Below are 53411 nucleotides of genomic sequence, written 5' to 3' on the forward strand. Positions count from 1 at the left end.
AGAAGAGCTTATGGTTTAACTAACTTTGATAATTTTAGAAGAAGAATTCTACTCAATTGGTATTTCTGCTACTAATTTATCATATCTAGTCTGGGAGAGCCATCTTTTTTTACCTAAATCATTCATGATTTTATCTCCTGCTGATTGATGAGGCTATATACATACCCTACTAGGGTAAACTATCCTAAAAATAGCTACATTACCAGCAGAGACACTGAAATTAATACCATTTCACAAGCAAGTTGATTGATACATAGTCAAAACAATACGATAAGTCCATAGCATTGCTTGAGCGGATCTGTATGATTCAAAAATTTTGTGAAATGGTATAACAGAAGACTGTTGTAATTTTACTTCTCTTCGTTCTTAGTTTCGGTTTCCTCATCTGGACGTTGGGTAGCTGGAGGATAATCAACAAATTCTTGGGTTCTCGTGATATTTGTAGTAGCCCCTTCTAGTAATACATCTTCAGGATTCACGTTATCATCGGCTGCCATATCCAGAATACCGTCAGCATTAGTATTAGGTTTGTTTCCAGTTCCTTTATGACTCGCATGACCACTAGGCATAAATTTTTTCTCCGCAATGATATGGTAGATACATACTCTCAATCTAAACTGACTGACTGTGTAGAAGACACTATCAGAAGGCTCAAATCTAAGTTGGAAGAATACTGATTTCTCTGTCGTAAGATAGCTAATTGATAGGTCTGTAGTTTCCCTCATTCAATATTTGCAACTCCAGTTTTTGAAATTAATCACCCGCTTGAATACAACTTACAATTCAACACACACTGATTCAATTTCATTTGCTTGAATAGCTATATTGATAGAACTAAAATTCATGATTCTGAACTATGGCAAGTAAATACGTTGACGTGCATGAGTACACGGTTAGAGCGCATAAACGACTAATTCAGACTAGGGTTTTTCATTTTGTCTGTAAAGAGTGTAATCAGACAACTAAACGCGAGACTTATGGGCCGCGTCCTCTATATTGCGAAAGTTGTCGTCCACCGCAAGCACCGCGCAAGTCTTTGCAGCCATCTCAAAAAGCTAAACCAAGGCCAATGACTTATAAAAGTGACACTGATTTGGGTTAATTTAACGATTTATGAAAGAACAATTGCAAATAGAACCTCCTTCTCAGACTTTAATCTCCCCTCTATTGGAATTACGAGACTACTATGCTGGGCTTGCACAAGAGTACGAAAAACTTTACCATCAGGCGCGATCGCAACTCACCAATGTAGAATCTTTGTTGTCTAGTTGGTCTTCGCAGTCAGAAGCTAATAACAGGCTACTTACTGTTGAAGTAATGAATGGAATGCTGTCGGGTTCTAAAGAAGACTTGCTCTTATCGCCATCAGACGAAGGCAATTTACCAGAGTCTGACAAGTTAGAAACTAATGATTCTGCTTCGGCTGCAACAGACACCAAAGAGTTTCCCCTAAACGACAATAACTCCCTCAATAATGTAGACATTCCGATGATTGGTGAGTATGCATCTCTAACTCGGATGGATGCAATTATCAAGCTGTTGCAAGAACATCTTGGTAGTGTTTGCCATATAGATTTTATTGTGCGATCGCTTTATGGTGAGTTACCACCTCATGTGTTTAAAGTAGTCAAAGGTAGAGTCCAATCTTCACTCACACAGGGTAAAGAAAGGCAAGCTTGGTTTGGGATTAAAAATGAACCAGGTTGTTACACTCTGGATTTGAGTTTGGTAAATGCCAATAATTCTAATGGTCGCTCTAAGTCTACCAACGCTAAAAAGAAACCACCTGTAGTCCAACCGCAAACAGAAGTTGTTCCTATGCTTAAGCCATATGAGGGGCTATTTTTGATTGATGCTCTGACTGCTTTCTTTCGCCAAAATCCGGGGAAAGTTTTTAGCGTTGCAGAAGTCATCAGTGGAATCTATGGAAAACTGGATGCAGAAGAAATTAAAGAAGTCAAAAGTAAGGTATTGAATGAGTTATCACGAGGTTTTAGGACAGGAAGATTCTCCAGAATGCCGAATCAAGTGGGCTTGTATACTTTGGATTTCAAGCTAATTTGATGATCAAAAACCTTTCTCCTGGCAGGAGGAGCCACGGCGTTGGGCGGGTTCGCCGCTTTGTATCAAGTGGCGCGCGACTTCAGTCATTTGGTGCAAGAGGTGAATGAAGAGGACTTCAGTAGCGAAGCCCTGAAGAAAGCAAGTTAAGACCACAGAGAACCAGAGGAGCGAGAAAGAAGACAATCATTTTTAGCTCCTCAAACTCTCTCAATCTGCCCAATCTAGGCTGCGCTGAACTGCTTTTTGCCAGGTAGCAAAGTTAGCGACAATCTGATATCTGCTTTGGTGTGGCTCAAATATACGGTCTATCTGCCGTTGGCTGACTAATTTTGTGTAGCTATCCCAAAATCCAGCTACTAAACCAGAGGCAAATGCTGCACCTTGTACGGTTGTATCGCGCATTTTTGGGCGTTCTACAGGGATATCTAAGACATCTGCTTGGAATTGCATCAGAAAGTTGTTTTCACAAGCACCGCCATCTACAATTAACCGTCCCATCGGTGTAGGAGAACAAGCATTGATGGCTTGAACTACTTCCACCACTTGATAAGCGATCGCTTCTAAGACCGCACGAACTAAATGTTGGGGTTGGACGCTGGCGGTAATCCCAAAAAAGGCTCCTCTAGCAGACATATCCCAATAGGGCGCACCTAGTCCGCTAAAGGCTGGGACAAAATACACGCCGCCATTATCGGTCACTTGATTAGCCATTGCTTCGGTTTCGGCAGCAGTAGTTATCAGTTTGATACCATCACGCAACCATTGAATACAAGCACCACTGGTAAACATACTGCCTTCTAGGGCATAACCAATATCTAAATTCCCCCTGTCGTTTGTTTGTGTCCATGCCAAGGTCGAAATCAGCCTATTTTGAGAACGCACAATTTCAGTGCCAGTGTGAGCTACTAAAAAGCTACCTGTGCCATAAGTGCATTTCATTAAACCAGGGCGATCGCATCCATGACCAAACAGTGCTGCTTGCTGGTCGCCTAAAATCGCGGTAATCGGAATTTCTGCACCCAGCAAGGCTTTATCTGTAACGCCAAATTTGCCTAAGCTGGGTTGAATTTGGGGAAGAATCTGAGCGGGAATTTGAAAGATTTCTAATAATGCTTCATCCCAGGCGCAGGTTTTGAGATTCATTAACATAGTACGACTGGCGTTGCTGTGGTCAGTGGCGTGGACTTTCCCACCTGTCAGGTTCCACAACACCCAAGTATCAATAGTTCCTGCCAAGATGTTGTTGAGGTCAATACCTGTAACGTTGTCTAATAACCATCTCAGCTTGGTGGCAGAAAAGTAAGCATCAATAACTAAGCCAGTACGTTCATAAATTTCCGCAGCGTAGCCTTGTTCTTGTAATTGATGACAAAGTGGGGCAGTGCGGCGGTCTTGCCAGACAATGGCTTTATGTAGTGGTTTACCTGTGGTTTTATCCCAGATTAAGCAAGTTTCTCGCTGTACAGTTAATCCCAAGGCGGCTATTTCTGCTGGGGAAATTTCGGCATTAGCGATCGCATTCTGCATTACCCTGAAAGTATCTTGCCAAATTTCTTTAGGGTCATGCTCTAACCATCCCGGCTGAGGATAATACTGTGTTAGCTCTTTATATGCTTGTCCAACAATCTGGCCGGCTGCGTTAAACACAAAAGCACGGTTGCCTGTTGTACCCAAGTCCAATGCCAAGATATAGCCTGATGCTGTTGTGCTGTCCAAGGTCACTATTAAGTATGAAGTGTAAAGTGTAAAGTATGAAATACACTTTATAACAAGAGGTTGGCTGGAAATAACACTTGATGTATTTCTACATCATTTGCCACTCTTGTTGGCTAATGCCGTAAACTAACACTTCGGTTCCGAAAATCTTGGTTGTGCCTTGTAGTTTTTCGCCTAATTTTTGAGCAACGCGGATCGAGGCAATATTTTGGGGATTAATCAAACTAATTAAATGCGATCGCTTTAACTGAGTAAAAGCATAGTTCATTGCTGCTGTTGCTGCCTCTGTCGCAAAACCAAATCCCCAATAAGACCGTCGCAACGACCAGCCAATTTCAAAGCCAGGCCAGCCTTCTGGTTGCCAAAAGCCCACCCGACCAATCATTTCACCCGTTTGACTTTCCTCAACTGCCCACATTCCATAACCCCGTAGCTGCCAATGACCAACTATCATTGCCATATTCCGCCAAGCATCACTACGGGATAAAGGTTGACCTGCACCAATATAACGCATCACTTCTGGATTACCGCACATATCGGCGTAAGCATCCAGGTCTGATTCACAAAATCCCCGCATAACTAAACGTTGGGTGGCAATTTGAGGAATCATTATTAGGAATTTGAATTTTAATGTTTCAATATAATATGTTTTTTGGCATCAAAGCAAATTAAATTTTGTTGTTGTAATTTACTCAATAATCGGGTAATTGTAACTCTAGTTGTGCAGCAAGCACTGGCAAGTTCTTCGTGAGTAAAGCGAACACTCAGGCGTGTACCATTGTCTACTTGTTCACCAACTTCTTGTTTGAGAAGTTGTAATAAAGATTGCAATCTATCTTCTACTAATTGCTTTCTCGAAATAGCTAAAAATGATTCAGTTTGTTGTAAACGTTGCGTGATTTTTGGTAACAAAATATGGCTGAGTGCTGGGTTGAGAGCTAGTTCTGTTACGTAAATCGGGACTAACTCAACATCTGATAAAGCTGTAGCTTGGTAAATTGATAGAGAAGTCATATTAGAGCCAAACACCATTTGAGTTTTTGCTAACCCTAGCAGAACTTCTTCGCCTGTTTCACCAAAAGTGCTGAGTTTGACCCAACCCCGGCAAACATACCACATCAATGAGGTGTTGAGCGGAATAGTCTCGCCTTTAGAATGTTTATAGATAGGACGATTTTGAATGAGGTCGCTGTAATTGTCTGTTAATTTTAATTCTGTTTGCTGGCGATCGCCAATATTACGCACTAGCCAAAATAAATTTGTGGCTTGTCCCTGTTGATTCCGAATTACTGTTACTGTCAAAGCTGCATCAACATATTCGCCATAACGTTGTTGCAAGCGCATCAATAACTCTTTAGATTTATTTGGATGATGTAACTGATTTAGTTCACTACGAAAGTGCTGACGTTCTTCCATACAGACAAAGTTAACCATAGCTTTGCCTACAAGAAACTGTTTAGGTATATTCAGTAATTTTGTTATAGTCAAGTTAGCATCTTGAATGACTCCTTCTGTGTTAGTGACTAAATAGCCCTCTGGTGCAAAATCGAATAATTCCTGATAATATTCACGCTCTGTTTCTAATAGGTTTTGTGTTTTTATTAGTTCTTCGTTTTGCTGATATAATTCCTCTGCTATTAACTGTAAAACTTTAGAATTTTCGTACAACTCTTGATAAGCTTGCGGCAGTAAATCAGATGGAATCCAAGGTAAAATGCTAGCAGTTTGATATAATTCTGCTAGAGGTTTATGCATAGATTCTAAATGTTTAATCAATCGTTCAATAGTCACTTAAATCCCTAGCCTCTACTTGCATACAAATTTGATAAAAATAATTCAATTCTATAATTAGATAAGTTAACGATTTTTTATCGTACACATATTAATTATTCACGATAGGACTCATATTTTATTTGTGAAGAAAACTCACTCTACCTTTATTGCTTCTTTTCTGTTCCCTACTTAAATATAATGAGGAACTACTTGAAGATGATTCAGCCATAATCTTTCTTAGTCTGAATCTTATTGTTTAGAAGTTCTTTATGTATTTTTAAGTTTTGTTAGTACATTTGTTTTTTACGAGCTTCTATTTTTAAAATTAAGCCTTATTCTTTTGTTCGGCTTCTATCTAAAGAGTTAGGTAAATACTCTTTTAGATATAGATATAGATATAGATTTTTTGTTAATTTTTTTAACATCTTCTTTGCTTCAGTTTTAGCAGTGTGCATTTCAAGATGATTAAATTTTAGAAGCTAAAGAAACTGCACCTAAATACTAAGCATTAGGTTTATGCCTATTGATAAGCTACAGGACTAGTACCGCAAGGCGGAAGTTAAAAGTATTATGGAATAAGCTTCAATCAATAATTTGAATTATTTTTAAATTTTTCATAATTACTCATTTTTTTATAACTAATTTAAAGTATGTTTGCCTGATAAGCAGTTGAATATCAAAATTAAAACATAAAGATTTCATGAATAGATTTAAACTTTCTGTCAGTAACTAATCTTTAGCCAGCTAATACACGCCTAGTTTGCTAATTAAGTTTTAAATTTAAGATGTAAGCTATAGTAAAAATCTTCATTGATTCAAACTTTATCAATTTAGTATATTTTGCTAGTTAAATACGCTAATAGAAAACATTCTGATAAAGATTTATAGAAGCAAAAAATCAGTAATTTTTCTCTATGGTTCTCAGTAGACTTGCTTTTATATTGCTGATAGTTGCGTTATGAGCCTGTGTGAGCAAATCCAACATTTATTAAACAGTGTGTATCTCTAAATTACGTTTTTAGTTGCTTTTTAAGTCTTTTATATCTGATTAATTGATTTTACATAGCAACATAATGGTTTATTTGTCCTCAGGATATAGCTCAGAATTTTAGGTATAAAACATAACGCAACTAGTGCTGAAGTTCAAAATTATCTCAAGATAATGAAGCAATATAGTTTTACTTTGCTAGTTCTGCTGTTAAGTGCAGTTTCTAACTTTATGGTCATTCCATGCCAAGCTCAAACTGCAAGCGATTCAAAGATTAACACTACTAATAATATTTCATCTGAAAAAGTATCCACTAATGATAATCGAGAATCGCAAGTGAGTAATGCAGATAATTCTGCAAATGGGAAGTCAACTGTAATCTCTGAAAATACTGAGAAAACATCTCCTGTGAGTGCTAATAAAGCTAATTCTCGGATTCCTATCGGCAGTAGAATTTTTGCTACAGCTTCTATGGAACAATAGAATCGAGATTTTGGTTAATATGCGAAAAAAGAAACCCCCAACTTTTCTAAAAAGTTGGGGGTTTCAGCCTTTTATTTAGTTAATTGATCTGGAAGCATTGTTTTGCAGAAGAACTTGCTCATAGAGTTTTCCGGCGGTATCCCAAGTAAATTCTGTTTCTACTAATTGTCTGCCGTTGTGAGACAATTCATGACGCAGTTGGGGATGATTAAATAATTCGCTAATAGCTGTAACGTACTGGGTTGGTGTATTTGCTCTTAAAGCACGTAATGGTTTACCAGCAATATCTACAGCTAATCCTTCTAAACCGCGATCGCTTGCTACTACTGGTACACCAGAGGCCATTGCTTCTAGGGTTTTGTTTTTAATTCCAAACCCAGTTCTAAGTGGAACAACGCAGACACAAGACTGATGCAAATATTCTGCCATTGAAGGTACGCGACCTGTCACGACAACTCCCGGAATTTTCTGCAAGTCAAGAACTTCTGGTGTCGGTCTAGCACCAACAATACTAAATGTGGTTTCTGGATAATGTTGTTGCAGTTTAGGTAAGACTTCCACCGCAAAAAAGCGTGCGGCATCAATATTATGGGATGCATCCATTGCACCGACAAAAATTAACTTATGTCCACCAGGGTCTTGCTGACGGTAGGGAAATAGTTCTAAATCTACACCGTTAGGAATGACTTCGATTTCAATATCAGGACGCAGTTTCAGAAATTCTTGGCGATCATCTTCTGTCGTAACCACAATATTAGAAAATTTATTGCAGTAACGCTGCTCGTAGCGTTTGAGAACAAGAGAGAGATAAAGGCGATCGCGCATTGCATTTTGCGCCGCACCCATTTCTAAATGGTCACGAATCCAGCCATAAACCGAACTGTGAACATCGACAACCGTATTTACACGGTGACGAAATTCCGGTCTAATATAAATTTCATTTACACTGTGTTCACAAGTAATTACATCACACTTTTGAGAACGCACATAATCATCGACAAAAGCTTGAATCTCCGGGGAATAGCGATACAGAACGTTTGGCGGCGTGGCTTTTAGCACAGATTCCACAAAGCGCGTAGTTTTGCCTAACAAACGAGCGATCGCATTTTTTTCTTGGGGTTGTGCTGGTATCGGGAAAACTATCAGTTCACTTACATATTTTCTTAATTCCTCTACCTCTGCACTTGAAACATCCTTATGAGTTTGCGTAATTAAAGTTACACAATGTGTGCCTTGAAGGTACTTAAGTAAATTAAACGTTCTAATTTCTGTTCCACCGCGACTAGGGGGATATGGGAAAGTAGAAGAAAGCATCAGGATGTGCATATAAATTCGATATTCCTTTTAAAAGTTAGTATTTTTTCTACTCAGTAGATGCTATCTGTAAACTATAACTGCAAATAATCAAATCATCCAATTTTTGGTCTGAGTCGCTTGAAAGCATTCAGACATAATCCTTCTAATGTGTATAGCCAGATTTTACATATACCTGTAAAGCAGACATCTTACTTACCGCTACATTGATATTAAGAATCTGGCTTGATTACCGAAAATACTTGTGTAGTCAGGCAATAAGTAACAAGCAATAATGTAGGTAAAATCAGTAAATTTTTAAAAAAATAAAATCTAATTTCTAAATTTAAATATTTTTTTGATTAAAAATATAGACTAAACCTAGCAAACATGATAAATAAACTTAAATCAGCTTAAATTAAAACTTATATCATCAACAGATGAATAATAAACCGCTTCTATCAATAGTTACTCCCACCTTAGGAAAATTTTCTAATTATTGGTTAGAGAATCTTTTAAAAGTAGAAGGTTCTGTTCAGTTCATTTTAGTTTATCCACCTCAAGTAAAGATTAAAGTTATAGATGACCCCAGAGTTACAGTAATAGTTAGCCCATATAAAGGCGAAATGCCTCAAAGATTCTTAGGTTTGCTGAATGCTCAAGGTGAATATGTTTTAGCTTTAGATGATGATGATTTTGTTCATCCGCAAGTATGCGAATTAATTAGCAAATACTTTAGTAGATTTCCTACAAGCTGGATTCTCAGATTACAAAAAGCCAATATAGATTTTAAAGATGAACAGCGCATCAAACAACCTTGGGCAGCAATTCCTGAGGCTAATCAATTAGAAATCTGCAAAAAAACACCAGAAAACCCTTATCCCTACCAAAGAGGTAATTATAAAGGTTTATTAGAAGTTCCTATTGCACCTTTAAATAAAAAATTTGACTGGCGTTATCTTATTTGGCCTTTTTTAAATAGGCAAGATAATAATGGATATCATTTTGAAAATTTCAATAATATAGTTTGGAGAAACGATTTAATACAGCAAGCCCTACCTGATCTTGCAAAAGCCACAAAAGTAGTAGGTGCAGTTACTTGGATACCATCAAGTGGTTTTGATAGATTATCAGGCTTGTTTATGCAAGCCAAATTTTTCGAGCAAGAGGCGATTATTGGACATTGGCTACCTAAGCCAGAACAAATTAGATATCTTGATAAAGACCCAGCCTTAAAACCGCCTAGATTCCATGTAATATCTGATGCTTTATTAATTAAGCATTTTCCCCAATACGGTTATTTTTGGAATCTTGTATTTAGTAAGTTTTACGATGTGCCTAGAACTGTAGCTAAAGCAGTTAAACTCAAGTTTTTCAAAAAAGAACAGCAGTATTCTTGATTACTATTTCTAAATTAATAGTTAGAAATTTATTTATTTTGTGGAAGAGTTGGAGTAATTTGACGATGAGTGTTTAAGTATAGTTGAGTAATTATAAATCCTACACTTAAAGCTAAACTAATAGATAGGGCGATCGCTACATAATTCTTCTTCCAAACACTTAGCTTCCCTTGTTGATATGCGGTATTAGTTATATTAACTTCATGCCTAGCCTGTTCCAAAATAGACTGGAGAGCATTTATTTGTTCATCATCTAGCTTGGAAAATTTATCTTGATTGAAAGCTGCTTCTATAATTTTGATCTTTTCTTGTGGTGATACTTGTGCTAGTTCTTGTCTCACAACTTCGTAAGGATTACTTTGCTTAAATTTTAGATAACCCCCTCAGTAAAACTATCAATAATCTTGAGCATTGTTTTTTCACCTAAGCCTTCAACACGTTTAACTGTGTTACCAAAAGATTGAAAATTTCCATTTTTGCGTTCTTTAAGGATTGAATCTATTATTTTTTGGCTAACATTAGCTCTTTTTAACTTAGAAGTAAGCTCAGATATACTTAAATTGTTTAGTGCATCTAATGGTTCAATAGGCTTTGGAAGCTTACTATCAATTTCATTTATTTTATTAGTAATACTTTTAATTTCTCGTCTCCACTCTTCTTGTAATTCATCGGTGCGCTTTTCAATTCGGGATTCTAAATTTGTTAATCGAGACTCGATATTTGTAATCCTTGATTCCATATTTATATTGTGAGATTCATAAATATTTGAATTATCGTTAATAATTTTATTGTCAGAATGGTGTTTTTGATTTCTGAGTAATTTAACTTGTTCTTCGATAGATTCTTGATTACTAGGCTCTATGATAAACGCTCCAATCATTTCGCCCTTGCGTAAATCTATTTCTCTAGCTCTAGCCGCAGCATAGTATTCAAAGTGTCCATCAACGACCTCGTAAGATTCTATACTCGTACTCCGAAGTATTAAAGGATTAATAATTCCTTCGCCTTTTAAAACTAAATTTGCAATATGTTCTATATCTTTATCTGAGAAATTAGAACGTGGCACACTAGATGTAATTTGTTTTACAGGTACAAATGAAATAGACAGTAACATTATTAAATTCCTGTTTTTTGTAAAACTTCTATAGCTAGTAACTCAAACTCTTTAGCCGAGTCACCATGTGGCTTGTATTCAAATACAGACCTGGGATCAGGAACTTCTAAATCTCCTATTTGTTGAACTTGTTCTAGACATTTTGCAAGTTCTTCTCTTTGATAAATTACAGTATCTAATACAGGCAAATCATAGCGTTGAGAAATTGCTGCTATTTGTTTAGGTAATGTATGTTGTACAAACTTAGGAAAAGTTGCAATTTTACATGCAAGAACTCCTAGTATTGTTAAAGGAGGTTTATTTAATGAGCTTCTAAATTGATTAACTTCATATTTAATGTATTCTTTTACATTAATTAAACCCTGATTAGCAAATGGTTTCAAATCTGAAGGGATAATTAGATAGTCTGATGTAATTAGTGCAATAAAAGCAAATAAATTTAAAGAAGGTGGTGTATCAATAATAACAATATCATACTTATCCTGTACTTCTTTGAGTTTGTTTATTAATCTAGTATGGCTTGATCTCAATTCATTTAATTCTCTTTCCATTTTCATCAGATTAATATGTGATGGAATTATATCTATTTCTGGATTTGTAAATACAGATTTTCTAGCTACTTCCGTAATAGTATCAAGTTCTACTGAACGCAATATATGATAAACATAATTATCTTTTATATTATCTGAAATTTCATCATCAAATTTAACCAATCCAGTAGCAAATGTAGTATTTGCTTGGCTATCTAAGTCTATTACTAAAACTCTTTTACCTTTCTTTCTAATAGCTGCGGCTAGATTGACTACAGTAGTAGTCTTGCCTACTCCGCCTTTATTATGGTAGACAGCAATAATTTTCATCGAATGTTTCTCCTTAATTTCACCCTTATAACTATCTGGCACTACTAAAGGTTCTGTTTTATCCAGAGGTTCCTTATCCTTTAAAGTATCTCTACCAATAAAACTTTTAATTTCTTCTATTTTTGTCTCTACTTCCTTTCCGGAACATAAAAAAACTAATCTAATATCATCAGCTAATTTTTCATAAATTCTAATCTCTTTACCATTAGTTAATAATCCATATTTCACATTTAAGCTTGTTAAATAATGCCTAAGCCTGAGAAAATGATTATTTAAGTTTTGTTTAGGATGCTTTGCCTCCATCACAACACTCAGTGGCGAGTTAGCATCTATGACAAAGGGAAGAACTTGTGCCGCAAATGCTAGAAAATCTAAGCGGATGCTACCAACGGCGACTTCTTGATGCCAGGTATCGGGAGTATATCCTAGCTGTGGTAGCAAATATTGGACTATGAGTTTGCTTTCAACTTCGCTTTCGTTACGGCACAACTCAGGATTAAACGGCAATTTATTCTCCTCTATAAAGTTTAGGTTATGGGAAAAATACCTATATTTATTTGTTTGATTTTGGCACAAGTATTATAGGTAAAAACCTTGTGTAAATATTTTTTAAGTATTTGTAAAAAAAAGAAATATCTTAAATTATGAACATAGTGATTGCTGAAAGCCTCAGATACCTGACTTTTTTAATAAGCCGGGTATCTCTTTGCTGGCTGAGATTTGAGACTGCTATAATCTGACAGCCTCAATTTTTGAGTTGCTGCAAATATTAAATTTAACGAAAGTTTTAGTTATTCAGGATGGGTGTACGCTACCTAGATGGGAATGCGTCATCAGAGGAATTAACCAATGGGATATGTAATTGCTACTGCAAATATGAAAGGCGGTGTCGGCAAAACTACTCTCACCGTCAACTTAGCTACCTGTTTGGCGAAAAATTACGGTAAGCGGGTGCTGGTATTAGACTTAGACACTCAAATCAGTGCCACACTCAGTTTGATGTCGCCTTTAGATTTTGCCAAGCGTCGTAAACAAAGGCTGACATTTAGGTATTTAATCGACGATGTTATCAATCCAGATCCTAACAGTAAGCTAACAATTAACGATATTATTCAAAATCAAGTTTGTGGGCTTCCCGAACTTAATTTATTGCCGGGTGATATCGATTTGTATGATGAGTTTGTTGTGTCAGAAATGCTGCACAAACAAACAGTTGCTTTTGGCGAACAAAACTTTGAAGCAGTTTGGAACCGTTTTGAACGAGTTTTGTTAAACAACATTTTAAAACCAGTGCGCGATCAGTATGATTTTATTCTTTTAGATTGCGCGCCTGGTTATAATTTGTTAACCCGCAGTGCTTTAGCTGCTAGTGATTTTTACATTCTCCCAGCCAAACCAGAACCTTTATCTGTGGTAGGCATTCAGCTTTTAGAAAGACGCATCGGTCAGTTAAAAGATAGTCACGAACAAGAAGCGAAAATAAATATCAAAATGTTGGGAATTGTTTTTAGTATGTGCAACACAAATATACTCACTGGCAGATATTACAAACAAGTTATGCACCGAGTTGTAGAAGATTTTGGTGTAGAACAAATTTGTAAGGCACAAATCCCAGTTGATATTAATGTTGCTAAAGCTGTTGATAGTTTTATGCCGGCTGTTTTGAATGCACCTCAATCAGCTGGTTCTAAAGCATTTTTGCAGTTAACTCAAGAGTTGTTGCAGAAATTATAGAGGAGAGGTGACAGGCGATAGGTGACAGGTAATAGAAAATGATCTGTAACCTGTAACCTATCACCTATTTCCTAAAAACTACCAACTAAAGTAGAAACGCAGCGATCGCAAATTTATGGATGCTCTGCTGATTCTCCCACATTGGTAGAGTAGTTCCAACAGCGATCGCGCTTAAACTAAAATCAAGATGGTTTAGTCAAGGTATGGGTTGGAAATTGAGCAATGGTCACAGAAACAATTACGCTGCAAATTCCACAAATACTCTATCAACGTTTAGTCAACTTTTTGATATAAAAATACCTAAATACAGAAAATTATCCATATTTAGGTATAAGCTGTTACACATTTAAATTGCATAACCAGGGCGGGCAAGATGCCCAACGCCACTTGCTTCAAGCCGGGAAACCCGTCCAACGCAGTGGCTCCCCCACAAGAATTATTAAAGTTTCTGATATGCAAACTAAATGTGGTTTAGCTTATCAATTTTTAGAATTCACCAGCTAAAGCAGAAACGCACCTTTCGCAAATTAACGGATGCTCTGCTGATTCTCCCACATGGGTTGAGTAATTCCAGCAGCGATCGCATTTTTCACCGTCTGCATTCACAACCCCAATTCCCCAGCTATCAGACTGCGAGTTGTATTTCACATCTTGCAGTTTTTCAGGTGAACCTACTAGGTCAACCTGGGAAGATAAAAATAAATAACGGAGTTCATCAATACCGTTACCTACAGCAGGATTAAGCGTATTTACAGAGGAGCGTAATTGCTCATCTTTCACGTAAAGCAAGATTTTTGACTCTAGAGAAGAACCGATTAACTTTTCTACCCTCGCTTGTTCTAATACTTTGTTCACATCGGTACGAATTTGCCGGAGTTGTTGCCAAAATTCCGCCAGTTCAGGATTGTGCCATTTATCCTCTAACTGCACCCAACCAGCTTCAAACACTGATTTGTATGGTGTTTTGTAGGGGAGATATTGCCAGATATCTTCGGCAGTGTGGCAGAGAACAGGTGCGATCGCTCGTGCTAAATTCTCTAAAGCGATGTGTATTACTGTCTGACAACTGCGACGGCGAAAAGCATTCGGCGCACTGATATATAGCCTATCTTTGGCGATGTCTAAATAGAAGTTAGATAAATCCACCACACAGAAATTCTGCACAGTTTGGAAGAAGCGGAAGAATTGGAAACTATCAAACGCTTCCGTTACTTCTTGAAACACCTCACGAATGCGGTGCAGCATATATTTATCTAACTGTGGCAAATCTTCAAAAGGAATAGCATCTTTTTCGGGGTCGAAATCGTGCAAGCTACCCAACAAGAACCGCGCTGTATTGCGAATCTTGCCGCGCACATCGTTAAGTTGCTTGATGATATTTTTACCAATACGGACATCACCGGAATAGTCTACTGATGATACCCACAATCTCAATACATCTGCACCATAAGCTGGGTCTGATTTTTGATTTTTCCCACCTTCAATGATTGCATTGGGGTCAACCACATTTCCTTCAGACTTGCTCATTTTCCGCCCTTGCTCATCCAAAGCAAAGCCGTGAGTTAACACAGTTTTGTAAGGCGCAATTCCATTTACCGCCACACTGGTTAGCAAACTCGACTGGAACCAACCGCGATGTTGGTCGGAACCTTCCAAATATATATCGGCGGGGTAGCGTAACTCTGGACGTTGCTTAACTACAGCTGCCCAAGATGAACCAGAATCAAACCATACGTCCATTGTGTCTGTACCTTTGCGGTAAGATTTGCCGTTGTTACGATAAGACTCTGGTAACAATTCTGCTACTGACAATTCCCACCAAGCATCAGAACCTTTCTCAGCGATGATGGCTTGAACATAGGTGATAGTTTCCTCATTTAGTAGAGGTTCGCCTGTGGCTTCATCGTAGAACACTGGAATTGGCACACCCCAAGCACGCTGACGAGAAATACACCAGTCAGAACGTTCCGCCACCATTGGCGTGATGCGATTTTCACCTTGGGCTGGTATCCATTTTACCGATGCGATCGCCTTTAATGCCTCTTCCCTAAATCCTTCCACTGAAGCAAACCACTGTTCCGTCGCCCGGAAAATCGTTGGTTTCTTCGTCCGCCAGTCATAAGGATACTTGTGTGCGTAAGCTTCTTCCTTCAACAGCGAACCCGCCGCCGCCAGCGCATCAATTACCGCCTGATTTCCATCACCCAACACATTTAACCCAGCAAACTGTCCCGCCTCTTCGGTAAAGTTGCCGTTGTCATCCACTGGCGCAAGGATAGGCAAGCCGTAACGCTGACCCACAATGTAGTCTTCTTGACCGTGACCAGGCGCAGTATGTACCAACCCAGTACCCGACTCAGTAGTAATGTAGTCACCACCAACTACAACCGCACTTTCGCGGTCATATAAAGGATGACGGTAAGTAGTATGTTCTAAATCCTTACCCTTAAAAGTCGCCTTCACCGTCAACTCAGCCACGATAGTCGCTGCCAACCGTTCCACCAAATCCGCCGCCACAATGAGATATTTGAAATTACTTTGCGTCTCTGCGCCTTTGCGTGAGATTTCCACCACCGCGTAATTCAAATCCCCATTTACCGCCACAGCCAAGTTACCGGGAATTGTCCAAGGCGTAGTAGTCCAGACAGCCACACCCAACTCTGACTGATATTCGCCCAAAGCCGATTTTGCTGCTTCCGACAAACCCGTAACAGGGAACGCAGCATAGATACTGCGTGAAGTATGACCTTCTGGATATTCCAACTCCGCCTCAGCCAACGCTGTCTTAGAACTCGGACTCCAGTGAACAGGCTTCAACCCACGATAGATGTATCCTTTCAACACCATCTGCCCGAAAACACCAATCTGTGCCGCCTCGTATTCCGGCTTCAGCGTCAAATATGGGTTATCCCAGTCACCCCAAACACCATAGCGTTGGAAACTTTTACGTTGGTCATCTACCGTTGCTAAAGCAAATTCTTTCGCTTTCTGACGCAATTGCAAAGGCGTTAAATTTTGCCGTTCTGCTGACTTGAGATTTTGCAAAACTTTCAGTTCAATTGGTAAGCCGTGGCAGTCCCAACCAGGCACATAACGAACCTTACGCCCTTGTAACAACTGGTAGCGATTAATAATATCTTTAAGAATTTTATTTAAGGCATGACCAATATGCAGAGAGCCATTTGCGTAGGGAGGGCCATCATGCAGTATAAATAATTCGCCTGGATTTTCTTGCGACAGGCGTTCAAAAATTTGATTTTCTGCCCAAAACTTTTGAATTTCGGGTTCACGCTTGATGGCGTTAGCCCGCATCTCAAAATTAGTTTTAGGTAGATTTACAGTGTCTTTGTAACTTCCAGTTTCCGTCACAGCTTCATGCCTAAGAATATATGTGCAGGTTTTATCAATTATAGAAGATGGCCGGAAGTCTAAAATTACCTCTTTTGCTCAACCGCATAGACTGCGGTAATTATTAGCACTTTAAATATGAGAAATTGAAAAAGTACGGATTCCATCTCACAGAAATTATTAGATTATCTTCAGTTAATATGCTGCCAAATGCTGAAAATGCAGTTGTTGATATTCGTAAACTACGAGATTACTGTCTTAATCCAGAACATCCGTCAGGAAAGAATAAAGCTCGTCTGTTTTTATCAATTCTAGGCATGACTGCTGATAATGCAGCAGAATTACGCCAGATTATTTTAGAAAAAGTTAAAACTCAAGAAGCGATTTTAAATCGGTGTGATGAATTTGGTCAACGCTACACAGTAGACTTTACTCTGCAATAGCAAGATAGAAGCGCGACTATTCACACTGGTTGGATTATAGAAAATAATTCTGATTTTCCAAGGTAAACAAGTTGCTATATTAAGTTGTAGAATTCCTAGATTATACGCAATGAGTAATAGTACAACTAAGTTACTATAGGATTCATATTTGATTTCTGAAAAAAACTCAGTATCCTTTTATTCCTTCTTTCCTGTTCCCTATTGCCTATTGCCTGTTGCCTCTCTACACAAGTATGTTCAGTAATCAAATTGGATTCCTATAGATATAGTAGCACTTACAATTGATCTGCCTGAATATAATTTGTTGCGTGGTCAAGTTGGTACGATAGTCAAAATATTAGCGGATGGTGCTGCATTTGAAGTAGAATTTAGCGATGCCTGCGGCGGGCTATGCCAACGCCACGGTCAAACATACGAATCTGTTGGTGTCTAAGTCCAGAGCAAATTATGGTGTTACATTTTGAGCCAGCATCACCTAATTCAGTTGCGGAAATGGTTACAGCATAAGTCAAGTTTAGGCTAGAGTCAGGCATGAAATTTCAAGCGATCGCAACAGAAGAAGAATACGATCGCACTCTAGAAACTGTTGAAAAATTAAGAGCAATTAGTAAAGCTCAAGCAAAAGCATTAGGATAATTTTTTCATGTTTCTCCGCATTGTTTATTTAGTAGCTAGTTTCAATTGAGCGATCGCAACTTTGATATTAGTAAAACCCAACATGATATTAAATTCAAGCTGGGTTTTACTTTATTTAACCAGCCTAACTATTTGGCGGTATTTGTTCTGGTGGTGCTTCCGCAGGGGGAGCAAGCACCGCATCAGGCGCAATTTCTTCTACAGGGATTGGTTCTTTATTTTCCGGTTCAGGATGTGCCTGTGCAGCTTCTACCAATTCGGGAGATGGTGGATGAGGTGGAATTACTTCCGGTACAGTTTCAGTGTCTGTAGTAGTAGTTGCTGCCTCTGGAGTTTGTTCAGGTACAGTTACTTCCTCTTGAGGTTGTTCTGGTGTTGCAGTGGTCTTATCGATAATTTCTACAGCAGGTTTCTCAGGTGGTGCAGTTTCAGGAGTCCTTTTAATGATAGGCTTTTGTACTTTATTCTTGGCTCCACCAAAAACGCCACCCAAACCCTGTTGCAACTTACCTAAGCGTTCTTGAAGAGATAACTTATTCACTTGTTGCTGAAGCGAGGCTGTTACTTGCTCAGAACTAGGTACGGGAGTTTGTTGTATCTGTGGTGTGACTTGTCTCCGGAGTGATAAAGTTTGCCAACCAAACCAAACTAAAAGTGCCACACTCGCTACATGGCCTAGTAATAAACCTCCCCCAATCCGAGGTGCAAAAATCCATAATACTAAGGCATAAAACAGACCAATACCACTCCAAATAAAATCATTCTTACGGTGGATTTCGGGAAAAAAGAAAGCTGATATGTAAAGGGCTAAACTACCAAGACCAACTACCAAAGCTAGGATGTATGCCAGCATTTTTGGTTACTCCTTAATTGTTCATTAGAGGCTAGGATGCTCAAGGTTAGAGATTAGAATCAGAAGTTACTATAGTCCCTAACCCTTAGTCTCTAGCCTCTTTAACTAGTTATTCCAATTTTGCAAATTTTGCACGAAAATTGTTGAATTAGATACAATTTAAAATTTGTTATATGTGATGTTAGTTCTGAGCTTTTGTCAGTCAAAGCAACTCTTAATGTCTTCTTTAGGGGAGAAGAGAAAATCTCGGATTACCCTTAAAGATGAGAAAGAAACTGCAAGAGTTAGCCAATAAGTTATGACACTACAAAGCTTTGGTGTGATTGGATTAGCCGTTATGGGCGAGAATATCGCTCTGAACGTAGAGCGTAATGGCTTTCCAATTGCAGTATACAACCGCTCCCGCGAAAAAACCGATGCCTTCATGGCACACCGCGCGCCAGGAAGGAACGTCAAAGCCGCCTTTACTTTAGAAGAATTTGTCGCCTCATTGGAACGTCCCCGCAAAATTCTGGTAATGGTACAAGCTGGTAAACCCGTAGATGCGGTGATTCAACAGCTAAAACCCTTGCTAGATGAAGGTGATATCATCATCGACGGTGGCAACTCTTGGTTTGAAGATACCCAAAGACGTACTGAAGAATTAGAACCACTAGGTTTGCGCTTTCTCGGTATGGGCGTGAGTGGTGGTGAAGAAGGTGCGCTCAACGGCCCTTCACTCATGCCTGGTGGTACACAAAGTTCTTATGAGTACCTCTCGCCAATTTTCAACAAAATTGCTGCTCAAGTCGATGATGGCCCTTGTGTAACTTACGTTGGCCCTGGTGGTTCTGGTCACTACGTGAAGATGGTACACAACGGTATTGAGTACGGCGATATGCAATTGATTGCTGAAGCCTACGACTTGCTGAAAAATGCTGGTGGACTTGACCACAATCAGCTTCACGAAGTATTTGCCCAATGGAACACCACTGACGAACTCAATTCATTTTTGATTGAGATTACAGCAAATATCTTCCCCTACATTGACCCAGAAACCAGTCTACCCCTAGTAGATTTAATTGTGGATGCGGCAGGTCAAAAAGGTACTGGTCGTTGGACTGTACAAACTGCTTTGGAATTAGGCGTTTCTATTCCTACAATTACAGCCGCCGTGAATGCGCGGATCATCTCTTCCATTAAAGATGAGCGTGTAGCAGCATCTAAGCAGCTGACAGGCCCCACTGGCAAGTATAGCGGTGATACCAAAGAGTTTATCAACAAAGTACGTGATGCTCTGTACTGCTCTAAAATTTGTTCATACGCTCAAGGTATGGCGTTGCTATCTACAGCTTCTAAAACCTTTAATTGGAATCTAAATCTGAGTGAATTGGCTCGCATTTGGAAAGGTGGCTGTATTATTCGCGCTGGCTTCTTGAATAAGATTAAGAAGGCATTTAACGAAAATCCTGCATTACCCAACTTGTTATTAGCTCCCGAATTTAAGCAAACAATTCTAGATAGACAAACAGCTTGGCGGGACGTAATCGTAACAGCTGCACAACTGGGTATTCCAGTACCAGCGTTTAGCGCATCTTTAGATTATTTTGACAGCTATCGCCGCGATCGCCTACCTCAAAACCTCACTCAAGCACAACGCGACTACTTCGGCGCACACACCTATCTGCGTCTTGACAAACCAGGTGCTTTCCACACAGAATGGGTTCCCATCGAAGAGGCTAAAAAGTAAACTTTCACTTCTCTAAATTATGAGTATATTGTGAAAGTTTAAATTGCTCCGGACTGAACACTAGCAAGTGACTCTGAGATTCAGAGTCACTTTCTTATTCAGAATTAAGAATTAATAAATATAGCAATAATTAATTAGCTAGGATATCGATAAATGACAAAACTTAAAAACTTAAAAACTTTTACCTCTGTTCTCTGTCACCTGTAACCTGTTCCCTGCTTATTTACGGATTTTGGTTATTACCCAAATATTTAGCTTTTAATTCTTCTAATTCTTTATCTATTTCACTTTTACTAGCAGGCTGAGAATTTTGATTTGCTGGCTGTACTTTATTGGGTTGAGGTTGATTGTTTCCAACTATAAATTGTGTTTTCAATTCTTCTAATTCTAAATCAATTTGGCTGGGTGTGCTGCTCACAGATGTAGGCGGTAGAGTGGGAGTTGATATCGCTGGGGAATTAACTTTTGGTGGTTGTTGATTTAAATCTTGCAAAACTTCATCTACTGTTTGATAGCGTCTGGCTGGGATGCTTTCTAGCATTTTATTCAGAATGCAACTTAAATGATTACTGACAGGAGTTTTAAGATATTGCTGCCAAACCCAAGTGCCATGATTAGTATCATAAGAATCGAATGGCGATCGCCCAGTCAACAAATTAATACAAGTAGCTCCCAAACTATAAATATCACTGGCAAATAATGCCCTACCTCTAATTTGTTCTGGGGCAACATATTCAGGACTACCAATACTAGTACCAGTTCTATTTAAAGCTGTACCCGCAGCAGATTTAGCCGCACCAAAATCTACTAAAACTAGTTTGCGATCCTGTTCTCGTAAAATAATATTCTCTGGCTTAATATCGCGGTGAATTACTTGTCTAGCATGGCAAAATTGCAGCACTGGCAATAAATCATGCAACAGTTGCCAAATCTGCATTTCATTAAAAGCCCCCTGTTGTGCCAATTCCTGCGCTAAATTCTGCCCATTAATAAATTCTTGTACTAAATACTGCCGATCATCTTGGGTAAAATATGCCAGCAATTCAGGAATTTGGGAATGTTTGCCCAATTCATCCAACTGCACTGCTTCTTGGTTAAACAACTCCACAGCTTTCTGCACAGTATTTGTGCCTTGAGCTTGCGGATAAAATTGCTTAATAACACAAGGTGGTTTTGACGGTTTATCCTCATCAACTGCTAAGAAAGTTCTGCCAAAACCACCTTGTCCTATCGGTTTGATAGCACGGTAGCGTTCTTTAAGAAGTAACTTAGCACCACAAGTTAGGCAAAACCTGACATCATTCGGGTTTCGCGGCTTTGGACAACGGGGATTAAGGCAATAACTCATTGACAGGATGGCGCATTACATCGCTTTTACTGTCTTTATTTTGCCCTGTGCTAGTCCAATAGTGGTTATATTCGCAAATTATCTATATTAAGACTGCTCAACTTGACTTCTCATCAACCTCTGCACACTTACCAACGCCCGATTTAATTCGTAATTTCGCCTTTGAGGATTTTGTAAATAAGCTTGTTGTTCTTCCTCAATCATCTGCACATCTTGAACTACCAAGCCTTCAAGTAACTTTTGTGCAGCATTGAATAAACTATCTTTAATAAACCTCCGAAACCAGATAGGTAATTTATGCAACCGCCAAAAGGCATTTAAGGATGTGAAATGAATTAAGTAAGCCTTAGTCTGTGTTTCATCCACCGGACATAGTAAACAGTAAATTTTAAAATCTTTGCCTAATGTAGAAACCCAATGCGGATAAACATAACTCACCTCTAAAGGTTCTGGATGCAACCGCCGCAACGCTGGAAAAAATAATTGTGATATAGACCAAATTTTGTCTATTTTGTAATAGCTTTGGGCTGTATAATGAACATATACACGGTTCTCATCTTCATCAATATCTTGTAATGAGGCTTCTGCCCAAGCTTGCAAATCCTGATGCAAATGTCCATGATACATATCCATCAGGTTTTCAATTAAATAAGAATAATGGGCTTTACAGTTAATTACTGCAACTGAAGCAATATAATTTAAATGCTCCCACTCTGGTAAACCTAAAGGTTCTACAGATGGTTCTAAATTACTAGGAAATAACCAGATAAAACCGTCTTGTTCTTTAACTGGATAACGGCGAATTTTACAATTTGGTAGTTTCTGATTTGCAGCTAAATAAGGAACAACTGCACACTCTCCAGATGAATTGAAACGCCAACCGTGATAAGCACATTCCAATTCATTACCTATAACTTGCCCGTGACTCAGTTTAACTTGGCGATGAGGACAACGATCTTCTAAAGCGTGAACTCTGCCTGTACTATCACGGTAAAGTGCGATCGCCTGATGCCAAAGTGTTACTCCCAAAGGCTTATTTGTGACTTCGCTACTACGTGCAACTACATACCAATGATTAGGATTAATACCCAATTGGCGAACATCACAAGTTTGCACAGCTTGAGAGAGAGATGACATAGTTTAAGATATCCTTTTTGTGTGCTTGAGGTGCAGTAAAAGTATCTTACAAGCAATGTTTGGGAAAATAAATTGTATTGTTTTTAACTAATCAATACCCTAGATGGTGACTGATGACCAGATTATCACCTAGGGAGCTAAAACTAATTTTGCGTACAAGTTATAAAGTATGTGTAGATAAACTAGTAAACTTATTGGGTCAAAAATCTGTATGACAAGCTACCAAGAAACCTTATCTAACGACGAATTACTTAAGGATTTAATTGAGGAGACAGCAACTATCAATCATGTAGAAGTAATTGAAAACGTCATCGACTCTTTAGAACAAGATGACAGTGCGATGGTTAGCCACACGCCAGAGGGTGGTTATCTCTGGAAGTTTAACTACGGTAGCGTGGAAGTGTTTGTCCAACTCACTGGAACAACCGATGAAGACACAATCACAGTTTGGTCTGTGGTGCTAAAGTTACCTGTCAAAGATGAACCCAAATTGATGCGCCAACTTTTGGAAATGAACTGTTCCAGCACTTTTGAAGCTCGTTTTGGGATAATTGACGACAAAGTAGTGGTGATCTCAACACGCACCCTAGCTGAATTGTCGCCTGGAGAAGTTTCGCGGTTAATTACGATTGTGGCGACGATCGCCGATAACAACGATGAAGTCTTACAATTTGAGTTTGGTATAGCTTAAGTATTATTTAATGTCCAAAAAGCAGGTTTGGCGACTGATTCCTTTACTAGAATCCTCTGGTACAGTGCAGATGGCGATTGATAAATGGCTATTAGAACAGCACTCTTTGGGAAAACAACCCTCTACTCTGCGCTTTTATACTTGGTCGCCACCTGCTATTTCTCTTGGTTATCATCAACGCCAGTATCCTCAAGCTTGGCAGAATTTAACTTGGCAAGGTAAAAAACTCCATTTAGTTCGCCGTCCAACTGGGGGACGAGCAGTATTACATCAAGGTGATTTGACGTATGCTGTGATTACATCGGGATTAGCTGGGAAGCGTTTAGAAGCATACGCAAAAATTTGTGAGTTTTTAATTCAAGGATGGCGATCGCTCGGTGTGGAATTAAGCTATGGTACAGCTGGGCGAGGCTATATTCATAACCCTAATTGTTTTGGAACTGCGACAGGTGCAGATTTAGTTTTACCTAATGGTGCGAAATTTATTGGTAGCGCGCAGATGCGGCGGGGTGGTGTAATTTTGCAGCATGGTTCTATGCGTTTGCAACCTGATGCGGAATTATTTGCGAAGGTGTTTGGTGCAGAGTCGTTGAGTGATGTGCAGTTTCTTTTGAGTTTAGAAGAGATTATGACGGCTTTGGTTGTTGCAGCGAAAGATTGTTTTGCGATGGAGGTTGAGGTGCAGCCTTTATCAGAGTTGGAGTGGGGGGAGATTTTAAACGCAGAGGTACGCTAAGGTTAACGCTGAGGCGCGCTGAGGATTTTTTTAATTAGCATAATGATTTAGGTTAATGGGTAGCGAATGATTTTTATCTCACGCAGAGGCGCAGAGGCGCAGAGAATAACGCAATAGCGATGAGTTTTATTCATTATGACAATATAGTAGAGTGAAGATAGTAAAAAAATAGTAGTTGTATTCTTCTAAATATTTAAATGAACGGAATAGATTGGTTAAGAACTCTACATACAAAGCAACTTCTCAGAATCAAGAATGATTATTCTAAATATTTCCTTTACTATGGTTATATGATCTATGAGTTAGATGATTCCTCTAGGGATTCTGGCATTAAGATTACCTATGAAGAATTAAAACAGGCATTAAGTGAAAGACCTCATATACCTAATGCAGCCGAAACTAAACGCATTAGACAGATAGCAGCAAAGCAAAAAGTAAGGTCTCATCAATCTAGTAAATTCTAAAATCAAATAATAACCGCCAACACTCACGAATCATCAACTCGACTTCTTGCACAAGTCAATATTTGCGAGCTTTTCTTTGCGTCTTTGCGCCTTTGCGCGAGACAAAAAAGATTTATGCAAGAGGTCTATTCATCCGTGTGCATCGGCGGTTAAAAATTTAATTAACAGTAGACTTGGCAATTACTCCTAACTGCAACCCTGGCGGGTAACTACCTTCTTCTTTAACGCGCTTAATCTCAACATCAGTAAATGGAATACCTAACTTTTGTGCTACTGCACTGACAATATCCCCTCGGTCAATAACACCAGCTACCGCACCAGCAGGGGAAAGCACGGTGATGCGTGGTAACTGTTCATTTTCTAATTTGTTGATTACGTCAGCAATAGAAGTTGATTCGGCAACGGTCGGTATTTCTGTCAAGGGATGGACAATACTGTGTAGAGTGCGGGTTTCCCATTCACTTCTTTCTACTAAGCGTAAATCATCAATGGCAACCATACCCCTGTAACGCCCATCAGAAGCGGCAAAATAAATTTGTGGTGCAGCACTATCTAATAGATAAGAGTCGGCAAAGGCGCGTAATGTCTGATCAGCATCCACTACGCGAAAGTCACGAGTCATTGCATCATTAGCGACAATCTTCAGCAAGGATTCTTGTAAAGTAGTTACGCGGTCATAGGTTTTGGCGTTACGAATTCCAAACCAACCTATCAGCGCAATCCATAAACCGAGTACTAATTCTCTAGTGAAGAAATCTACAGCAAATCCTGCGGCGATCGCCACATAACCTAAAATTTGCCCTGCTGTCGCTGCCCAGTGTACCGCTTGAAAGCGATCGCCTGTTACTTTCCACAGTGCTGCTTTTAACACCTGACCGCCATCCAACGGTAAGCCAGGAATCAAGTTAAATAAAGCGACAACTAAGTTAATTCTTGCTAAGTCCCCCACCATAATACTGAGCGGGCTAGTATCAGGAATAGCCATTGCCACCAGCCGCAATAAGAAAAATAGCCCAACACTTACCAAAGGCCCGGCGATCGCCACTTGAAAGGCTTTACCTGGAGTTTTCGATTCTTCTTCAATGGCTGCAATTCCACCAAACAAAAATAGAGTAATGGAATTAACTTTAATGCCTTGTGATCGCGCTGCTAAACTGTGACCTAATTCGTGTAACAGCACAGAAGCAAATAGCAGCAGTGCCATGACTATTCCTGCACTCCAAGCTATAGTAGAACCCCATTCTTGGTAAGCTACCCCAAAATTTAAGGTTGCTAGCCCTAAAATCACGAACCATAAAGGGTCTAAAAATAATGGGATTCCGAATAAATTTCCGATTTTCCAATTTGTTTGCATTACATTGTCCTAAAACTAGATATGTTCAGCAGTTAATCCTAGATTTATGTATTTTTTGAAACTCAAAATCTCCAATTAATCAAAACCCTAGAGAACAACCACCTAATTAACGGTTGTTGAATAGGCCCCTACTTCCAGAATAGACAATTAAGTCTCTGGAATACTAGATTCTATGAGCGGTAACAAAAATTAGAAATAATGTTTAAACTATTGTTTTGCAGAGATTTTTAGTATTAATCAGCTTTAGCCTTGTAAAATTTTTATCCAAGAAATGATTGTTAAAATCGTTGTTCTTTCTCCAGTAAGAACAAATAAATTTAGTTGTCAGTAAAAATATGCTATTCCATCTGTCTTTAGTTAACAAAAGGAGCAAAATTTCAACTGAACTACAAATCAAAGTCGCATTACCGGAGAAAGAACAAGAATGAGTTTTCAGAATTGGGGATTTGCAGAGAGTTTTAGTTCTCTGTCAACTCCGATTTACAGACGACCAATATTAGTCAGCCCTAAAACAATACCAACGCCGATAATATGACCAAAAGCCATAGCCGCGATAAATGTAGGCACACTCACGGGTAATACAGGTAACTTTGGCCCTACTTGAGGTTTTTCAATTCTGGTAGATAGCAAAAGGATGACTATGCAGCTGATGCTAATAATGATTCCGACTGTAGGAGTCCACGCGGGGGTAGCGGGAACAGTGTCAACTGCTGCCAGTAAATTTGATAACATCAAGGTCTCTTCTCCTAAATGACAAAATTCATGAAACCTTCAAAATTATAGAATTACTGAGTAAGCAACCAAAGATTATTAGCAAAAATTCGCTCTTTAGAATTATATGCGGGTCAAAATTTGCGGCATCACTCAACCACACCAGGCTACGGCGATCGCTTCTTGCGGCGCAACAGCCCTAGGATTTATTTGTGTACCAGCCTCGCCCCGTTATGTTACTGCAACCCAAATTCGGAAAGCCGTGACACAGCTACCAGACGATATTGACAAAATCGGTGTGTTTGCCAACGCTGAAATTGAGGAGATTAGTCAAGTCGTTCATGATTCTGGTTTAACTGGTGTGCAGTTACACGGAGATGAAACACCAGATTTTTGCAACCAAGTACGTCAACAAATTCCTAATGTAGAAATTCTAAAAGCTTTAAGGATACGTAATTTAGAGCATCTTGAGCAGGCATCTATCTACAGTCAACACGTAGATACTTTATTACTAGATGCCTATCATCCTCAGCAGTTGGGTGGTACAGGTCAAACATTAGATTGGGCAATGCTAGAAAAATTTAATCCTAGTAGCCCGTGGTTTTTAGCTGGGGGATTAACACCAGAAAATATCTTAGAAGCTTTAAGCCAGGTTCAACCTCACGGTATAGATTTATCAAGCGGCGTAGAAATTCAACCTGGAGATAAAGATTTAAATAAAGTAGCAGAATTATTCAAAAAATTAGGGAGTAGGAAGTAGGGAGTGGGGAGTGGTTTCACTACTCCCGATTCCCCATTCGCCATTCCCTACCTAAAAGAATGATGGTTGGTGACGAATCAAGTTAAAGAATTCTTCGCGGGTTTTCTGTTCTTCTTGGAATACACCTAGCATGGCACTGGTGACAGTCCAGGAACCAGGTTTCTGCACTCCCCGCATTACCATGCACATATGACTAGCTTCCATGACTACTGCCACACCTTGAGGTTCTAAAATCGTCTGAATCGCTTCGGCAATTTGGCGAGTTAGCCTTTCCTGAACTTGCATCCGCCGAGAATACATTTCCACAATTCGGGCTAGCTTACTTAAGCCGACCACTTTCTGGTTGGGGATGTAAGCAACGTGCGCTCTACCCATAAAAGGCAACATATGGTGTTCACACAGGCTAAAAAAGTTAATATCCCGAACTAATACCATCTCGTTATGGCCTTCATCGAAGATGGCACCGTTTACAAGTTCTTCTAATGATTGGTTGTAGCCACTGGTTAAAAAGCGCATAGCCTCAGCAACGCGTTTGGGAGTTTTCAAAAGTCCTTCGCGGTCTGGGTCTTCGCCAACGCCAATGATCATGGTTCTAACGGCATCCATCATTTGCTCCATCTGTTCCTCAGAAGGCGTGTGCAAATCTGGTTGTCGTCCGTCGTGGGTGTTGCGATCGGGTCTGGTATCGATGGCATCTGCCAAATCAGGAATCAGTGGAGATTGAGAACGATTGGAACCGTTAGAACTAGCAATAGTCATGATGTAACTTACAGTTAGATTTTGGATGTTTGTTATCGGTCAATAGTCAATAGTCATTGGTCATTTGTTTTTGTGATTCACTCATGACTAATGACTAAAAAGTGCCTGCATTGGGCATTAAAATCAATTCCTCAATCACTGCTTGTGATGGTAACAAAGCAGTATGGAGAATTGAGTCAGCCACAATTTCTGGAGTTAACATTTTTGAACGGTCAAAGTTGGCATTAACAGTTTCACTGTCCCAAGCTTCTGTGTTAACAGAACCAGGACAAATGGCAGTAACGCGGATACCGTGAGGGCGTTCTTCTTGTGCCAGAATTTGGGAAAGGGTTAGGATTCCTGCTTTACTGACACAATAGGCTCCCCATCCAGGAAAGGCTTGCTTGGCCGCAATTGAGGCCACATTGATGATTATGCCTGTGCCACGATCGCGCATTCCTGGCAAAATTCCTTTAATGCACTCAAATACGCTGGTAAGATTCACGTTAATAACTTGCTGCCAGTCGGCTAAACTGGTTTCACTTAAAGTGCCTGTGTAGACTATTCCGGCATTGTTTACCAAAATATCTATGTTGCCAAAATCTTGGGCGATCGCTTTTATTCTTGCTTCTACTTGCGATAAATCGGCTAAGTCCAGCGTATAAGCTTTAGCTTCTACTCCGGTTTGCTTGGCTGCTGTTGCTACCGCCTCTAACTTATCAAAAGAACGGCTGACTAAGGCAACATCTATACCTGCCTTGGCAAATGCCAAAGCGGTAGCTTTGCCAATTCCGCTACTTGCCCCAGTAATTAAGGCACGTCGTTTCTGCTCAATACTCATGCTTTCTCCAAATTTTTTGGCAGTTCCGCAAGCACCTGGCCACCAAATTATTCAAGTCTTTCGGATTGGATAGATTAAACTAACCTTAAATTCCGATAATTTTTTTTGACAATTGCTATAGTTAATTGTCAATGTAGGTATTTTTCTCGTCAGTTTTTCCCAGTTATGACACTAAATTGTTCATCTGGAAATTTAGACTGTCTACTTGCCGCAAACTAAATACTACACAAATCTCTCATTTAACTGAGCCGATTTACCATACATAAGAATACCTGTGAATGAAAAGATTGTTAAAAATCTTTACGAATCACAGGTAATTATAACATTGCTATTCAACTAATGCTCATCTTTAACTTTTTAGTGGGCAACGTCTGTAAAAACGCCAATTTTGCGGAATTTATCGTAACGCAGTTGCCGTCTTTCCTGAGATGTTAATCGTTTGAGTTCGTCCAAGTTATCTAAAAGTGCTTGCTTGAGGATGGTTGCCGCTTCTAGAGGGTCAGAATGAGCGCCACCAATAGGTTCAGGCAATATTTGGTCAATAATCCCTAAATTTTTTAAATCGTGGGAGGTAATTTTTAAAGCGACAGCCGCTTGCGGAGCCTTGCTAGCATCTTTCCACAAAATCGCTGCACAGGCTTCAGGGGTAGCAACAGTGTAGACAGAGTGTTCAAACATAAGAAGCCTATCGCCGACACCAACACCCAATGCGCCACCAGAACCACCCTCACCGATAACTGTGCAGATAATCGGCACATCAAGCGAGAACATTTCCCGCAAATTATAAGCGATGGCTTCGCCTGCACCTTGCCTTTCCGCGACTACAGTTGGCAAAGCCCCTGGCGTATCAATAAATGTTAAAATTGGCATCCCAAACTTGTTGGCGTGTTCCATCAGTCGCATTGCTTTACGATAGCCGCCAGGGGTAGCCATACCGAAGTTTCGGGCAATATTATCTTTAGTGTCGCGCCCTTTTTGATGGCCCAACATGACTACAGGTTGTCCACCTAAACGAGCCACTCCACCAATTAAAGCAGGATCATCACCACCACAGCGATCGCCATGCAACTCCATCCATTCATCGGTAATTGCCTGAATGTAGTCAAGAGTACTAGGGCGACGGGGATGACGGGCAACTTGCAGTCTTTGAGCCGGGGATAGCGTACTGAAAATCTCCTCGCGTAATTTTGTGGCGCGTGCTTCTAGTTTGCGAATTTCACCAGATACATCAACACCATTTTCATCTGCAAGTTGCCGAATCTGATCAATTCGGTTTGTGAGTTCTGCTAACGGCTTTTCAAAATCCAACAGTAGTGGTTTACGCTCGGTAGTAGCCATAGTTAGGAATTGGAATTTAGGGACTAGAAGTTAGGGGCTAGGGACTAGAGATTAAATAGTGCTAAGGATTAGGGTTTCAGGATGAGAAATAATTGCCAGCAAGCTGATTTTAATTTTAAAGGTCTAAACTCCAGTCTCTAGCCTCTAGCCTCTAACCCCTAGCCCCGATTTACTAAAGCAACAGTGGTCTAAAGCCATGTTTCACCGATGCTTGACCAATCTGCTCCATTTTGTCTACGGTAATCTGATTACGCCCCCAAGAAAAGTTCGTATGTAACTTCTCAAATTCCAGTAGCATAGCTTCGGCGAAACAAGCAAATAGCTGACGTTCTGGCACTTCCATATTGACGATTTGCATGATTTTCCAGTCAATATCCAAAGAATGCTCAACAATGCCGCCGTTGAGTATATGAACACCAGGATGCTGAATTTTCGTCGCTAAATTTTTGGGATAGCCGCCATCAATAAGTATACAGGGTTGTTTCAATACCTTAGGGTCAATTTCTACACCTTTGGGCATACTTGCTACCCAAACTACAATATCAGCTTCCGGCAAGGCTTCATCCAAAGCCATGATTTTTCCCCGCCCTAGTTCGTCTTGTAAATTTTTGAGGCGTTCTTGGTTACGGGCGATGAGCAAAAGCTCTTTGACATCAGTTTTGGCATCTATCCAACGTGTGACTGCACTACCAATATCCCCAGTTGCGCCACATATAGCAATAGTTGCTTTCGACAGTTCAATTCCTACCTGTTGTGCTGCTGCCTCGACCTGCCGACAAATAATATAAGCGGTGTGTGTATTGCCTGTAGTGAAGCGTTCAAATTCTAATGTGACGTTGCGGACTTGGCTAAATTGTTCTAAATTAAAGTTCTCAAAAATTATTGATGAAAAACCACCTAAAGCTGTGATATCAATACCATGCTTCTGAGCATGAGCCATAGCATTCAGAATTTTCCGGGTTGCTGCTTTAATCCGACGGTTAGCCAGCATTTCAGGCAGAAAGCAGGATTCTACATACTTGCCTTCTATTGTTTCTCCAGTCAGACTGGTAACTTTAATATGATCAACAATTTGCGGCGGGGCGCTGCACCAAAAATCTAGCCCTTGATCGGCGTATTCTGGGTATCCCAATTGTTGAGCTACCGCTTGCGCGTGTTCTAAACTAGTCAGATGTCCAATTAGACCAAACATTAGTGATTTATTAGGCGTGTGCTGCGTCGAAAGCGTGGAAGTTAGTAGCTAAGTGACAATACTCAACTTTAAAAATACAATAAAGTACGAAGTCTAAAATTTCATACTTCAGACTTCATACTTCAGACTTGTTTTAAGCAGCGGTAAGTCCGTAGGCTGATAAGCGCATGATATCTCTTGTTGTGAAGCCAATGTTACTTAAAGCTTCACCGTATTGAATCATGAAGTCTTCGACTAAAGCATCTTTTTCCATTGCTAAAATCTGGGCATCGTCTGCTACTTGATTGAGCATTTTCCAAACTATAGGTAAGTTTTGGCGATTTGCTTCCTCAAGTTCAGCTTTGGATGCTTCAAAGTTTTCTTTGAGCCAAACTTCACCAAAGTTTAAATGGCTGTATTCATCTTTAACTACGCCCTCAGTAATCTTCCGAGCAAAATCATCGGCAACGGGAATGTAAATGTTATATGCAGCGATCGCAAAACATTCAATAATCAAAGATTGAATTAGTAAGCAAGTAACGACTTTACCTTCAGCTGCTGCTTGTTTAAAATTATCGTGCAGAGGTGCAAAAAACTCCTTAGCAAATTGTAGATCTGGTACAACTTGCAAATTCCGCCCACAAGCTTCAAAGCCTTTTTTGTGGCGGCTTTCCATTTTTGACAAGCGAATCAGTTCATCATGATTATCTGGCAGCAGTTCGGCTAGTTTAATGTAATTTTCGTAGGCTTCTTGTTCCCCTTCAATCACGATCGCATTAATGCGGCTATAGGCATCTTTGTAAGTTTCACTGTGGAAATCAATTGCTAATTCGGCTGCCACCTGCTGCATGGTATGTTCACTCCTGTACAATGAATTAATTGATACTAACGTTTAATTTACCCTAGGAATTTCGAGTAATCTTCACTGTTGTTTAATTTAACTTAACAAGTCACCATGTAATAGATTAGCTTTTGCTGGGGGCGATGCTCTACTACTAAAGCAACAAATGTTGAGTCATCGTTATTTGTCAATGCTCAATATTGCTATTATCTCTAGCCCCTAACCTCTAATCTCTAGGCCCCGCTGTCTCTAATTATGACCAAATCAAATTGGAATCAAACATCTGGCGATATTGTTAGCTTAGTAGTGCTGCTACTTGGAGCATCGATTGTCTTACTACCGCTTTTGATTGTTTTTCTCATATCTTTTGCACCCCCAGGCGCAACTCCAGAACTATGGTCTAAAAATTGGTCTTTAGGTAACTACCATGATGCATGGCAACGAGGGAAGTTCCTGTTGGCATTTGCTAATTCTACGTTAGTTGCAATCGCAGTGACCGCATTTGGGTTAATTACTTCTGCATTGGCTGGTTACGCCCTGGCTAGATTAAAATTTCGCGGCAGACAGGCCCTGCTACTAATTGTCTTAGCTACCTTAGTAATACCTTTTCAGTTGTTGGTCATACCTATATTTTTGGTATTAAAGTGGGGAAGCCTGATCAATACTTACGGGGCACTGATTTTACCCACTGCTGCCAATGGCTTTGGCATATTTTTATTAAGGCAGTATTTTCAAACTATTCCTGTAGAACTGGAAGAAGCAGCCACTATTGACGGCGCGAACAGGTGGCAAATATTGTGGCGAATATTATTACCTCTAGCCCGCCCTGCTTTAGTAACGTTATTTTTGTTCACCTTTATTGGTGAGTGGAACGATTTGTTTAAACCTTTAGTATTTACCACCCGCCCAGAGTTAAGAACTGTACAGTTGGCGTTGGCAGAGTTTCAAGAGCAATTTACAAATAATTGGCCTTTGATGATGGCAGCAGTGACGATTGCCACAGTACCAGTGATCATACTGTTTTTTATTGGTCAGCGTCAGTTGATTCGCGGTATTGCCACCACAGGCATCAAAAATTAATCACCATAATAAAAAAATAAATGCCTCCATGAACCGGAGGCAAAGCGTAAAGCATCCTAAATATTTCTAGTAAAAAAATAACATAGACTTACTGATCTTCAATGAGGGTGATCACCCTTCACTGTAGGTATGTACGTTTGTGCATTACTACCTTAGAGGTTGGAAAACCTACGTTCTAAAAAACTGATAATTTCTGCCCAAGCAGAGGTGGCCGCAGCTGCATCGTAGCGATAACCATCATCACGCATGAAGGTGTGTTCTGCTTCATATAAGAATACTTGATGAGTTATATTAGCATCTTCAATTGCTTTAATTAAGGTGAGGCGATCGCTTTCAGGGATATGAGGATCAAGAGTACCAAGTATCAGCAGCATTTCGCCTTTAATTTCATTAACTCTATGGATAGTATCAGCTATTCCTTTACCGAGTTTGCAACTGGCAATACCAGTTGGGTAGCAGCAGACAGCAGTTTTAATTTCGCTGTGGAAGGCGGCGCGAAAAGATAAATGTCCGCCAATGCAAAAGCCGAGAGTCCCGATTTTATTAGGATTAATCGCAGTTTCCGTTTTGAGGAAATCAATTACAGCACGACAATCTGCATCATACTCTGCGATCGCTGTTCGCCGCGCATCATCATTACCCCGCATTCTACCCAGATCATCCGGCTCAATAACTGTACCTATTGGTTCCAGCCGATGAAAAATTTCTGGTGCAGCTACAACATAACCAAATCCTGCTAGGTAGTTAACCAGACGAATCATTGGGCTACCTAATTGATAAATATCGCTATAAAACAAAATGCCTGGGTAAGTTCCATCTGGTTTGGGAGAGGCGACATAAACACGCATTAAGCTGTCATCGACTCTTAACTCGACATTGCGCTTAGTAATTTGCACTTGTTTAACTCCCAGTCATAGGTGTTTTGATTAGCTTTGACGAAATTGGATAATGAAATCTAGATATTTAAGATATTGACTTCTAATGTTGAAACTTGCGGTATTTACTGTAACCCTTGCTGATGATCTGACTAATTTCACATTGATCAATTAGCTTTCTAACATTAACTGCATTGCAGTGCTATTTTGGACACTTAATTTTCGATGAACTCTGATTTGATTTTGCTGAAATTGATATAAGAACAATGTAAAAAATAGTTAAGTCTATACTTGGTTTTACTTATTAATAACGCATTATTTACTGTTTTAATTAGTTCTCAGTACCATATCAGTAGTAATAAACAAATTTTACTTAATCTTCAATGAATGCTACTGACATACCAAGAAACTAAAGACACAATTAAATTTAGGCTGATCAAAATGCAGAAAAATAATTTTGCAATTAAAGCTAGGAACTTTAACTGATTTATTATGCGGATATTAATTTATTCTTACAACTACTATCCAGAACCAATTGGTATTGCACCGTTGATGACAGAATTAGCTGAAGGGCTAGTCAAGCGAGGTCACGAAGTGCGGGTTGTTACAGCTATGCCCAATTATCCTGAACGCCAAATTTACGAAGGTTATCGGGGCAAATTTTATCTAAATGAATATAAAAATGGTGTTCAAATCCAACGCAGTTATGTTTGGATTCGCCCTCAACCGAATCTATTAGATCGGATAATGCTAGATGCCAGTTTCGTGGTCACAAGTTTCTTTCCTGCTTTGCTTGGCTGGCGACCAGATGTGATTCTTTCAACATCACCATCACTACCTGTGTGCATTCCTGCTGCTTTGTTGGGGTGGTTACGTGCTTGCCCTGTAGTACTTAATCTGCAAGACATCCTCCCAGAAGCAGCCGTTCATGTCGGACTTCTGAAAAATAAATTTCTGATTAAAGTATTTGCTGCATTAGAAAAATTTGCTTACCATTCAGCCTCAAAAGTTAGCGTTATTGCTGATGGGTTTGTGGAAAATTTGCTGACTAAGGGTGTAAAAGCAGACAAAATTGAGCAAATTCCTAACTGGGTTGATGTGAACTTTATTCGCCCTTTGCCCAAAGAAAACAATCCTTTTCGGGAAGCACATAATCTCAACGGTAAGTTTGTAGTGCAGTATTCTGGAAACATTGCTTTAACTCAAGGCTTAGAAACTGTAATTCAAGCTGCCGCTACGTTACGTGATATCCCAGAAATTGCTTTTGTAATTGTTGGTGAAGCTAAAGGTTTACAAAGATTACAGCAGTATTGTTTAGACTGCGGTGCAGATAATGTCATTTTACTGCCATTTCAACCTCGTGAACATTTACCCCAAATGTTAGCTGCGGCTGATGTTGGTTTAGTTGTGCAGAAGAAGAATGTTATCTCTTTCAATATGCCTTCAAAAATCCAAGTTCTGCTTGCTAGTGGTCGGGCATTAGTTGCATCTGTACCCGAAAATGGTACCGCAGCCAGGGCTGTCAGGCAGAGTGGCGGTGGGGTTATCGTTCCTCCAGAAAATGCCCAATCTTTGGCAAATGCTATTTTAGAACTTTATAAACACCCAGAAAAAGTAAAAACTTTGGGATACAACAGCCGTCAATATGCTGTAGAGCAATATGCTTTTGATCAAGCTTTAAATCACTATGAGACTTTATTTGAATCCGTGACCTCTGATAGCCAAGCAATTGAGGTTAAGGTTATTTCCAAACAAGAAGTGTAAGGAAAATACATAAAACACTGAGAAAACTCATCATGGCGCATTAGAGAAGTCGGCTTTGGAAAACTTAATAGCTGTAATGCGCTTAAATGAATCCTGAAAAATATCATGGGTGCTTGAATTTTATCAATGATTCCCAGTATAGGTTGCCGAAATATGCTATCTGGGCAAACATAATTCGATTAAATTTGAAAGTTTAGATGAGTAAATAATATTATTTACTCATACTTTAGGTAGAATATTGGATCTCCTAAGGTTTTCATCGGGAAATTATTCGCTACAATTCTTGGTAAAAGTTTACTGTTCCATAGTGATCGGCACATTAGGTAGTAGCTATTTGGCGTGATTCTGATTACAATCCAGACAGTTAATTGAAAATCAACTCCATAAACATACGTTTTTTTGTTAGTATTCAAAAAAACAGTTGTTGTTCAATTGTTGTTTGTGAGTAATTGTAAAACAAAAGGAATCAAGCACCTGAGGTTGAATGTCTGATTATATCCAAGGAAATTTCCCATTAAAATCTGTGTCGGAGATGAACAGTTCACTTAAAAGCCTAGAGGCTGGAATAGAAGATTTGAGTGGACAATTAGCTGTGACTGTTGCTGAAGCAGCAGCAGACCGCAAAGCAGGGGATATTTTGGTACTGAGGGTAGCAGATGTATCTTACCTAGCAGATTATTTTGTGATGATGACAGGCTACTCTAGAGTGCAAGTCAGAGCGATCGCCCAAGCAGTAGAAGATAAAGTAGAAACCGAATTACAACGTCGTCCCTTGCGAACAGAAGGCAAAGCCGAAGGGAGTTGGGTACTCCAAGATTACGGTGATGTAATCGTCCACATCATGATGCCTAAAGAGCGGGAGTTTTATAATTTAGAAGCGTTCTGGGTTCATGCAGAACGTATTGCCGTTCCAGAAGCTGATGATGGTGAGGGTAAGCCAACATGATGAGGTCTTCGGTGTCAAATTGCCCAGTTCCTACAGACCAACAACCACTTAATGAGTATGAAGAATTAAAAACTTCCTGGCTGTTTCGTGATTGCACCTTAAATTGGCGGGAATTCATCACGAACATAGCTTGGGTTTGGGGTTTTTCATGGCTAGTCTCTGGGCCAGTAGCAGCCGCAAGCTTTCCACCACAAAAATATAGTCTACATTTTGTCCTGTGTGGAGCCGCAGGAGCCAGCCTAGGCGTAATCTTCGTATTAGTACGTATGTATCTAGGCTGGCTTTATGTACGCGATCGCCTCTACAGCACAACTGTCTTTTATGAAGAGTCCGGTTGGTATGATGGTCAAACCTGGATCAAGCCGCAAGAAATTTTAACTCGCGATCGCTTAATTGTTACATATGAGATTAAGCCAATTATCCAACGGTTACAATTTACATTCGCTGGCTTGGCGGGAATGTACGTAATTGGTACTATAGTTTGGCATTTGTTTTAAAGAGTCCACAGTCAAGAGTCAACAGTCAATAAACTCTAGACTATAGACTGTTGACTTTTAACTAAATAATAAAAGAGATAAATTTTAACCCATGACAATGGGAAAACGCACTCAAGCCACAGTACTGGAAGTACGTCTACTACGAGAAGGGATTATCGAATCGCGGCATATAGTCCAAGCGGCTGTATGTGATGACAGAGGACGGGTGTTATCCGTTGCGGGTAATGCTGAAACTGCTACATTTGTTCGTTCAGCCCTTAAACCGTTTCAGGCACTAGCTGTTACCACTACCGGAACACTAGAACGCTACGATTTAAGTGATCGCGATTTAGCAATTATTACAAGTTCTCATAAAGGAAGAATAGAGCAAGTCAGACAGGTATTTAACATCCTTTGGCGTGCCGATGTTGATCCCACAGCTCTTCAATGCCCAATTCCTGAAGGTAAACGGAGTCCACTGGAATACAATTGCTCTGGTAAACACGCCGGAATGTTAGCTGTGTCTCAGCAACGCCACTGGCCTTTAAATAACTACTTAGACCGTAAGCACCCCGTACAGCAGTTAATTTTGGGTAAGGTTGCAGAGTTATTGCGAATGCCTGCTGAAGAATTTATCAGCGCGCACGATGACTGTGGCGCACCAACATATCTAATGCAACTTGGGCAAATGGCATCTTTATATGCGCTGCTAGCCTCTAGTAACAATTTGGATATGGAGCGCATCGTTCGTGCGATGACTCATCATCCATCCTTGGTGGCAGGAGATGGAGAATTTGATACAGAACTGATGCGTTTAGCTCCTGGGGAAGTAGTCAGTAAATCTGGTGCTGAAGGCGTACAGTGCATTGGTAGGTTGGGTGAAGGTATGGGGTTAGCAATCAAAGTCGTAGATGGGGCAAAGCGGGCAAAGTATGCAGTAGCTATCCACCTACTGCAACAGATGGGTTGGATTAGCCCTAGTGCCGCAGAAACCCTCGCAGAAAAGTTTATGACCTTCGGCAAATACAAGCGTTTAGAAGTTGTTGGAGAATTATCGCTTTTATAGTTGCCAAACTCTAGACTTTGTGGTTATACTAGAAAAGTCAAGAGCGACGCGGGATAGAGCAGCCTGGTAGCTCGTCGGGCTCATAACCCGAAGGTCAGTGGTTCAAATCCACTTCCCGCCACCAAATTAAATAATAAATAAAAACCTGTATTCTTCCAAGAGTACGGGTTTTTATTTTGCATATGTATCGGGAACAGGTAACAACTTTAAAGGAAGATAGGAGAGCAAGCTGCCGTTATTCAAAACCTCAAGCATGGGTGGGGAGTGTTAAGACCAGTTGGCGATCGCTTACCTGACGATTTAGTATTTGACGTAGGGGGAAATATTCGGACTTCGTAATTAAGAGCGTTAACTAAGAATTACGAATCATCTTGTCTTCCTCGTAGATGTGTTCATAGGATATGGTAGCGAAATCCACCTTGTTGAAGCTGAAAAACGACAGCGTAAACATCTTTCCGCACAATACCGTGATGCTTTGAGTTTAATTTTACAAGTATCTTTCGGTAAAGAAAATTGTGTATGTTCGACTGTTTGATTTGCAAAGCAAGGTTTTGATCTATTCTGAAGTAAAACCTGCCAAAAAGCGCGGAGAATAATGGTTGTGAAGTTAGACCGACCAATTTTAGTGGGAGGATTAGGTCTTTCCTTTTCCCTTTGGATACTACAAAGTTGGCATGATTCCATATTACAGCTAGGTGAATTTGGTTTATTAAGTAGCCTAGCGGTTGGTGGTGGCTTGTGGTTATGGCAGAAAAGTCGCCCAAAAGCCAGTGTAGAACAGGTAGATTGTACACCTGTAGATCGGGCAACAGCAGAAAGTGCGATCGCTAAAGCCGAAGCAGTAATTAATCAACTAGCACAAGAAGCAGAAAACCTTACTGCCTTAACTAAATTGCGAGAACAATTAACACAGTTGTTCTCTGAGTTAGACAGACAAGAGTTAAAAATTGCTGTGACTGGCGGTAAATCTGTCGGTAAAAGTACTTTAGTGCAATTACTTAAGTCTAGTGGTTGGCAAGAAAAATTCCAATTTCAAGAGACAGTACCTTTGTTTAGAGAGACAACTGATAAGTCAGATGCAGCCGTTTTGGCAGAAGTGTCAAAATCTGATTTAGTTCTGTTTCTTACAAACGGTGACTTGACAGATACAGAATTTCAAAGCTTACAACAACTAAAGGCAGCAAATCAATCTATAATTCTGGTGTTTAACAAACAAGACCAGTATTTAGCCGATGAACGTGCTAGTGTTTTGCTGTCGTTACAACAAAGAATGCAAAGCCATGTAGTAGCTACGACTGTATCTCCCATTCTTATCAAAGTGCGGAAACATGAGACTGATGGTTCTGTACAAGAATGGATGCAACAACCAGCACCAGACATTGAACAACTAACGCAGCAATTAAATGCTGTTTTGGTGCAGCAAGGTCAAAAGTTAGTGTGGACAACCACCATGAGAAAAGCTTGGGCGTTGAAAGCTGAGTCAAAAAATTGGTTGAATAAAACCAGATGCGATCGCGCTACTCCAGTTATTGAACAATATCAATGGATAGCTGCGGCTACAGCCTTTGCTAACCCAATACCAGCTTTAGATATACTGGCGACTGCGGCAATTAATGCCCAAATGGTAATCGATTTAGGTAATATTTATCAGCAGAAGTTATCTCTAGAACAGGCACAAACTGTAGCTGGAACAATGGGAAGTTTGATGCTGAAATTAGGTTTAGTAGAACTTTCTACTAAAGCCGTCAGCACGGTTCTTAAGAGTAACGCTATTACCTTTGTTGCTGGTGGTTTAGTACAGGGTGTTAGTGCTGCTTATCTCACCAGAGTAGCAGGGTTGAGTCTAGTTGAATATTTTGAGCAACAAGAAATAGCACTAGATTCTGGAACTGCTTTAAATCTTGATAAATTACGCCAAACACTACAAAAAGTGTTTCATAAAAATCAGCAGATGGCTTTTCTGCAAGGTTTTGTTAAGCAGGGTGTGAAGCATTTATTGCCACAGACACAGCAGGTTGAACTCGTTGGTGCTGAGAAGGCTGTTGGTTAATTTCGCGCAAAGGTGCTAAGAACAACTTTGCGCCTTTGCATTTTTACGCTAAAAATTTAATTTCCTAAAAAACCTAGTTTTCATTAAATACTGATTTATAAACAAATAATATTTTGTTTTGATTTTAATTAAAATAGTTACAATAATTAAAGAAAATCAAAAGCTCTGGAAGATTAAACTATAAAAGTAGCTATTTTTGAGAGAAAATTGTCACAAATATAGTTTAAAATATAAAAAACGACTTAATATTTTATAAAGTTTAATAATCCTTTATTGGCAGAATACTCAATGGCAGCAGACTATCCAGATATTGATATTGCGCCATTCATCGATCACGCCCTGCTAACGCCTACGGCTACTCCAGAGCAGGTTGAGCAATGGTGTGAACAAGCATATAGATATAATTTTGCAACAGTTTGCATTTATCCTACCCACGTCAAGCAAGCAGCAGAATTTCTTAAGGGGAAAACGCCAAAAGTTTGTACGGTGATTGGCTTTCCGCATGGGGCGACAACTTCAGCAGTTAAGTTGTATGAGGCTCAAGAAGCTGTGGAAAATGGAGCGACTGAGTTAGATGTAGTGCTTAACTTAGGCTGGTTAAAGAGTGGGAAAACAGAGGAAGTTCATCAAGAAATTGCCGAGATTTGTGAAGAAACCGGGCAAACAGTCAAAGTAATTTTGGAAACTAGTCTGCTGACAGATGCAGAAAAAAAACTAGCCACAGAACTATGTATGGATGCGGGGGCAGCATTTATCAAAACTAGTACAGGTTTGAATGGTGGTGCTACTGTAGCAGATGTACGTCTTTTGAAAGAATTGGTACGAGAAAGTATAGGAATTAAAGCTTCAGGGGGTATTCGGACTTACGAGCAAGCTTTAGACTTAATCCTAGCGGGTGCTACTAGATTAGGCACATCTCGCGGTATCGATTTGATCCGTCAGCGCGATAACCTGGAAAAAGAAAAATAGTCATTTGTTGTTTGTAATTTGTTCTTTGTCTATGACTAATGAGCAGTGACTAATAACTAATGACTAATGGCTAAGAGTAATGAATAGAACTTATAAAGCAACTGGAATTAATCTGAAAACCCAGGTACTAGGAGAGTCAGACAGAATAGTGACTATTTTGACACAAGAGTTCGGTCTAATTCGCGCAGTAGCACCTGGGGCGCGTAAGCACAACTCTAGCCTTGGCGGTAGGAGTGGGATGTTTGTCGTAAATGAGCTATTGATTGCGAAGGGGCGATCGCTTGACAAAATTACCCAAGCCCAAACCTTAAAAACATATCCTGGTTTAGCCAAGGATTTAGGAAAATTAGCGGCTGCTCAATATTTAGCAGAAATAGTCCTGTGTCAGGCTTTGAGTGAACAACCCCAAGAAGAACTTTATGATTTGCTCAATGAACACCTTGAGCGGTTGGAAACTTTGCCAAAAACAGAAACATCAGGTATTTATGCTTACCTATCTCATGGGGTATTTCAGCTTTTGACCTTAGCAGGACTAACGCCACAAATACAAAAATGTTGTCTGACTCAACGTTCTCTTAAACCAGACCTGACAAATCCCAACTGGCAAGTAGGGTTCAGTGTCCCTACTGGTGGAGCGATTTGCTTAGAAGCCTGGGAAAGTTTACGTAAGCAACGGGAGAGGGAAAGATGGGACAATAAAGAAAATCCAAAGCTTTCTGCATCCCCGAACACTTCTATCCCTAGTTACCAGACTGTTGTCCATCGGCAGGAAATTCCAGTAATTTCTTGTCGTTTGAACGCTAAAGAATTTGTGATGCTCCAACAGATCTCACAACCAGAGATAATGCAAATTGATGCAGTTAGAGATAATGACTGGTTATCTATTGAGCAAATTTTGCGCCAGTATGCTCAATATCATTTAGGCCACTCTATTCGCTCCGCTACCCTGATTGACTCTTATTTTGCTGCCAACCATGATGCAACCATCTAATTTGGATAGAAAAATCCAGCCTTTATCACCAAGTAGTACTAAAAAACCAGATAAGCCACCATCTTCTACAGTAAATAATCATTTAAAAGTAGTTCCAACTTCTACAAATAGTGCAATGCATAACCCCGAAATGTCAAACCAAGACATTTCGGCAAATGACACAAGCTGGGTATCAGAAAAGTCAAAAACTGATGTGACTAGAGAATATGAAGAACAAAATGCTCCCCAGTTAATTAATGCTGATAAAAGTGACAATGGGCATCATTTGCCAGTTGATTCTAGCTTAGAAAAAATAGGATCAAATGGCTCTGGTGGGACAATTAAACCAGAGAAATCACAACCAAAGGGATTTTTGCCTGTTTTGAAAAATCCCAATTTTTTAGCACTTTGGGGTGGACAAGTCTTTTGCCAACTGGCTGATAAAGTTTATTTAGTATTAATGATTGCTTTAATTCATGCTAATTTCCAAGCAGGCAGTCAGAGCATTAGTGCTTGGGTTTCAGCTTTGATGATGGCGTTTACAATCCCAGCAGTATTGTTTGGTTCTGTTGCTGGAGTATTTGTAGATCGGTGGCCGAAAAAGGCAGTTTTGGTAGCAACAAATATTTGGCGGGGACTTTTGGTGCTAGCAATTCCTTTTCTGCTGTGGTTGACCCATGATTGGAAACCCATCGGAGTTTTGCCAGTAGGTTTTGCAATTATTTTAGGGTTAACATTTTTAGTTTCTACGCTGACGCAGTTTTTTGCCCCAGCAGAACAAGCAGCAATTCCTTTAGTGGTGGAACAACAAGATTTACTTTCTGCCAACTCCCTATATACAACAACGATGATGGCATCGGTGATTATTGGATTTGCAATTGGTGAACCTATTTTAGCGATCGCTGATGGAATTTGGGAGCAACTTGGTGGTAGCAATGGATTGGGTAAAGAAATTTTGGTGGGTGGCAGTTATGCGATCGCTGGCATAATTTTAATGCTGTTAGTTACACAGGAAAAGCCGCACGCTCCTGATACCGAATTTCCACACGTTTTCTCAGATTTACACGATGGTTTTTCTTACCTCAAAACCAATCATTACGTCCGCAATGCTTTAGTTAGACTGATTATTTTGTTTTCTGTCTTTGCAGCATTAACTGTCTTAGCAGTTCGTATGGCAGAAATCATTCCTCATCTTAAAGCTTCACAGTTTGGTTTTTTACTAGCAGCAGGTGGTGTTGGTATTGCGGCTGGCGCAACAATGCTTGGTCAGTTTGGACAACGCTTCTCCTATTCTCAACTGGGATTATTTGGTTGTTTAGGTATGGCTGTATCTTTAATTGGTCTGGCTTTATTTACGACACAACTATGGCTAGTTCTTTTGTTGGTGGCTACCTTGGGTATCTTTGGCGCATTAGTTGGCATTCCTATGCAAACTACCATTCAAACAGAAACTCCACCAGAAATGCGGGGTAAAGTATTTGGGCTGCAAAATAATGTGATTAATATTGCTTTGACCTTACCTTTGGCATTAGCAGGTGTAGCAGAAACATTTGTAGGTTTAAAGGTAGTTTTTCTAGGATTAGCTGCGATCGTGTTCTTTGGTGGTATCTTCACCTGGTATAACTCTAGAAAGTATTTATAAATCAATAGGATTTCTCACTAATAATTTGAAACAGACAATAATAAATTATTGATTTTGATTTCATGGTAAACTGAAGTCACAAATAATTTAGTGCCTAATTGCTGAGAATAAACCTGATATCGCCCAAAAGAAAATTGCATTTTAAGTGCAGAATAGCTACTTAGTCAGTAAAATTAACCAAGCTGGAAATTAATTGTTTTTTTGAGCTAATTACTGGCTATAGAAATTTTATGTATGTGTATTTTTGATACCAAAAGCATCAAATAAAATCAGGATAGAATTAAAACAGCTAAGGCGCAAAACTAATAGATAAAACCAGCTTTCTTATTACTAACTTTAAAGAATGCGTATAGCTTGGATTGGAAAAAAATCACCGTTTTGTGGCAATGTCACCTACAGCCGAGAGATTACAAATGCTTTGCTAGATAGGGGACATCAAGTTAGTTTCTTACACTTTGCTCAAGAAGAGCCTGAACCGGATAACTGGCCTAAATTCCAAGAAGTTCCTCTACCCTTCATTTACAAGTCTCAGGTTTATACAATTCCCGCGCTGAAAGCAACCAAAGTTCTAACAGAATCTTTAAGAGAAATTAAGCCTGATATTGTTCATGCTTCTTTAACTTTATCTCCCCTAGATTTTTTCCTACCAGAAATTTGTGAACAAATAAATGTGCCTTTAATTGCGACTTTCCATACACCGTTTGCAGGTAAAGGGGCAAAACTTATATCGGGAACACAACTTTTAGCTTATCAGTTGTATGCGCCTTTTTTAGATAACTACGATCGCGTAATTGTCTTTTCTCAAATTCAGCGAGAATTGCTGGCAAACATGGGTGTGCGGCGAGAAAATATTGCCGTAATTCCCAATGGTGTAGATAGTCATAAGTATTCTCCAAAATATTCTCCAGTTAAAACAGAATTTAACGCAGAACGTTTGTTTGTTTATCAAGGGAGAATAGCACCAGAAAAAAATGTTGAAGCCCTCCTCCGTGCTTGGAAACAATCGTATATGGGTTCCGAGAGCAAGTTATTAATTGTGGGTGATGGGCCTTTAAGAGCTTCTTTAGAACCATTTTATGGTTTAGAATACGGCATCATTTGGTTAGGGTTTGTAGCTGAAGAAGATAGACGTATTGAAATATTACGTGGTGCAGATGTATTTATTTTGCCTTCTATAGTAGAAGGTTTGTCTCTATCTTTATTAGAAGCAATGTCTTGTGGAGTTGCTTGTATAGCGACAGATGTAGGTGCAGATGGCGAAGTATTAGAAAAAGGGGCAGGTATAGTTTTAAATACTAAAACAGTGCGATCGCAATTAAAAACCCTATTACCACTTTGCCAAGACCATCCAGAGTTAACAACTCTACTAGGACAAAAAGCTAGAAATCGCGTTTTAGAGCGATATACCTTAGATAAAAATATTACTCAGCTAGAAGAATTGTATAAGGAAGTATTAGTACAGCGACCTGTACATCTTAGTTGGGGAGCTTAAAAGTTTATTGTGGAGTACTTCGAGGCGAAAGCTGGTAAAAAGGGATATCAAGCACTAATTAATCAGATATTGACAGAATATATTCTCACCTCCTCATCTTTTCACCCATTTACCCCTAATGCCCGACATGGGTCAATTCATCTTTGAATTATCAATTAAAGGCCAGCCTAAACTTGTTGGCTGTTGATAAACTCGCTTCAAAGTATTTACATCTCTAGAGGAAATAGTCGGCGGGTTGCGAACTTGGGAAAAATACAAAGCATCAGTTTGTGATAGACTATGACCCCAAATTCCCAAGGCGTGGCCAAGTTCATGGCGTGCAGCCGCAACGACATAATTACCTGTCTGACTAGGACTCAAGAGAATAGTAAAACGGTGGAATAAAAAGTTGTTGCTGGTATACAACTGGTAACTAGTTAAAGCAGAACGCGCACGAGGGATTTTTTTATCTGGTGAAAGTTTTAATGGCGGTGCTTTTCGCTCAATTTTAATATCAGCAATCTCTGGCTTTTCTACTACTGTTAAAGGTAAGTAAACACTCCATTCCTGCACAGCCTGCAAAACACTTTTGACCCACGCTTCAGCCTGTTGATTATTTACTGCTGTTGGTTGTTCTACATAAACTCGAATTGGAAATTTTGACCAAATTAAATAACCTACTTCGGTTGTTTCAACTTGGGAAAAGTAATCACCACTGTTTGTAATATCTTTCCACTGAACCAAGGTAGATGGTAAGGGATGGAGTTTTGGGGAAGGTAAAGAGGTAGCGTTGGATGGAAAGTTAGCCAAAATAATTAACAGCCCTGTACTTATAGTTAAGACAAAGGCTGTTAGTAATTTTCTATTATTTAATATCGGGTGTAGGGTAATTTTCCCCATTTCCCTATCCTTATTTAGGTAGCCAACCTGCACTCAAAACTACTGTTAAACCAAGGAAAATGACTGTTAAAGCCCAAGTAATTCGGTTTAAGGTATTTTCTGCACTCTTGGTGCTGCTAAATAATTGGGCTTGTCCACCAATAGCACCAATACCATCGCCTTTAGGACTGTGGAGCAATACTAAAACAATCATTCCCAGGGCAGCTAATGCCCAAATAATTTGTACGATGCTTGTAACTGTCATGCTAATAATCTCATTTATAACGGTTTGAAAACGAAAAAACTAGAACAGAGAAAACAGCTAACTGTTTTCTCTGAAAGTTATTTACAGACCAATTGGCATAGGGGTGCGATTCCGCTTTAAGTCAAATTCTACTGGTTTGACCAGCGATCGCCCGGTCATTTCTTCTGGCTGAGGCAGCTGTAAAATATCAAGAATGGTAGGTGCAATGTCAGCTAGCTTGCCATCGCTACGCAGTTCGACATTTGTCCCGTGTCCAGGTATTTTAGCTTTTTCGCCTTCCACCAAAATCAATGGTACTGGATTGGTAGTATGAGCCGTCCAGGAATTACCCTCTTCATCTAGCATATACTCAGCGTTGCCGTGATCGGCGGTAATAATTGTTGTACCGCCAGCTTTGATGATGCTTTCCAGGAGGCGACCTACACAACGATCTACTTCTTCAATCGCTGTGATTGTGGCTGGCATTTGACCAGTATGCCCTACCATGTCTGGGTTGGCATAGTTAATCACAACTAAGGAGTATATGCCTTTTTGAATAGCGGCGATCGCTACATCTGTGACAGCTTCTGCTGACATAGTAGGGGCTTTGTCGTAAGTCGCTACCATCGGACTGCTGACAAGTTCGCGGTCTTCGCCAACGAAAGGTTCTTCTAAACCACCGTTAAAGAAGTAAGTGACGTGAGCGTATTTTTCTGTTTCCGCAGTCCGGAACTGATTCAGACCATGATTAGCAATGACTTCACCGAGAATATTCGTCAAATTCTGCGGCTCAAAAGCTACCGTCACTGGTAGGTCTGAATCGTACTGAGTAAATGTAACAAAGGATAGTCGCTGAATTGGCTGGCGTTCAAAACCTGTGAATTCAGTACTTACAAAGGCTTGAGTCAACTGTCTAGCACGGTCAGGCCGGAAGTTGAAAAATATTACCCCGTCTCCTGGTTCAACTGCGCCAGGAGCAATGCGGACTGGGTTAATAAACTCGTCTGTCACCCCTTCAGCGTAAGATGCTTGCAAGACTTGTGCGGCTGTTCGTCCATCGCCTGCGCCATCTTGTGTCATGATATCGTAAGCCCGCTTGACTCGATCCCAGCGGTGATCGCGATCCATTGCATAGTAGCGGCCGCTGAGGGTAGCTATACGCCCAATCCCCACCCGATTAATGTAATCTTGCAGTTGTTGGATAGCTTTTATCCCTTCGCTAGGGGAAGTATCACGACCGTCAGTAATAGCGTGGATACAAACTTCTGAAATTCGCTGATCCTTGGCTAAGTCAAGTAGTCCAAACAGGTGGGTAATATGCGAGTGTACCCCTCCATCAGAACAAAGACCAACTAAGTGCAGCTTGCCATTTTTAGAGCGAACTTCCTGGCAAATTTTAACCAGTGCAGGGTTACTGAGGATTGAACCGTCTTCCACGGCATCCGAGATGCGTACAAGTTCTTGTGGTACAACTCGCCCAGCGCCAATATTCAAATGACCAACTTCTGAGTTACCCATTTGACCCTCTGGCAAGCCTACGGCTTTTCCTGATGTGCGGATGAGGGTATGCGGGTACGCCGCCCATAAGCTGTCCATTATCGGCGTTTTAGCCGCCACAATAGCGTTGCCTCGCGTCTCCTCGCAGTAGCCCCATCCGTCTAAAATGACTAGCACCACAGGAGCAACAGGTGCTTTGGTCATAGTAAAATTGCCCTTTACTTTTTGTAATACCCGAATGATACCACTGCTAACCACAGGTGCAAGTGGATTTCTGCTTATTAACTTAATTTATGACTTATTGACAAAATTTTTAGGCTTTTTTTACTTTTCGCAGCTTTTGCATATATTTTGTGATATTCCAAACCAGTTGATCAGTTAGTAGTGAAGCAGATGTGCTACTACTAACTTGATATTTTATTTCTTCTTTGCAGAAGTTTTAGCAGCTTTGGAAGCTTTTTTAGCAGCTTTTTCCGCAGCTATAGCAGCTAATCTTGCTTCTTCTTTTTCCTCAGCAATTTTAGTCAGGTAATAGTGATAATCTCCTAAATAAACTCGGAATTCACCATCCCGAATTTCCACAATTTTGTTGGCTACCTGAGAAATAAAATAACGGTCGTGAGAAACTACAATTGCAGTCCCATCATAGTTTTGCAGTGCTTCTTCCAACATTTCCTTTGCTGGAATATCTAGATGATTGGTAGGCTCATCTAATATAAGCAAATTCGCTGGACGCAATAGCATTTTTGCCAAGGCTAAACGTGCTTTTTCTCCTCCGCTTAAAGCTTCAACCGATTTAAATACAGTATCGCCTGAGAATAAAAATTTGCCGAGCAGGGTACGAACTTCCTCGTTTTTCCAGTCAGGAACCTCATCATGAATAGTTTCCATAACTGTTTTTTTCAAGTCCAAAGCTTCGGCTTGATTTTGCTCAAAATAACCTGGAATAACGTTATGATCGCCTAAATTTACTATGCCTTCGGTGGGTGTTTCCGTACCGATAATTATTCGCAATAAGGTAGATTTTCCTGCACCGTTGGGGCCTAAAAAAGCAATGCGATCGCCCCTTTCAATAAGCAGATTTGCTCCCAAAAATAAGATTTTATCATCGTAGGTATGAGTTAAATCTTTAATGGTCACTACTTCCCGTCCGCTACGGGGTGCGGGAGGAAAACGAAAATGCAGGGTTCTCACTCCAGAGGTGGGTGCTTCAATACGCTCAACTTTGTCCAGTTGCTTTTCCCGGCTTTTCGCCTGGGTACTGCGGGTAGCACTAGCGCGGAATCTGTCAACAAAGGCTTGCTGTTTTTCCAGTTCTTTTTGCTGACGTTCGTAAGCATTCAATTGTGCTACTTGATTTTCCGCTTTTTGTTGCAGGTATGCTGAGTAGTTACCTAAGTATGTACTAGAAACGCCGCGTTCAGTTTCCACTATTTGAGTGCAGAGGCGGTCTAAAAATTCTCGGTCGTGGGAAACTATTACCATCGGCGTTGTCAAGCCTTTCAGGTAATTTTCTAGCCACTCGATAGTTTCTAAGTCTAAATGGTTTGTAGGCTCGTCTAACAGTAACAAATCGGGTGCTTGCAGCAGGATTTTACCCAAACTCATCCGCATCTGCCAACCACCAGAGAAAGCACTGACGAGGCGATCGCCATCTTCTTGCTCAAAACCCATCTCTGGTAAAATCTTGCCGATGCGTGCTTCTAAACCGTAACCATCCAAAGCTTCAAACTGACGCTGCAAACGATCTAACTTGTGAATTAATTTATCCAGTTCCTCTGGTGTTGCAGTTTGCATATCGTGCTGCACTTGCGTCAGAGATAACTGTACTTCGTTTGCTTCCTTAAATACTGTCCAAAATTCTTCTCTAACAGTGCGAGTGGGATCGACTTCAAACTCTTGATTGAGGTAAGCAATATGCAAACTAGCAGGACGAATGATTTCGCCGGCGGTAGGTTCAATTTCCCCAGAGATGATTTTTAACTGGGTAGATTTTCCTGCACCGTTAACGCCAACTAAGCCAATGCGATCGCCTGGTTTAACTTCCCAGTTGATGTCCTTCAGGACTTCGCCTGTAGGATAAATTTTACTGATATGTTCGAGTCGCAGCATCGAGTTTCTCTCTGGTAGGAAATATATGGTTAAGGACGAAGTACCAACACCGTGTCCAATATTAACAAAAATTAACCAAGAATTCCTCCGAGTAAGCTGTAATAAAACTCTGATACCGCTTGATTTTAGTTAATTACGAATTTTGTGCGGCTTGCTGTACTTCTTCAACAGTTAAACCAAGTTCCTCAGCCACTTGTTCCACAGATAAACCCAGCTTCAAAAAGCGAGGAACCATTCTTAACTTTTCTTGACGTTGACCTTCTTCTATACCTTCCTGTTTACCTTCTTCTTTGCCTTCCTGAAAAACATCCTGAAAATATCTGGTATTCCTTAATTCACTGAGGTTAAACATTTCCTCCATCTCCTCTTTAGTGATTGTTGGAAACTTGTACAACAATATAGTCTCTATTAATTGTAATAATTGCTGTTGTCTGATTGGGGAGTTTATCTCTAATTTTGCCCTTTCTAGCAGTTCCCTAGCCTCTGCGATCGCTGCCTCCTCAGATGTCACAATTAATTTAACAGTGGCAATACCAATAGGTAGGGATGCTTCGGTACTTAATTCATCAAGATAAATCCGCCTAACTCGCTGACTAATAAAGAATTCTCTGTAGTGTTTGATATCTCCTATGTCTACACTTCTGTTAGGGTATAAAACTACAGCATTCCAATCATTTGCTGGTTGATTTTGCCGCAAGTACAAGCAGATTTCTGCCATCAAGCGTGCATAAATCCTTTCATCTGCTTGAAACTGCACTTCTACAAAGTAAATTGGCTGCTCACTTTCAAAATTCGGAACAAATACCCCATCAATTCTGAAGGATGTTTGTTTAATCTCAATTGACGAAAATTGGTAAATACTTGCAGTATCAGGAGAATTCCCAATCAATTCAAAGAAGATATCAGGAAATTCTTGAAACAAGCGATAAAATATGGTCTCTGTTTTCACAAATTGGTACTACTAGATAATTTTCTGTAGCTAATTATGTCTCTTTTTCTGCTTCTGCACCATCCCGGACTTCTTGCACACGCTCTTTAGATATTCCTAAAACCCGTGCTATTGGTGCTAACAAACTATCATCAATAGGTTCTCCAGCATAAATATTATTTAGTTCTGTAGGAGAAATTTTAAATGTATCGCAGAATTTAGTGAATTCCTGATTGTTGAGGTCAAGTTCTTTTTGTCGCTCTTGAAGTAAAAGTGCGATCGCTCTCGTCCCAAACTTAGGACGTTCACTAATTTTTATATATTTTTGTATTAAGTGGTTAACCTTACTAGTATCACCACCAGCCTTTTTTAGTAAATCAGTACAGGCTTTTTTTAGAGCTTTCTTTAAAACTTCTTCTTCATTTAAAAATTGAATAATTTCATTCGCATATTCTTGTTTAAAAAATCCGACTAAATTACCTTGATGATATATCGGTACGTAAAGGTTATTCGTTTCAACTTGCCAATCTAAAGGTTCATTGCGTAGCGACATAGATAAAACCCTAAATCATTTAATGTTTCATTATTTTAAAAGCATTTATATTTACCTACCAGTGGTTATAGTTTGATGAGATATATAAAAAGCATTTTGAGGTTAATCTAGATTCTTGTTCCATTTTTGCTAGAACTCCAAACTCAACCAATCGCCTTCCTTGCTGATGAACAAGTAACTCAAAGGATACCAGAAGAGCGTTTGGCGGTTTTATGAGGCTTTTGTTAGTTATTTAATCATAGTGGGCATACTGTAGATATCAAGTAAATAGCATCTAAACAGAGTAAACAGTATGTTGACGACAACGTGGCAAGAAGAAATTGCATCCTTAAAACAAAACTTGAACAAAGAAATAAAGCAAATTTCGGGTGGTTCAGATATTAATATACCTAATCATATTTGCATTAATAACCTGAAATCCAAGTTAGAGCGATTAGATGAAATTGAAAAAATTCTTAGTGTAGATAAATATAAGATTGCTTTTATAGGTACTATAGGTCAAGGAAAAACGACAGCTATTTGTCATCTATTTAATTTAATAAGTGAATTTAAAGTTTCCAAAACTATTGCTGGTAAAACTAAAGATGTAACAGAAATTAAAGAGTTACTTTCAACAGGAGCAGGTAAAACTACTATATGTGAAGTAATTATTAAAGCTGCGGAAAAAACATATATAGAGATAGAACCTTATACAGTTGATGAAATGGAAGGTATTATTCTTGAGTTTTGTGACTATATTGCAAATAAAGATAATAATCAACCAGAGCATAAAATAATTATTTCTCAAGAAATGGAGAGGGCTATTAGAAATGTTATAGAACTAAAAAGAATTAATAAATCAGTTTCTGATAACGGTAAAACTAAAGTTATTATAATTGATAAAGCTAAGGAGCTATTTGAGGAATCAGGAGTAGAGATACTGAAAAAAACTGCCTTAAATAATGCAAACCTTGAAAGTAGAACTTTGACTCAAATTTATTTTGATAATCAAAATAATGAACAAGCATGGATCAAAAATACCTTTGCTGCACTTAATAATGTCCAGTTAAAGGAATTTGCTATTCCCAGAAAGATATATCTTTATGTGAGCTATGATGTTTTATCTGGCTCAAACTTGTCTCAGTTCGATTCAGTAATTGATACAAAAGGACTTGATGAAAACCCAATTCGTAAAGATTTGCAGAAATATATAGAGAGTGAGGACACAATAGAATTTGAAAAAGCTACAGCAGTTTCCTGTGTTATGAGGTACAGTAACAGCAATTAGTAAACCAGTTTCTTAAATGTTGAGGATTCATTAAGTTGAGTGCAACTGAGATAACTGT

At 39.6% G+C, this 53411-nt stretch carries 50 protein-coding genes, 1 tRNA gene and 1 pseudogene; 26 read left to right on the forward strand and 26 right to left on the reverse strand.

The features are described 5' to 3' along the window. Window positions 1-350: 350 nt before the first annotated feature. Window positions 351-569, reverse strand: a complete 219-nt coding sequence (locus H6G76_RS24585) for a hypothetical protein (RefSeq protein ID WP_190706901.1) — start codon at window positions 567-569, stop codon at window positions 351-353. A gap of 287 nt (window positions 570-856) precedes the next feature. Between H6G76_RS24585 and H6G76_RS24590 the strand changes: the two genes are divergently transcribed. Together H6G76_RS24590 and H6G76_RS24595 are read left to right on the forward strand one after the other, a co-directional pair. Next, a complete protein-coding gene (locus H6G76_RS24590; RefSeq protein ID WP_190706903.1) occupies window positions 857-1102 on the forward strand; it encodes a hypothetical protein in 246 nt (81 codons plus the stop codon). An 11-nt stretch (window positions 1103-1113) separates the two neighbouring features. Beyond that, the gene (locus tag H6G76_RS24595) at window positions 1114-2064 is read left to right on the forward strand and encodes a hypothetical protein (protein WP_190706906.1); all 951 of its coding nucleotides are present in this window, start codon (window positions 1114-1116) and stop codon (window positions 2062-2064) included. 207 nt (window positions 2065-2271) lie between these two features. Here H6G76_RS24595 and glpK read toward each other — a convergent pair whose 3' ends face one another. The 3 genes from glpK to H6G76_RS24610 all read right to left on the reverse strand — a co-directional run bounded on the left by glpK (window position 2272) and on the right by H6G76_RS24610 (window position 5571). Further along, window positions 2272-3789, reverse strand: a complete 1518-nt coding sequence (gene glpK, locus H6G76_RS24600) for a glycerol kinase GlpK (protein WP_190707023.1) — start codon at window positions 3787-3789, stop codon at window positions 2272-2274. 79 nt (window positions 3790-3868) lie between these two features. Beyond that, entirely contained in the window at window positions 3869-4393 is a 525-nt protein-coding gene (locus tag H6G76_RS24605; protein WP_190707026.1) for a GNAT family N-acetyltransferase, read from the reverse strand. A 14-nt stretch (window positions 4394-4407) separates the two neighbouring features. Continuing rightward, the gene (locus H6G76_RS24610; RefSeq protein WP_190706909.1) at window positions 4408-5571 is read right to left on the reverse strand and encodes a helix-turn-helix domain-containing protein; all 1164 of its coding nucleotides are present in this window, start codon (window positions 5569-5571) and stop codon (window positions 4408-4410) included. A 1144-nt stretch (window positions 5572-6715) separates the two neighbouring features. Between H6G76_RS24610 and H6G76_RS24615 the strand changes: the two genes are divergently transcribed. Continuing rightward, entirely contained in the window at window positions 6716-7024 is a 309-nt protein-coding gene (locus H6G76_RS24615; RefSeq protein WP_190706911.1) for a hypothetical protein, read from the forward strand. Between the two features lie 75 nt (window positions 7025-7099). Here the strand turns inward: H6G76_RS24615 and H6G76_RS24620 are convergent, their stop codons facing one another. Further along, window positions 7100-8350 carry a glycosyltransferase family 4 protein gene (locus tag H6G76_RS24620; RefSeq protein WP_190706913.1) on the reverse strand — a complete coding sequence of 417 codons (1251 nt, stop codon included), beginning with the start codon at window positions 8348-8350 and terminating at the stop codon, window positions 7100-7102. Window positions 8351-8757: 407 nt separating this feature from the next. Here H6G76_RS24620 and H6G76_RS24625 point away from each other — a divergent pair, with 407 nt between their 5' ends. Then, window positions 8758-9717: a glycosyltransferase gene (locus tag H6G76_RS24625; RefSeq protein ID WP_190706915.1), complete on the forward strand. Its 960-nt coding sequence runs from the start codon at window positions 8758-8760 to the stop codon at window positions 9715-9717. A gap of 29 nt (window positions 9718-9746) precedes the next feature. Here the strand turns inward: H6G76_RS24625 and H6G76_RS24630 are convergent, their stop codons facing one another. From H6G76_RS24630 to H6G76_RS24640, 3 genes are read right to left on the reverse strand one after another with little or no spacing between them, the layout of a single operon-like run. Then, a complete protein-coding gene (locus H6G76_RS24630) occupies window positions 9747-10058 on the reverse strand; it encodes a hypothetical protein (protein WP_190706917.1) in 312 nt (103 codons plus the stop codon). A 29-nt stretch (window positions 10059-10087) separates the two neighbouring features. After that, window positions 10088-10831: a hypothetical protein gene (locus H6G76_RS24635; RefSeq protein ID WP_190706919.1), complete on the reverse strand. Its 744-nt coding sequence runs from the start codon at window positions 10829-10831 to the stop codon at window positions 10088-10090. 2 nt (window positions 10832-10833) lie between these two features. Beyond that, window positions 10834-12198 (reverse strand): AAA family ATPase, encoded by a 1365-nt coding sequence (locus H6G76_RS24640; RefSeq protein WP_190706921.1) that lies wholly within the window; start codon window positions 12196-12198, stop codon window positions 10834-10836. Between the two features lie 342 nt (window positions 12199-12540). On the opposite strand from H6G76_RS24640, the gene H6G76_RS24645 reads away from it, so the two are divergent. Continuing rightward, a complete protein-coding gene (locus tag H6G76_RS24645; protein ID WP_190706924.1) occupies window positions 12541-13425 on the forward strand; it encodes a ParA family protein in 885 nt (294 codons plus the stop codon). Window positions 13426-13776: 351 nt separating this feature from the next. Continuing rightward, window positions 13777-13929, forward strand: coding sequence for a hypothetical protein (locus H6G76_RS24650; protein WP_190706927.1), 153 nt, complete (start codon window positions 13777-13779; stop codon window positions 13927-13929). Here H6G76_RS24650 and ileS read toward each other — a convergent pair. After that, complete coding sequence (gene ileS, locus H6G76_RS24655) at window positions 13912-16794, reverse strand: isoleucine--tRNA ligase (RefSeq protein WP_190706930.1); 2883 nt, start codon at window positions 16792-16794, stop codon at window positions 13912-13914. The genes H6G76_RS24650 and ileS overlap by 18 nt on opposite strands. Window positions 16795-16973: 179 nt before the next feature. Between ileS and H6G76_RS24660 the strand changes: the two genes are divergently transcribed. Together H6G76_RS24660 and H6G76_RS24665 are read left to right on the forward strand one after the other, a co-directional pair. After that, window positions 16974-17216: a DUF6883 domain-containing protein gene (locus tag H6G76_RS24660; protein WP_242056507.1), complete on the forward strand. Its 243-nt coding sequence runs from the start codon at window positions 16974-16976 to the stop codon at window positions 17214-17216. Between the two features lie 253 nt (window positions 17217-17469). Next, window positions 17470-17723, forward strand: a pseudogene (locus H6G76_RS24665) (DUF4926 domain-containing protein). 253 nt (window positions 17724-17976) lie between these two features. Here H6G76_RS24665 and H6G76_RS24670 read toward each other — a convergent pair. After that, a complete protein-coding gene (locus H6G76_RS24670) occupies window positions 17977-18705 on the reverse strand; it encodes a Ycf66 family protein (protein WP_190706934.1) in 729 nt (242 codons plus the stop codon). Window positions 18706-19003: 298 nt separating this feature from the next. On the opposite strand from H6G76_RS24670, the gene gndA reads away from it, so the two are divergent. Further along, window positions 19004-20434, forward strand: coding sequence for an NADP-dependent phosphogluconate dehydrogenase (gene gndA, locus H6G76_RS24675; protein WP_190706937.1), 1431 nt, complete (start codon window positions 19004-19006; stop codon window positions 20432-20434). A 223-nt stretch (window positions 20435-20657) separates the two neighbouring features. Here the strand turns inward: gndA and H6G76_RS24680 are convergent, their stop codons facing one another. Together H6G76_RS24680 and H6G76_RS24685 are read right to left on the reverse strand one after the other, a co-directional pair. Then, window positions 20658-21782 carry a serine/threonine-protein kinase gene (locus tag H6G76_RS24680; protein ID WP_190706940.1) on the reverse strand — a complete coding sequence of 375 codons (1125 nt, stop codon included), beginning with the start codon at window positions 21780-21782 and terminating at the stop codon, window positions 20658-20660. A gap of 87 nt (window positions 21783-21869) precedes the next feature. Continuing rightward, entirely contained in the window at window positions 21870-22919 is a 1050-nt protein-coding gene (locus tag H6G76_RS24685; protein WP_190706942.1) for an aromatic ring-hydroxylating dioxygenase subunit alpha, read from the reverse strand. Between the two features lie 211 nt (window positions 22920-23130). Between H6G76_RS24685 and H6G76_RS24690 the strand changes: the two genes are divergently transcribed. From H6G76_RS24690 to H6G76_RS24700, 3 genes are all read left to right on the forward strand, one after another. After that, window positions 23131-23610, forward strand: coding sequence for a YbjN domain-containing protein (locus H6G76_RS24690; protein ID WP_190706945.1), 480 nt, complete (start codon window positions 23131-23133; stop codon window positions 23608-23610). A 10-nt stretch (window positions 23611-23620) separates the two neighbouring features. Next, a complete protein-coding gene (locus tag H6G76_RS24695; protein ID WP_190706948.1) occupies window positions 23621-24346 on the forward strand; it encodes a lipoate--protein ligase family protein in 726 nt (241 codons plus the stop codon). A gap of 197 nt (window positions 24347-24543) precedes the next feature. Continuing rightward, window positions 24544-24810 carry a hypothetical protein gene (locus tag H6G76_RS24700; protein ID WP_190706950.1) on the forward strand — a complete coding sequence of 89 codons (267 nt, stop codon included), beginning with the start codon at window positions 24544-24546 and terminating at the stop codon, window positions 24808-24810. A 157-nt stretch (window positions 24811-24967) separates the two neighbouring features. Here H6G76_RS24700 and H6G76_RS24705 read toward each other — a convergent pair whose 3' ends face one another. Together H6G76_RS24705 and psaK are read right to left on the reverse strand one after the other, a co-directional pair. Beyond that, the gene (locus H6G76_RS24705) at window positions 24968-26164 is read right to left on the reverse strand and encodes a site-2 protease family protein (protein ID WP_190706953.1); all 1197 of its coding nucleotides are present in this window, start codon (window positions 26162-26164) and stop codon (window positions 24968-24970) included. 480 nt (window positions 26165-26644) lie between these two features. Next, window positions 26645-26896 carry a photosystem I reaction center subunit PsaK gene (psaK, locus tag H6G76_RS24710; RefSeq protein WP_190706954.1) on the reverse strand — a complete coding sequence of 84 codons (252 nt, stop codon included), beginning with the start codon at window positions 26894-26896 and terminating at the stop codon, window positions 26645-26647. Window positions 26897-27002: 106 nt separating this feature from the next. Between psaK and H6G76_RS24715 the strand changes: the two genes are divergently transcribed. Beyond that, complete coding sequence (locus H6G76_RS24715; RefSeq protein WP_190706957.1) at window positions 27003-27635, forward strand: phosphoribosylanthranilate isomerase; 633 nt, start codon at window positions 27003-27005, stop codon at window positions 27633-27635. 51 nt (window positions 27636-27686) lie between these two features. Here H6G76_RS24715 and folE read toward each other — a convergent pair whose 3' ends face one another. The 5 genes from folE to H6G76_RS24740 form a co-directional block, all read right to left on the reverse strand. Next, a complete protein-coding gene (gene folE, locus H6G76_RS24720) occupies window positions 27687-28394 on the reverse strand; it encodes a GTP cyclohydrolase I FolE (RefSeq protein ID WP_190706960.1) in 708 nt (235 codons plus the stop codon). Window positions 28395-28488: 94 nt separating this feature from the next. Continuing rightward, the gene (locus tag H6G76_RS24725) at window positions 28489-29214 is read right to left on the reverse strand and encodes an SDR family oxidoreductase (protein ID WP_190706963.1); all 726 of its coding nucleotides are present in this window, start codon (window positions 29212-29214) and stop codon (window positions 28489-28491) included. A 357-nt stretch (window positions 29215-29571) separates the two neighbouring features. After that, on the reverse strand, window positions 29572-30552 hold the full coding sequence (locus H6G76_RS24730; RefSeq protein ID WP_190706965.1) for an acetyl-CoA carboxylase carboxyltransferase subunit alpha: 981 nt from the start codon (window positions 30550-30552) through the stop codon (window positions 29572-29574). Window positions 30553-30724: 172 nt separating this feature from the next. After that, window positions 30725-31744 carry a long-chain acyl-[acyl-carrier-protein] reductase gene (locus tag H6G76_RS24735; RefSeq protein ID WP_190706968.1) on the reverse strand — a complete coding sequence of 340 codons (1020 nt, stop codon included), beginning with the start codon at window positions 31742-31744 and terminating at the stop codon, window positions 30725-30727. 133 nt (window positions 31745-31877) lie between these two features. Further along, complete coding sequence (locus tag H6G76_RS24740; RefSeq protein ID WP_190706971.1) at window positions 31878-32573, reverse strand: aldehyde oxygenase (deformylating); 696 nt, start codon at window positions 32571-32573, stop codon at window positions 31878-31880. A 246-nt stretch (window positions 32574-32819) separates the two neighbouring features. Between H6G76_RS24740 and H6G76_RS24745 the strand changes: the two genes are divergently transcribed. Then, window positions 32820-33644, forward strand: a complete 825-nt coding sequence (locus tag H6G76_RS24745) for a carbohydrate ABC transporter permease (protein WP_190706974.1) — start codon at window positions 32820-32822, stop codon at window positions 33642-33644. 152 nt (window positions 33645-33796) lie between these two features. Here the strand turns inward: H6G76_RS24745 and H6G76_RS24750 are convergent, their stop codons facing one another. After that, on the reverse strand, window positions 33797-34540 hold the full coding sequence (locus H6G76_RS24750) for a dienelactone hydrolase family protein (protein ID WP_190706977.1): 744 nt from the start codon (window positions 34538-34540) through the stop codon (window positions 33797-33799). Between the two features lie 471 nt (window positions 34541-35011). Here H6G76_RS24750 and H6G76_RS24755 point away from each other — a divergent pair, with 471 nt between their 5' ends. From H6G76_RS24755 to H6G76_RS24805, 11 genes are all read left to right on the forward strand, one after another. Further along, window positions 35012-36283, forward strand: a complete 1272-nt coding sequence (locus H6G76_RS24755; RefSeq protein WP_190706980.1) for a WcaI family glycosyltransferase — start codon at window positions 35012-35014, stop codon at window positions 36281-36283. Window positions 36284-36767: 484 nt separating this feature from the next. Continuing rightward, window positions 36768-37229: a ribosome silencing factor gene (gene rsfS, locus H6G76_RS24760; RefSeq protein WP_190706983.1), complete on the forward strand. Its 462-nt coding sequence runs from the start codon at window positions 36768-36770 to the stop codon at window positions 37227-37229. Continuing rightward, window positions 37226-37726 carry a CGLD27 family protein gene (locus tag H6G76_RS24765; RefSeq protein WP_190706985.1) on the forward strand — a complete coding sequence of 167 codons (501 nt, stop codon included), beginning with the start codon at window positions 37226-37228 and terminating at the stop codon, window positions 37724-37726. Before rsfS ends, H6G76_RS24765 begins: the two co-directional genes overlap by 4 nt. 91 nt (window positions 37727-37817) lie before the next feature. After that, complete coding sequence (locus tag H6G76_RS24770; RefSeq protein WP_190706988.1) at window positions 37818-38771, forward strand: asparaginase; 954 nt, start codon at window positions 37818-37820, stop codon at window positions 38769-38771. Between the two features lie 47 nt (window positions 38772-38818). Next, a tRNA-Met gene (locus tag H6G76_RS24775) sits at window positions 38819-38895 on the forward strand. A 140-nt stretch (window positions 38896-39035) separates the two neighbouring features. After that, window positions 39036-39110: a hypothetical protein gene (locus H6G76_RS37265; RefSeq protein ID WP_313934828.1), complete on the forward strand. Its 75-nt coding sequence runs from the start codon at window positions 39036-39038 to the stop codon at window positions 39108-39110. Between the two features lie 256 nt (window positions 39111-39366). Then, complete coding sequence (locus tag H6G76_RS24785) at window positions 39367-40821, forward strand: YcjF family protein (protein ID WP_190706991.1); 1455 nt, start codon at window positions 39367-39369, stop codon at window positions 40819-40821. Between the two features lie 288 nt (window positions 40822-41109). Next, window positions 41110-41790 carry a deoxyribose-phosphate aldolase gene (deoC, locus tag H6G76_RS24790; protein WP_190706994.1) on the forward strand — a complete coding sequence of 227 codons (681 nt, stop codon included), beginning with the start codon at window positions 41110-41112 and terminating at the stop codon, window positions 41788-41790. A 79-nt stretch (window positions 41791-41869) separates the two neighbouring features. Beyond that, window positions 41870-42781 carry a DNA repair protein RecO gene (gene recO / locus H6G76_RS24795; RefSeq protein ID WP_190706997.1) on the forward strand — a complete coding sequence of 304 codons (912 nt, stop codon included), beginning with the start codon at window positions 41870-41872 and terminating at the stop codon, window positions 42779-42781. After that, window positions 42765-44402, forward strand: coding sequence for an MFS transporter (locus tag H6G76_RS24800; RefSeq protein ID WP_397333770.1), 1638 nt, complete (start codon window positions 42765-42767; stop codon window positions 44400-44402). Before recO ends, H6G76_RS24800 begins: the two co-directional genes overlap by 17 nt. 343 nt (window positions 44403-44745) lie before the next feature. Beyond that, window positions 44746-45894 (forward strand): glycosyltransferase family 4 protein, encoded by a 1149-nt coding sequence (locus H6G76_RS24805; RefSeq protein ID WP_190707000.1) that lies wholly within the window; start codon window positions 44746-44748, stop codon window positions 45892-45894. 132 nt (window positions 45895-46026) lie between these two features. Here the strand turns inward: H6G76_RS24805 and H6G76_RS24810 are convergent, their stop codons facing one another. The 6 genes from H6G76_RS24810 to H6G76_RS24835 all read right to left on the reverse strand — a co-directional run bounded on the left by H6G76_RS24810 (window position 46027) and on the right by H6G76_RS24835 (window position 52086). Then, window positions 46027-46773: a peptidase gene (locus H6G76_RS24810; protein ID WP_190707003.1), complete on the reverse strand. Its 747-nt coding sequence runs from the start codon at window positions 46771-46773 to the stop codon at window positions 46027-46029. 10 nt (window positions 46774-46783) lie between these two features. After that, window positions 46784-47017: a preprotein translocase subunit SecG gene (secG, locus tag H6G76_RS24815; RefSeq protein ID WP_190707005.1), complete on the reverse strand. Its 234-nt coding sequence runs from the start codon at window positions 47015-47017 to the stop codon at window positions 46784-46786. Window positions 47018-47098: 81 nt separating this feature from the next. Continuing rightward, a complete protein-coding gene (gpmI, locus tag H6G76_RS24820) occupies window positions 47099-48697 on the reverse strand; it encodes a 2,3-bisphosphoglycerate-independent phosphoglycerate mutase (RefSeq protein WP_190707008.1) in 1599 nt (532 codons plus the stop codon). A gap of 213 nt (window positions 48698-48910) precedes the next feature. Beyond that, window positions 48911-50605: an ABC-F family ATP-binding cassette domain-containing protein gene (locus H6G76_RS24825; RefSeq protein WP_190707011.1), complete on the reverse strand. Its 1695-nt coding sequence runs from the start codon at window positions 50603-50605 to the stop codon at window positions 48911-48913. Between the two features lie 133 nt (window positions 50606-50738). After that, window positions 50739-51554 (reverse strand): Rpn family recombination-promoting nuclease/putative transposase, encoded by an 816-nt coding sequence (locus tag H6G76_RS24830; protein WP_190707014.1) that lies wholly within the window; start codon window positions 51552-51554, stop codon window positions 50739-50741. A 34-nt stretch (window positions 51555-51588) separates the two neighbouring features. Continuing rightward, the gene (locus tag H6G76_RS24835) at window positions 51589-52086 is read right to left on the reverse strand and encodes a hypothetical protein (protein WP_190707017.1); all 498 of its coding nucleotides are present in this window, start codon (window positions 52084-52086) and stop codon (window positions 51589-51591) included. 292 nt (window positions 52087-52378) lie between these two features. On the opposite strand from H6G76_RS24835, the gene H6G76_RS24840 reads away from it, so the two are divergent. Further along, complete coding sequence (locus tag H6G76_RS24840; protein WP_190707020.1) at window positions 52379-53353, forward strand: AAA family ATPase; 975 nt, start codon at window positions 52379-52381, stop codon at window positions 53351-53353. The last annotated feature ends 58 nt before the right edge of the window (window positions 53354-53411 follow it).

Source organism: Nostoc sp. FACHB-152 (genome assembly GCF_014697475.1).
Lineage (GTDB): Bacteria > Cyanobacteriota > Cyanobacteriia > Cyanobacteriales > Nostocaceae > Nostoc_B.

What these genes read in the sequence shown, in the direction of transcription:
- gpmI (WP_190707008.1), bottom strand. Translation starts at nt 48,697, where the DNA reads ATGACCAAAGCACCTGTTGCTCCTGTGGTGCTAGTCATTTTAGACGGA.
- H6G76_RS24700 (WP_190706950.1), top strand. Translation starts at nt 24,544, where the DNA reads ATGAACGGAATAGATTGGTTAAGAACTCTACATACAAAGCAACTTCTC.
- H6G76_RS24765 (WP_190706985.1), top strand. Translation starts at nt 37,226, where the DNA reads ATGATGAGGTCTTCGGTGTCAAATTGCCCAGTTCCTACAGACCAACAA.
- H6G76_RS24680 (WP_190706940.1), bottom strand. Translation starts at nt 21,782, where the DNA reads ATGAGTTATTGCCTTAATCCCCGTTGTCCAAAGCCGCGAAACCCGAAT.
- folE (WP_190706960.1), bottom strand. Translation starts at nt 28,394, where the DNA reads ATGACTATTGCTAGTTCTAACGGTTCCAATCGTTCTCAATCTCCACTG.
- H6G76_RS24625 (WP_190706915.1), top strand. Translation starts at nt 8,758, where the DNA reads ATGAATAATAAACCGCTTCTATCAATAGTTACTCCCACCTTAGGAAAA.
- H6G76_RS24810 (WP_190707003.1), bottom strand. Translation starts at nt 46,773, where the DNA reads ATGGGGAAAATTACCCTACACCCGATATTAAATAATAGAAAATTACTA.
- H6G76_RS24615 (WP_190706911.1), top strand. Translation starts at nt 6,716, where the DNA reads ATGAAGCAATATAGTTTTACTTTGCTAGTTCTGCTGTTAAGTGCAGTT.
- H6G76_RS24800 (WP_397333770.1), top strand. Translation starts at nt 42,765, where the DNA reads ATGATGCAACCATCTAATTTGGATAGAAAAATCCAGCCTTTATCACCA.
- H6G76_RS24785 (WP_190706991.1), top strand. Translation starts at nt 39,367, where the DNA reads ATGGTTGTGAAGTTAGACCGACCAATTTTAGTGGGAGGATTAGGTCTT.
- H6G76_RS24755 (WP_190706980.1), top strand. Translation starts at nt 35,012, where the DNA reads ATGCGGATATTAATTTATTCTTACAACTACTATCCAGAACCAATTGGT.
- H6G76_RS24725 (WP_190706963.1), bottom strand. Translation starts at nt 29,214, where the DNA reads ATGAGTATTGAGCAGAAACGACGTGCCTTAATTACTGGGGCAAGTAGC.
- secG (WP_190707005.1), bottom strand. Translation starts at nt 47,017, where the DNA reads ATGACAGTTACAAGCATCGTACAAATTATTTGGGCATTAGCTGCCCTG.
- H6G76_RS24645 (WP_190706924.1), top strand. Translation starts at nt 12,541, where the DNA reads ATGGGATATGTAATTGCTACTGCAAATATGAAAGGCGGTGTCGGCAAA.
- H6G76_RS24740 (WP_190706971.1), bottom strand. Translation starts at nt 32,573, where the DNA reads ATGCAGCAGGTGGCAGCCGAATTAGCAATTGATTTCCACAGTGAAACT.
- psaK (WP_190706954.1), bottom strand. Translation starts at nt 26,896, where the DNA reads ATGTTATCAAATTTACTGGCAGCAGTTGACACTGTTCCCGCTACCCCC.
- rsfS (WP_190706983.1), top strand. Translation starts at nt 36,768, where the DNA reads ATGTCTGATTATATCCAAGGAAATTTCCCATTAAAATCTGTGTCGGAG.
- H6G76_RS24590 (WP_190706903.1), top strand. Translation starts at nt 857, where the DNA reads ATGGCAAGTAAATACGTTGACGTGCATGAGTACACGGTTAGAGCGCAT.
- H6G76_RS24715 (WP_190706957.1), top strand. Translation starts at nt 27,003, where the DNA reads ATGCGGGTCAAAATTTGCGGCATCACTCAACCACACCAGGCTACGGCG.
- H6G76_RS24595 (WP_190706906.1), top strand. Translation starts at nt 1,114, where the DNA reads ATGAAAGAACAATTGCAAATAGAACCTCCTTCTCAGACTTTAATCTCC.
- H6G76_RS24835 (WP_190707017.1), bottom strand. Translation starts at nt 52,086, where the DNA reads ATGTCGCTACGCAATGAACCTTTAGATTGGCAAGTTGAAACGAATAAC.
- H6G76_RS24805 (WP_190707000.1), top strand. Translation starts at nt 44,746, where the DNA reads ATGCGTATAGCTTGGATTGGAAAAAAATCACCGTTTTGTGGCAATGTC.
- H6G76_RS24730 (WP_190706965.1), bottom strand. Translation starts at nt 30,552, where the DNA reads ATGGCTACTACCGAGCGTAAACCACTACTGTTGGATTTTGAAAAGCCG.
- H6G76_RS24660 (WP_242056507.1), top strand. Translation starts at nt 16,974, where the DNA reads ATGCTGCCAAATGCTGAAAATGCAGTTGTTGATATTCGTAAACTACGA.
- H6G76_RS24735 (WP_190706968.1), bottom strand. Translation starts at nt 31,744, where the DNA reads ATGTTTGGTCTAATTGGACATCTGACTAGTTTAGAACACGCGCAAGCG.
- H6G76_RS24620 (WP_190706913.1), bottom strand. Translation starts at nt 8,350, where the DNA reads ATGCACATCCTGATGCTTTCTTCTACTTTCCCATATCCCCCTAGTCGC.
- H6G76_RS24840 (WP_190707020.1), top strand. Translation starts at nt 52,379, where the DNA reads ATGTTGACGACAACGTGGCAAGAAGAAATTGCATCCTTAAAACAAAAC.
- gndA (WP_190706937.1), top strand. Translation starts at nt 19,004, where the DNA reads ATGACACTACAAAGCTTTGGTGTGATTGGATTAGCCGTTATGGGCGAG.
- H6G76_RS24685 (WP_190706942.1), bottom strand. Translation starts at nt 22,919, where the DNA reads ATGTCATCTCTCTCTCAAGCTGTGCAAACTTGTGATGTTCGCCAATTG.
- recO (WP_190706997.1), top strand. Translation starts at nt 41,870, where the DNA reads ATGAATAGAACTTATAAAGCAACTGGAATTAATCTGAAAACCCAGGTA.
- H6G76_RS24695 (WP_190706948.1), top strand. Translation starts at nt 23,621, where the DNA reads ATGTCCAAAAAGCAGGTTTGGCGACTGATTCCTTTACTAGAATCCTCT.
- H6G76_RS24705 (WP_190706953.1), bottom strand. Translation starts at nt 26,164, where the DNA reads ATGCAAACAAATTGGAAAATCGGAAATTTATTCGGAATCCCATTATTT.
- H6G76_RS24690 (WP_190706945.1), top strand. Translation starts at nt 23,131, where the DNA reads ATGACAAGCTACCAAGAAACCTTATCTAACGACGAATTACTTAAGGAT.
- deoC (WP_190706994.1), top strand. Translation starts at nt 41,110, where the DNA reads ATGGCAGCAGACTATCCAGATATTGATATTGCGCCATTCATCGATCAC.
- H6G76_RS24745 (WP_190706974.1), top strand. Translation starts at nt 32,820, where the DNA reads ATGACCAAATCAAATTGGAATCAAACATCTGGCGATATTGTTAGCTTA.
- H6G76_RS24770 (WP_190706988.1), top strand. Translation starts at nt 37,818, where the DNA reads ATGACAATGGGAAAACGCACTCAAGCCACAGTACTGGAAGTACGTCTA.
- H6G76_RS24825 (WP_190707011.1), bottom strand. Translation starts at nt 50,605, where the DNA reads ATGCTGCGACTCGAACATATCAGTAAAATTTATCCTACAGGCGAAGTC.
- H6G76_RS24635 (WP_190706919.1), bottom strand. Translation starts at nt 10,831, where the DNA reads ATGTTACTGTCTATTTCATTTGTACCTGTAAAACAAATTACATCTAGT.
- H6G76_RS24585 (WP_190706901.1), bottom strand. Translation starts at nt 569, where the DNA reads ATGCCTAGTGGTCATGCGAGTCATAAAGGAACTGGAAACAAACCTAAT.
- H6G76_RS24670 (WP_190706934.1), bottom strand. Translation starts at nt 18,705, where the DNA reads ATGCTGGCATACATCCTAGCTTTGGTAGTTGGTCTTGGTAGTTTAGCC.